The sequence below is a fragment of the Flavobacterium sp. CAN_S2 genome (genome assembly GCF_015752255.1).
Classification (GTDB): domain Bacteria; phylum Bacteroidota; class Bacteroidia; order Flavobacteriales; family Flavobacteriaceae; genus Flavobacterium.
Genome location: NZ_JADOVA010000001.1, coordinates 1672472 through 1730142 on the forward strand (window position 1 = coordinate 1672472; position 57671 = coordinate 1730142).

Here is a 57671-nt window from a genome sequence, read left to right on the forward strand (position 1 = left end):
AGCGGAACTTGCTCAGAAATTAAGAAATTATCGCGGGATGAAAATAGATGAAATTGATAATTTTTTCATTAATGTACTTTCAGGATTTACAGATTTATTAGATGGAATTATTAGTGCCATGCGTGGAGGTGGAATTTTAATCAGTGTCTTCTCGTTCTTAGTTGGAGGATTTGGAGTAGCTAATATCATGTTTGTTTCAGTAAAAGAACGTACTAATTTGATTGGGATTCAAAAATCGCTAGGAGCCAAAAATAGATTTATCCTTTTTCAATTTCTATTTGAAGCTATTATTTTATGTGTTATTGGTGGGGCAATTGGTTTGTTAATCGTTTGGTTGTTATCTCTGCTTTTAACTAGCGTATTAGATTTTGAATTCGTTTTGAGCTTTTGGAATATTTTAATTGGCTCCGGATTGTCAATTGTTGTAGGTGTGATTTCAGGAATTCTTCCGGCCATTTCAGCGTCTAAATTAGATCCTGTTGAAGCAATTAGAACAGGAATGTAATGAAGTAGGATTCTAATTTTAATTGGAATTTAAATTGCTTCCAGTGTTAATAATTTTAGATATACGATATATAAAAAAGCAGCTTCCAAAATTTTTTGGAAGCTGCTTTTAGTTTGTATTTAATCTATAAAAAAATATCCCGATTGCTCGGGATATTCATTTATCTAATAGTGTTATTTTGGATCAAATCGATATACAAGTTAATCTTGTCTTTCAATTCTTTTCTTGGTGTAATAAAGTCTAAGAAACCATGTTCAAGAAGAAACTCTGCAGTTTGAAAACCTTCTGGTAAATCTTTACCTGTCGTGTCTCTTACAACTCTTGGTCCTGCAAATCCTATTAATGCTCCTGGTTCAGAAATGTTGATGTCACCCAGCATTGCGTAAGAAGCAGTTGTTCCTCCGGTTGTTGGATCTGTACACAACGAAATGTACGGAAGTTTTGCTTCGGCAAGTTGAGCGAGTTTTACAGATGTTTTTGCTAATTGCATTAAAGAATAAGCCGCTTCCATCATTCGTGCTCCACCTGATTTAGAAATCATTATGAAAGGCATTCTGTTTTTGATAGCGTGATCAATTCCTCTTGCAATTTTTTCGCCTACAACTGCACCCATAGAACCACCAATGAAGGCGAAATCCATACAACAAATAACCACGTCTTTTCCTTTGGACTTTCCAACTCCAGTGCGCACGGCATCCTTAAGTTTGGTTTTATCCATAACGTCTTTCAAACGGTCTGCATACTTTTTTGTGTCCACAAAATGCAAAGGATCTTTAGAAGTCATATTCTTGTCTAATTCAACAAACTCATTGTTGTCAAATAAGATTTGAAAATATTCAGCACTTCCTATTCTAACATGAAAACCATCCTCGGGACTTACAAATAAGTTACGAGCTAGTTCATCGGCATCAATAATTTTTCCAGTTGGAGATTTGTACCAAAGCCCTTTTGGAATATCCATTTTGTCTTCGGTAGCAGTAGTAATCCCTTTTTCTTTTCTTTTAAACCAAGCCATATTTATTGTTTTTGTTGCATCAGGTTTAAAGCTTAAAGTTTTGAAACCTTAAACCTGAAACTTTAAACTTTTTATTATAATGTATTCACGTTGTTCAAGTCAGCAAATGCTTGTTCCAGTCTTGTGTTGAATGTAATTTCACTTTCACGTAACCATTTTCTTGGGTCGTAATATTTTTTGTTTGGAGCATCAGCACCTTCTGGGTTTCCAATTTGAGTTTTCAAATAGTCGATGTTTTTTACCATGTAATCACGAATACCTTCTGTAAAAGCAAATTGTAAATCAGTATCGATATTCATTTTTATAACACCGTAGCTGATACCTTCTCTGATTTCTTCTAATGTAGAACCTGATCCACCGTGGAAAACGAAATCAACCGGATTGTGTCCTGTATTGAATTTATTTTGAACGAAATCTTGAGAATTTTTTAAGATTTTTGGAGTCAATTTTACATTTCCTGGTTTGTAAACACCATGAACGTTTCCAAAAGCAGCTGCAATTGTAAATCTTGGGCTTACTTTAGAAAGTTCTTCGTATGCGTAAGCAACCTCTTCTGGTTGTGTGTATAATTTTGAACTGTCAACATCAGAGTTGTCAACACCATCTTCTTCACCACCTGTAATTCCAAGTTCGATTTCAAGTGTCATTCCCATTTTGCTCATTCTTTCTAAATAGCCTTTGCAAATTTCGATGTTTTCTTCGATTGGCTCTTCAGATAAATCAATCATGTGAGAAGAAAACAAAGGTTTTCCGGTTTTAGCAAAATGCGCTTCTGAAGCATCTAACAAACCATCAATCCAAGGCAATAATTTTTTTGCGCAATGGTCAGTATGTAAAATTACAGTTGCTCCGTAAGCTTCCGCCAAGGTATGAATGTGTAATGCACCAGCTATTCCACCAGCGATTGCTGCTTTTTCACCTGCATTCGAAAGTCCTTTTCCAGCGTTAAATTGTGCTCCTCCATTTGAAAATTGAATGATTACTGGAGCATTCAGTTTTGCTGCTGTTTCAAGAACGCCATTGATAGTATTTGATCCCGTAACATTTACTGCAGGAAGTGCAAATCCTTTTTCTTTAGCATAATTAAAAATTTCCTGAACCTGATCTCCTGTAGCTACGCCTGGTTTTATGTTGTGTGCCATTGTACTTTTTTTAGTTATTTTTTTTAGTTTTTAGTTTTGCAAAAATAAGAATTAATTAGCATTAGAACGGATAATTTATTCCAAAATTTAAAACCGAGTTCGCAAAGTTGTATTCTCTAAACCATCTTTTGTTGGTTTCATTGGCTGGATTGTAGGTTTTAAATCCTAAATCAAAACGAATTACGAAAAAACTTAAGTCATATCTAATTCCAAATCCCGTACCCAGAGCCATGTCTTTTAAATCGCTCAAACTTGTAAATGTTGATTTCTCATCCACAACATTATCCAATGTATTCCAAATGTTTCCGGCATCAGCAAAAACAGCCCCTTTAAGATTTCCTAAAAGTTTGAATCGAAATTCTGCACTGATGGCAATTTTCATGTTAGCTTCATTAAAATCATCTAATGCACCGCTGCTTCCCGGACCTAAACCATAAGGTTGCCATGCTCTGTTGTCATTGGATCCACCAGAAAAATAACTTCTTGAAAAAGGAATGTAATTTGAGTTTCCAAACGGAATGGCAATTCCAAAAAAGGATCGGAATGCAACGATTTTTTCCTTGGATAAATCCCAATGCTTGATGTAATCGAATTCTGTTTTTATATACTCAGAATATTCCAAATTGAATATTTCATAATTTCCATTGCTGTTTTTCTTCTGATTTGAAGTTTTTGCAAAAGCAGACAAAATAGTTCCTGCTGATTCTATTTTTGTTCTGAAAAGATAGAAATTATTATCTGCTAAATCCTTTTTTGTTGTTTTTGAAAAAGTAAAACTGGTTGCTAAAATGAAATCGTTTTCCGTAAGTCTCAGTCTTCGCTCTTCAATACTTTTTACTGATTCGATATCAGCAGCTTCTAATGGTTTCAAAAAATTAGCATTACCGCTAAGTACATCGTTTGTAAAACCTGCAGTTCCTTGTTCAATAAGCAAGTCTTTGTCAATGTCATTGTTGTAATAGGAGGGATTTGTATTGTACTCTTTGCTTATTTCATTTAAAGCATTGTAAGAAGATCCGTAAACATTAAAATAATTTTTAGGATTTAAATTCCGTACAAACTGAGTGTTGAAAAGATCAAATTTTGCCGTGTGATTTATTTTTGGAGTCCAATTATAGGAAAATCCTCCTGTGAAGTTCTCTTTGTCTAGTCCTATGTTTCTTTGTTTTGCAAAACCTACAGTAATCAGCGTGGATGGAATCATGCTTTTTGCTATAATTCTGTCCGTGTTAAACGGCATCAGAATTCGCGGAATGTTTAGTTTTAAATCCAATCCATATTCTGAAACGTTGAAAAAATTATTTTTGGGATTTGCTAAATCCTTTGACGATCCAATATTACCACGCGCAGCTAATTCCAGTGTTTCAGCTCCATTGAAAACATTTCTAATTGTTTCGGAAACGCTCAATCCAATACCAAAATCCTGAATATTTGAATGTGTCAAGTCTAATGTGGTTCCAAAACTATATTTTTTTCTTGGGGTTAAATATACTTTGGCAATCAATGACTGCGCGGTTGTATCTCTTTTGTCAACCTCATATTGTATAGACGGATAATTGAAAATCTTTAAATTATTCAAATAACGGGTCGTCAAAACGGTTTTGTTGTCTGCGTATAAGCCTCCTTTTGTAATAAAAATAGCGTTTGTAATGGCTTTTGGTTTGTATTTTAATTTTTCCTGACTGTAAAGATTAAAGTTTTTATACGTCGTACTGTCCGTGATATTTAAGGTGTTATTACTCGGAGAATAATCGGTGTAAATATTTACGTCACTAATTTTATATATCTTGAAAGGTTCAGTTCGGGTTGAATCACCATCTTGATAGGAATAATTATTAATCATCAAGTTGATATTTGCCTGATTCACTTTTTTAATGGTGTCAATATCAAAAGTTACATAATTGGACTGGAAGTAATAAACTCCATTGTTTCTGAAGTGTGTAGTAATCCGATTTTTTTCATTTTCAAAATCATCAGTTTTGTATTGATTTCCGGATTTAATGTACGTATTAGTTTTGTTGGTTTCATATAACGAATCCAACGCTGGTGTTAATATTGTCGTTCTCAAAGTATCTAGAAAATATGCGTTTCCTGGAGTTATGGCATATTTTATCTTTGCTTTTTTTATAGCCAAAGTGTCTATGTTGTAAGCAGCATTTACATTAAAAAAACCATTGTTGAAGTAATAATATTTCAGTCGCAACAATGATTTATCAGCTCTGTCTTTATCAATAATTACGGGAGGTTCGCCGGTTCTTTTCAAGAAATCGTGAATTCCGTGGTACCAAAAAGATTTTCCAAGACGGTTGACTTGCTTTTCTGACAACCATTTTGATTTGCGTTTAAATTTTTCAGGATTATTAGCAAACTTGGCTTGGTAGGTTGAATCAGGATTTAGGTTTGCTAAATTATAGAGATTTAATCGCAAACGGTATCCCAGCAAGGTACTGTTAGGTTTTTGATACAGTTGATTAAACACATTTTCATCCTTGATTGCTTTATCATTTACTGTAATTTCATTTTTTGTAAGCAGTAGTTTTCCGTCTGGAACTCTTTTTACAGCGTTACATGCGCAAATTAGTATTGCAATTACAATAAATGCAGTTATTTTTGTGGAAATTTTTTTCAAGTGTTCTAAAATATTTAATTCAAAAGTACATTATTTTATGGTTAGTAAAAACCAAATAAAGCTTATAACGAGTTTGCAGCAAAAAAAATATAGAATTGCCAATAAATTATTTTTTGCCGAAGGTGTAAAAGGGATTCAGGAACTCTTGGATTCTGATTTTGAATTAGATCATTTGTATACCACGCAAAATGATTTTGATGAAGTTTCTAAAGAAAAGAAAACCATTATATCGGAGAATGATTTGAAGAAAATCACGGCATTGGCAACGCCTAATTCTTGTTTAGCGGTTTTTAAAATGCCAACAGAAAAACCCGTATTGGAAACTGGTCTAATTGTAGCGCTAGATTCCATTCGAGATCCGGGAAATTTAGGAACTATATTGCGCTTGTGTGACTGGTTTGGCATACAACAAGTGCTGTGTTCTAAGGAAACAGTTGATGTCTACAATCCAAAAGTGGTGCAGGCTACAATGGGTTCTATAGCCAGAGTCAATATTAATTATATTGATTTGAACGCTTTTTTGGTAACTACAAAACTACCGATTTTTGGTACTTTTATGGATGGATCTAATATTTATAAATCGGAGTTACCAAAACAAGGAATCATAATTATGGGGAACGAAGCTAACGGAATTTCAACAGAACTCGAAAAGTTAGTCACCAGCCGACTCACAATTCCTCGTTTTGGAAATCTTCAAAAAACAGAAAGCTTGAATGTAGCTACGGCAACTGCCATTGTTTTAAGCGAGTTTCGCCGAGCTTAATATTTTAATTTTTAGTCTTTGGTAACTGTAAAATAAATCTGCGACTGAAAACTATTCTTTAGTGGAAAGAAAAATTGATGAATATAGCTCTTGTTTTCATTGAAGCGATATTTCCTGTCCAAGGACTGTTAGGATCGTTGTCTCTGATTAGTTCGTCGTTTATTCCAAAAACACCTCGTATTGACGGTGAAAATATAAAATAATCCGAAAAAAGATCAATTCCAAAACCCAACTCGTAATTTGTAGTCCACGATTTTACGCGAAAACGTTGCTGAAAATTATCATCCATCAATTTAGAATTACTCGACAAGTTCAATGTAGATGATATTCCGCCTAGAGCATAAGGGCGAATATTTCCTGTTCTTAGCGAAGAAAACTTCAGCAATAAGGGAAAGTGAATGTAGGTGCTGTTTACTTCTCTTAAAGCATCGCCGCTGTTAGCAAAATTTGGATAATATAAATCCCTTTTTGTGTAATAAAGTCCGGGTTCAAATCGCAAGTTTATGTATTCCTGTAGTTTTAAATCGCCAATAATCCCCACATTGAAACCGGTAGTTTTTTTGATAAGAATATCAGGAGTTTCCGTTTTATAATCAATCTTGAAATCGTATGAATTGAATCCTAAATAAAAGCCATAGTAAACTCTTTTCTGCTGAAAATTTTCCAAATTAATAATAGGATCTCTACTAAATATATTTTTAGATTTTTGAGCATATCCATTTAGAATAAAAGCAAAAAACAGAAAGACAATTAATTTTTTCATGTTATTTTTTAGAAGCTGAATAAATAGTAGCAACCCCAAAAGTTTGCGGTAACGCTACAACATCTATAAACCCAGTTTTTCTCAAAATATTGTTTAGTGCTTCACCATACGGAAATGCTGCTGCTGATTCTGATAAATATCCGTAAGCAACATTGTCCTTAGAGAACAGTTTTCCTATAAGTGGCAATATGTTTTTGCTGTAAAAATTGTATCCTTGTTTGTAAGGTGTTTTGTCTGGAACGGAAGTTTCTAAAATTACAAAAACGCCATTTGGTTTTAAAACTCTTAATATTTCAGCTAAGCCTTTTTCTAATGTTTCAAAATTACGAACACCAAAAGCAACGGTGATTGCGTCAAAGTAGTTGTCTTCGAAAGGCATATTTTCGGAGTCGCCTAAAATCATTTCAATGGTACTGGAAAGATTTTTAGCTGCAATTTTTTGAACGCCCACTTCCAGCATTCCGGCAGAAATATCTAAACCAATTATTTTTTCAGCATTGGTTTCAGCCATTAAAATGGCTAAATCTCCAGTTCCTGTTGCAATGTCCAAAATAATTTTCGGATTTGATTTGGCGACCATTTGCAGCACTTTTTTACGCCATTTTATATCAATTCCGAAAGAAATGATACGATTTAAATTGTCGTAATTTCCAGAAATAGTATCAAACATCTGTGCAACTTGTTCTTTTTTGCCTAAGGCAGAATCTTTATAGGGAGTTATCTTTTCTGACATTTTTTTAATTTGTACAAATATAACACAAACTTGATGAACTTAAAATGAGTTTTGAGAAATTGAGTCAAGTTTTATTTTACTTTAAAAATGGATTTTGAATTTGATTTACTGAGTTTTAGAAAATAATATATTTTTTGAAATATCACTAAAAGTGGGTATTGTATGTGCAGTTTTTATTGTACAAATTTGTTGTTCAAGAAATAACCATATTAAATGATTAAAAGAGAGTCTGTGAACCAAATCAAATGGATATTTTTTGCGTTAATTATCTCATTTGTTCTTGTTAGCTGTTTTGAAAGCGCTGTTTTACATAGTAGTACAGTAGCTAAAACGCAACATACGTTCTTAGGATTAAATTTGTTTTTGGAAATTTTAATTTTTTTCGTCTTTAGTACCTTCGTGGTATTTGGTATTAAAGGCTTTTTTGAGATGTATTCTCAAAAAACATCAAATATTATAATCTCCATTTCTGGAGTATTATTAGTGTTTGTAATTTTTATTTTATGTTATCAAATACTCTTTCAAGAGTAGTTCATTTCTCTTAATCAATGGTTAAAAAAAAACATCCCGTAAAAAGGATGTTTTTTTGTTTTATTTTCTAATCAACGTTTGGAAAGTATAATCATAAAGATGTTTTTCATCTTTACGATTAAATTCGGATAGAATTATTTCCCATTCCTTAGGATCTATTTCAGGAAAATATGCGTCCGCTTCAAATTCATGGTGAACACGTGTAATATCTATTTTATCCGCATGAATAAGTCCCAGATTGTAAATTTCTCCACCGCCTATTATGTAAGAATCCTCATTTTTTGGGCAAATTTCAAGGGCTTTTTCAATGCTGTCCACAATTATGCAACCTTCAGCTTCGTATTCTTTTTGTCTGGTGATTATAATGTGAGTTCTGTTTGGCAATGGCTTTGGAAAACTTTCAAATGTTTTTCTGCCCATGATAATGTGATGCCCAGAGGTCAGTGATTTAAATCTTTTGAAATCATTTGGCAAATGCCAGACTAATTCATTGTCTTTTCCCAGTGCATTATTCTCGGCAACAGCCGCAATCATTATGATCATAATGGTATACTATTGTTTAATTTCGTCGTTAGCTATTTGAGTTTGCAACTGCTCTACTTTCTTTTTTTGCAAAGTGACAAGTCTGTCAATTTGTTCTCTTTCCCAATCTTTATTCATAAATCGATCGGTAATGAAAATTTTTATAAAATGTAGAATAAAGAGAAACAACCATATCGTAATAATCCAAAGATACCAATCGGTAACTACAGTACTATCAAGGAAATTGTGGGCTACAAACAGTAGTAAACTTCCTAAAACGAAGAGGACAAAATGATAATACAATCGTTTTTTTTGTTTTATTCTTCTTCTCGCATACTCATATTGTTCGTGTAATTCTTTTTCCATCGATCTAATTTTAGATTATAAAGGTAAAATTTATTTCGCAATGTCACTGTTTTGCGTATGGATTATTTTGGGAGAAAACGTTTTCTGATTTTTGAATAGTAAATTTACAATGGTTTAAAATATTGAATTTGTCAAAAATTAACATTGTTTAGCGTATTCCATTAAATCTTTATAATGCTTATTGAAACTTCAATATGTTTCGTTTACTTTGTTTCATAAATCTATAAATGAATGTGTTATGGCAATTAAAAAACAGTTTGTAAAAACAAAACCAGTTTGTAAAGTTACTTTTTCCATTGCTGCAAAAGAAGCAAGTCAAGCTTCAGTAGTTGGTGATTTCAATAATTGGAGTCTTGAAGATGGCGCTTTGAATAAATTAAAAAATGGTACTTTCAAAGGAGTCTTCGATGTCAATAAAGATGCTGCTTACGAATTCAAATACGTTATCGACGGAGTATTTGTCAATGAACCAGAAGCAGATTCTTTCAAATGGAATGAGTTTGCAGGAAATGAAAACGGTGTTTTAGTAGTTTAGCTAAAACACCGTTTTTTTATTGCTTTATACCGCAACACTGCCTTTTATCAAGGCATGTGGTTCGTAGCCTTCGAGCGTAAAATCGTCAAAATCGAATGCGAAGATGTCTTTTATATTAGGATTCAAAATCATTTTTGGCAATGGTTTTGGTTCACGGGACAATTGCAATTCAAGTTGTTCAAAATGATTGTTGTAAATGTGTGCGTCACCAAAAGTGTGAATGAATTCTCCTGGTTGTAAATCGCAAACTTGTGCAATCATCATTGTAAGTAATGCGTACGAAGCGATATTAAAAGGAACACCTAAGAAAATATCAGCGCTTCGCTGGTATAACTGACAAGATAATTTACCATCAGAAACATAAAACTGAAAGAAAGCGTGACAAGGAGGCAAAGCGGCTTTATTGTTAGCTACATTCTCGTCAAATGATTTTGAAGTGTCTGGGAGTACCGATGGATTCCATGCCGAAACCAGCATTCTGCGGCTGTTAGGATTGGTTTTTAATTCTTTAATCAATTCAGAGATTTGGTCAATTTCTTCGCTATTCCAGTTGCGCCATTGGTGCCCGTAAACAGGTCCTAAATCGCCATTCGCATCAGCCCAAGCATCCCAGATTTTAACGCCGTTTTCCTGAAGGTATTTTATATTGGTATCGCCTTTTAAAAACCAAAGCAATTCATAAATAATAGATTTTAAGTGCAGTTTTTTGGTGGTAACCATTGGGAAACCTTCATTCAAGTCGAAACGCATTTGGTATCCAAACACACTTTTTGTTCCTGTTCCTGTACGATCTCCTTTTTGACAACCGTTTTCCATAACGTGTTGCACTAAATCTAAATATTGCTTCATTTTTGGTGGGTTCGGTGATTTTTTAGTTGGTTATTTGCAATCAAATTATCAAATAACTGAAATATCAATTTAAGATTCTCTTTTTGAAATTTCGTCTCTAATCTTTGCGGCTTTCTCGTAATCTTCATGAGAAACGGCTTGATCTAGTAATTCATTCAATTCTTGTAAACTGTGTTTCGAATAGGTCTCTCCAGATTGATTGCTCTCTTCTTCTCGTCCAAAAGTGTCAGGATTAGAAAGTACATCGTCAATTTCCTGTGACTCTTTATTTGGATCTAAAGGATTTGACTTCAAATAAATTCCGGCTTTGTCTAAGATATTTTTGTAAGTAAAAATGGGAGCATTAAAACGCAATGCTAACGCAATGGCATCGGAAGTTCTGGCATCAATAATCTCTTCAATTTTATCCCTTTCGCAAATGATACTTGAATAAAAAACACCATCAACTAATTTATGAATAATGACTTGTTTGACTACGATATCAAAACGTTCTGCGAAGTTTTTGAACAAATCATGGGTCAAAGGGCGTGGTGGTTTTATTTCTTTTTCCAAGGCAATGGCGATGGATTGGGCTTCAAAAGCACCAATGACAATGGGTAATTTTCTTTCGCCGTCAACCTCATTCAAGATCAAAGCGTAGGCTCCGTTTTGAGTTTGACTGTATGAAATTCCTTTTATGGATAATTTAACTAAGCTCATAATTGTTGTTATGGGAAAGTACGAGGTACTTTTTTTTATAAAAAATTAAGTAGCAACTACAAAAAAGAAATGCTACTTAAAAGCAAAGATACAAATATCTTGTTTTTAAGTAGCATTTAAATTAATGGGATGCTATAATTTATGAATTCTGAGCTTTGAAAGCTTTAAATTTTTCAATTAATTGAGGAACAATTTCAAACGCATCGCCTACAATTCCGTAGTCAGCTACTTTGAAAAATGGTGCTTCGGGATCGCTGTTGATTACAACTTTCACTTTAGAAGAGTTGATTCCCGCAATGTGTTGAATAGCTCCAGAAATTCCAATTGCAATATAAAGGTTTGTAGCCACCGGTTTTCCAGTTTGTCCCACATGTTCTCCGTGAGGTCTCCATCCTAAATCAGAAACTGGTTTTGAGCAAGCGGTTGCAGCTCCAAGAACTGTAGCTAATTCCTCTATCATTCCCCAGTTTTCCGGACCTTTCAATCCACGTCCAGCTGAAACAACAATATCAGCATCAGCAATGGAAACTTTTCCAGAAACTTTTTCAACTGATTCTACTTTTACACCAAAATCATTGTCTCCAATAGTCGGGTTAAAATCTTCTTCTGTTAAAGTTGAAGGCGTTTCAAAAATCCCATATGAGTTTTTTGCAAGTCCAAGCACTTTTACCTCTGTTGCGATTTCAGTAATATTGAACGCTTTGTTTGAAAAAGCATTTCTTTTTACTTGAAATGGTGAAGTTGAAACCGGTAATCCAACTACATTTGATGCATAACCAGCCTTTAAAGCTACTGCAACAAGGGATGAAAGATAAATACTATCCGTTGTAGATGAAAGCAAAACTAATTTTACGTTTTCTTTTTCTGCAGCTTGTTTGATGACATCAGCGTAAGCTTTTGCTGTAAATCCTGATAATTTATCATTGTTTACTTTTAAAACTTTGTCTACTCCATATTTTGATAATTCTGAAACATCTCCAGCATTTACGGTTACTGCTGTAACTGTAGTTCCTAAACTTTCAGCTACTTTTTTTGCATATGAGGCCAGTTCGAATGCTACTTTCTTGAATTTTCCTTCTGCGTATTCCGCGTATATTAATATTGACATGTTTTTTTTGTTTAAAGTTTAAAGTTTCAGGTTTAAAGTTTTGCAACTGAAAACTGAGATTGAAAACTGATTACTAGATTACTTTCGCTTCGTTGTGTAATAAATTGATTAATTCATCTAAATTGTCAGCAGCAATTAATTTCACGGCTGATTTAGGAGCTGGTTTTTCAAATTTTACTGCTTTTGTATTCACAGTAGCGTCAACTGGCTCCAGAATTGTCAATGCTTTAGTTCTTGCAGTCATAATTCCTCTCATGTTTGGAATACGCAAGTCTTTTTCTTCCACCAATCCTTTTTGTCCACCAATGATTAATGGTAAAGTAGTAGCAACAGTTTCTTTTCCACCATCAATTTCGCGAACCGCTTTTACGCTTGTTCCATCAACAGTAAGACTTGTACAAGAATTAAGGAAGTTATATCCTAAAATTCCGGCTATCATTCCAGGAACCATTCCACCATTGTAGTCTAAAGATTCTTTTCCAGCGATAATTACATCGTACGCTCCATTTTTGATTACTTCAGCAAGTTGTTTGGCTACAAAAAATCCGTCAGTAGGAGTAGCGTTTACACGAATGGCTTCGTTAGCGCCTATTGCTAATGCTTTTCTTAAAGTAGGTTCTGTTTCTGGTCCTCCAACATTTACAACAGTTACTGTTGCGCCTTGTTGTTCTTGGAACCAAATGGCACGGGTTAAACCAAATTCATCATTAGGATTGATTACATATTGTACTCCATTGGTGTCAAATTCAGAATCTCCGTTGACAAAGTTAATTTTTGAAGTAGTATCAGGAACGTGACTGATGCAAACTAATATTTTCATACTTATATATTTTATTATTCGTAATTTCTTTTACAAATTTAAAATATTAATTTGAATAATATACTATGCATGCATAATATTTTTCGTTACTATTTCGATTTCGTAGCCCGGATAGCAGCGGCATCCTTCTTGTGGCTCCTTTAGCCACAGGAAGATACAGCGGAGAGCCGGAAATAGCTCCTGAAAATTATCGTAGTAAATCCTGAATTAATTTAGGGTAATTTATGCTTTTAAGTGATATAAAATATTTATTTTTGCTTTTCGAAAATTAGACACATACAACATATAATATGAGAACGATACAATTTAGAGAGGCCATTTGCGAAGCGATGAGCGAAGAAATGCGTCACGATGAGTCCATATACTTAATGGGTGAAGAAGTTGCAGAATATAATGGTGCCTACAAAGCATCTAAAGGAATGCTTGCTGAATTTGGCGAGAAAAGAGTTATTGATACTCCTATCGCAGAGCTTGGTTTTACTGGTATTGCAGTAGGATCAGCTATGAACGGATGCAGACCGATTGTGGAATACATGACTTTCAATTTTTGTTTAGTTGGGATTGACCAAATTATAAATAACGCTGCTAAAATGCGTCAGATGACTGGTGGACAATTTAATGTGCCAATCGTTTTTCGTGGTCCAACAGCTTCGGCAGGACAATTAGGAGCGACTCACTCACAAGCATTAGAAAACTGGTTTGCGAACACTCCAGGTCTTAAGGTGGTAGTTCCATCTACGGTTTATGATGCTAAAGGTTTGTTGAAAGCGGCCATCCGTGACAACGATCCTGTGATTTTCATGGAATCAGAACAAATGTATGGTGATAAAGGTGAAGTTCCAGATGGTGAATATGTAATTCCGTTGGGAGTTGCGGATATCAAGCGTGAAGGTACGGATGTAACAATCGTTTCTTTCGGAAAAATTATCAAAGAAGCGCATATTGCCGCGGATGAATTAGCAAAAGAAGGTATTTCTTGTGAGATTATCGATTTGAGAACCGTACGTCCTATGGATTATGAGACGATTTTAACATCGGTTAAAAAAACAAACAGATTAGTAGTTCTTGAAGAAGCTTGGCCTTTTGCAAGTGTTGCTTCTGAAATCACCTATATTGTTCAAGAACGCGCTTTTGATTTCTTGGATGCACCTATTCAACGTATCACAACGGCAGATACGCCAGCGCCTTATTCTCCAGTTTTATTGAAAGAATGGTTGCCAAATGCTGGTGACGTGGTAAAAGCGGTTAAAAAAGTAATGTATAAAAAATAGATCAATTAGATTGTTAGGCTTCTTGGATTGTAAGATTTCAATCCGAGAAAGCTCACAATCTAAGAAGTCTAAACCTAATAACTTCATCAATTATTTAATTTGATGAAGTTTTTTTTTTGAATGATTATGAAAAAGATTTCTTTGTTTTTCTTGTTTTTTTTGTTTGTCTCGGCGAATGCTGTTTTTGCTCAAACAAAGGTTAGTGGTATTGTTGTAGACAAATTGAATCAGCCGATTCCCTTTGCTAATGTCGTTTTCAAGAATTCAAGTGAAGGAATTGTTGCTAATGAAGACGGTAAGTTTTATCTGGAATCCGCTAAAACGTATTCGGTATTGTTGATCTCATCTGTTGGGTTTTCTGAAAAAGAAATTACGTTAGAAAAATTAGTCAATTACAATTTAAAAATCCAGCTAAACGAAGCAGAGAGTTTAAACGAAGTTGTAATTTTTACCGGAAAAACGTCTAAAAAAAATAATCCAGCGTTAGATATTCTTCGAAAAATCTGGGAAAGAAAACGTCAAAACGGGTTGTATTTGTTTGACCAATACCAAATGGAGAAGTATGAGAAAATAGAATTTGATATGAATTCTATAGATAGTGCTTTCATGAAAAGTAAACTTTTCAAAGGGATGGAGTTTATCTTTAACCAAATGGATACTTCAAAAATCACGGGTAAAACCTATCTGCCCATTTTTGTAAACGAAACACTGAATGATGTTTACGGAGACAATAAATTGAAGAAATTAAAAGAGAAAATTAAAGCCAGTAAAACTTCTGGATTTAATGGAAATCAACAGATTTTGACTTTTGTGAAAGATTTGTATTCCAATTACGACATCTACAATAATTACTTAACCTTTTTTGATAAAAGTTTCACCAGTCCGTTATCTAAAACTGGGATTGATGTTTACAATTATGTATTGAAAGACAGTGCTTATATTGATGATAAATGGTGCTTTAATATTGTTTTCTATCCAAGGCGTAAAAACGAATTGACTTTTAAAGGAGATTTTTGGGTCAATGATTCGACTTTCGCCATTAAGAAAATTAATATGGCTGTGACCAAAAGTGCTAATATCAACTGGGTAAAAGACATTTATTTAGAGCAGGAATTTGAGGTGGTCAGCGATTCAGTTTTCTTATTGACAAAGGATTATTTGATGTCGGACTTTGCTTTAAACAAAAAAGAAAAATCAAAAGGCGTTTACGGAAAACGAACTACTTATTACAGAAACCATAAATTTAATATTGAAAAACCGGTCGCTTTTTACAAGGATGAAGTCAATTATATGGATGCCGATGTCTATAATAAATCAGATGAATACTGGGATGAAAATAGGTTTGAGAATTTAACCAAAGACGAATTAGGGGTTTATAAAATGCTGGATACATTGCAAACGGTCAAGAAATTTAAACAAATTTATAGTACGGTTCAAGTTCTGGCAAGCGGTTTTTTACAGTTTGGAAATTTTGATTACGGCCCTATTTTTTCCACATTTGGTTATAACGAAGTAGAAGGTGTTCGATTGCGAGCTGGTGGAAGAACTTATTTTGGAACCAATGACAGTTGGCGTATACAAGGTTACACGGCGTATGGATTTAAGGATGACAAATTCAAATATGGCTTTTCCGGAAAATGGATGGTCGATAAGAAAAAAAGAATTATTTTGTCCGGAGGAAACAGACGTGATATTGAGCAAATTGGCGCGAGTCTGACTACAACTTACGATATTTTGGGTCGAAGTTTTGCTTCGTCTTCTGTATTTTCATCGGGGAATAATGGGAAATTGACTAACATTAATCTAAGCAATGTTGCGGTTGAAATAGAACCTGTTAAAAATTTGATTTTCCAAACCGGAATTTCCTATCGCACACTCGAATCCGCATCGCCAACTTTCAGTTTGGATTATTACACAGATATTGCAAATGGTGTTACAAAAAGTGATGTGAAACAATCAGAAGTCAATTTCCAGGTTGAATACACTCCTAAAAGAAAAACAATTGGATTTGCAGTTGAAAGAGAAAATGTAGACAGTCCGTACAGTCGCTTTTTTGTAAATTACAGCCATGGTTTCAAAGGATTATTGGATAGTGATTTCAAATATGACAAATTACAATTGTACTACAAACAACCCATTATCATAGGACCTTTAGGGAGAACTAATATTATTATGGAAGTGGGGAAAACTTTTGGAACCGTTCCTTTGGGATTGATGAGTGTCATCCCGGGAAATCAAACTTTTTTCATACTTGAAAATACCTTTAGCAACCTTAATTTTTATGAATTTGTTGCAGACCAATATGCTACTTTGCAGTGGAATCACAATTTCAACGGCCGTCTTTTTTCCAGAATACCGTTTATGCGCAAGCTCAATTGGAGAGAAATTGTATCCGTAAAAGGGGTTTATGGTAGTATTTCTGATGAAAACAGAGCGATTAATGCCTCAGGTTTGGTGTACAATGCACCGGAAAAAGGCTATTGGGAATACAGCGCTGGAATTGGAAATATCTTCAAAGTATTCCGTATCGATTTTGCTTGGCGAGGGAACTATCTCAATGTGCCGGAAACGAATCGTTTCACAGTAAAAGGATCGTTCGGGTTTAATTTTTAGGAGCTATTCCGGCTGTGCACTATATCTTTTTACAAGGCGAATAAAAATCGCCTTATAAAAAGGATGCCGTTTCCATCCGGGCTAAAAAAACATCAGATTATGCAAGAAGCCATCGACTATCTTTCAGAAAAAGACACTATTTTTAAAGTAATTATTGAACAATACGGAATGCCAACTATTCCCAAAAGGCCACAAGGTTTTGAGACTTTGGTATTGTTGATTTTGGAACAACAAGTTTCTATTGATTCGGCGAAAGCCACTTTTTTGAAAATAAAAACTAGTTTAAAAACGGTAGCACCAGAGATTCTTCTTGATGTATCAGATACTGAATTTAGGAATCTTGGCGTAAGCCGTCAAAAAACGTCTTATATAAAAGCTTTGGCGAAAGCCATATTGGATAAAGAACTTGATTTAGAAACTTTGCCAAACAAAACGGCTCAGCAAGTACGCGAAGAACTGATCAAAATCAAAGGAATAGGCAACTGGACTATCGATATTTACTTGATGTTTTGTCTACAATCCCCGGATTTATTGCCATTAGGAGATATTGCGGTCGTAAATACCATCAAGGAATTACTGGATATTCATGATAAAGACGCAATGGAAATTCATGCTAAACAATGGAGTCCGTATCGGTCTTATGCGACCTATCTTTTGTGGCACCATTATTTAAAGAAACGAAATAGGACAGTGGTTTACTAAAGTACTCACTGTTAAAATTTAATCATCATATAACACAAATTTTTTATTGTAAAAAGGGATACTTTCCCTACTTTTGCATCCATAATTATAGAAAAGAAAAACTAAAATGACTGCAGACAAATTATCAACTTTCGATGTCTTAATCGAAATACCAAGAGGAAGTAGAAATAAATACGAATATGATTTCGAAATAAAAAGAATGCGTTTTGACAGAATGTTATTTTCGTCAATGATGTATCCTGCTGATTACGGATTTATTCCGGAAACATTAGCCTTAGATGGAGATCCATTAGATGTATTGGTTTTGGTAAACGAACCAACTTTTCCTGGATGTGTAATGGAAGTAAAACCAATCGGTGTTTTCCACATGGCGGATGATAAAGGTCCAGATGAAAAAGTAATTTGTGTGCCGGTTTCAGATCCAATCTGGAACTCTCTAAATGATTTGTCAGACATGAATCCACACTTACTAAAAGAAATTGAACACTTTTTCCAAGTGTATAAAGATCTTGAAAATAAGAAAGTTGATGTAGGCGGTTGGGGAGATGTAAACGAAGCATATGAGATAATTAGAAAATGTACGGAGCGTTTTAATCAAATCGAAAATAAACCAGAGGGATTATTTAGTATTAAATAATTTTACATCATAATTTTTACAAAAAAAGCAATATTCTGTTAAGAGTATTGCTTTTTTGTTTAAATTCGTTTCGTTACACTATTAATATTAACCAAAAACCAAACCAAAATTATGAATACAATAATGATTTATTTGCCAATAGCCATGGCATTTATTGGACTGGCATTTATGTTTACGAAGCGAGCATGGGTTTTAAAACAAGATCCCGGTGACGGTAAGATGAAAGAGATTTCGGATTACATTTACGAAGGTGCTTTAGCTTTCCTAAAAGCAGAATATAGGTTATTGACTTTCTTTGTCATTGGAGCAAGTGTTGTTTTAGCGGGAATTTCATTTATTGTTCCTACGACACACATATTAATAGTGGTTGCATTTATTTTTGGTGCTTTTTTCTCGGCTTTAGCGGGGAACATGGGGATGAAAATAGCAACAAAAACAAATGTTAGAACTACGCAGGCTGCACGTACGAGTTTGCCGCAAGCCTTAAAAGTTTCTTTTGGTGGTGGAACCGTAATGGGATTAGGAGTTGCAGGTTTAGCAGTTCTAGGATTGACCACTTTCTTTATATTTTTCTTTCACTTTTTTATGAATGGAGTTTGGACTTCAACAGAAGATATGACTATTGTATTAGAAACATTAGCCGGATTTTCTCTTGGAGCAGAATCTATCGCTTTGTTTGCCAGAGTTGGTGGTGGAATTTACACGAAAGCTGCCGATGTAGGTGCTGATTTAGTTGGGAAAATAGAAGCTGGAATTCCTGAGGATGATCCTCGAAATCCAGCTACAATTGCGGATAATGTTGGCGATAATGTGGGAGATGTTGCCGGAATGGGAGCCGATTTATTTGGTTCTTATGTTGCAACCGTTTTAGCGGCTATGGTTCTTGGTAATTATGTCATCAAAGATATGGGCGGAAATCTTCAAGATGCTTTTGGCGGAATAGGACCTATTTTATTGCCAATGGCAATCGCCGGTTTTGGAATTTTATTTTCGATTATCGGGACGATGGTCGTTAAAATTACAGATGATAATGCAAAAGAAGCGCAAGTGCAAAGCGCGTTAAATAGGGGAAACTGGCTTTCAATTGGATTAACTCTGATTGCCTGTTATTTTTTAGTACAATATATGCTGCCGGAGACCATGAAAATGGATTTCTTTGGCGAAGGGACTAAAGAAATTTCATCGATGCGTGTTTTTTATGCTACAATTGTAGGTTTGGCAGTAGGTGGACTCATTTCGTCAGTAACGGAATATTATACAGGATTGGGGACAAAACCCGTTATGGCAATTGTACAAAAATCCTCAACCGGAGCAGGAACAAATGTAATTGCAGGATTAGCAACTGGAATGATTTCTACGTTTCCAACTGTACTTTTATTTGCAGCAGCAATCTGGGCTTCTTATGCTTTAGCAGGATTTTATGGTGTGGCTTTGGCTGCATCAGCGATGATGGCAACAACGGCGATGCAGTTGGCAATCGATGCTTTCGGACCAATATCTGACAACGCAGGTGGAATTGCAGAAATGAGCGAATTACCAAAAGAAGTACGTACCAGAACCGATATTTTGGATTCAGTAGGAAATACAACTGCAGCAACCGGGAAAGGATTTGCAATCGCTTCGGCGGCATTAACGTCACTGGCTTTATTCGCTGCTTATGTCACGTTTACGGGAATTGACGGAATTAATATTTTCAAAGCACCAGTTTTAGCAATGCTATTTGTGGGCGGAATGATACCGGTAGTTTTCTCGGCTTTGGCAATGAATTCTGTTGGAAAAGCTGCTATGGATATGGTGTACGAAGTGCGCCGCCAGTTCAGGGAAATTCCAGGAATTATGGAAGGAACCGGAAAGCCGGAATATGCAAAATGTGTCGATATTTCTACAAAAGCTGCTTTACGCGAAATGATGTTGCCGGGAATTTTGACTATTGGTTTTCCAATTGCGATTGTTTTACTTGGCAAATTAGTTTATTCGGACAACAACCAATTAATAGCAGAAATGCTCGGAGGGTATATGGCCGGAGTTACCGTTTCGGGTGTACTTTGGGCTGTTTTCCAAAACAATGCCGGCGGTGCTTGGGACAACGCCAAAAAATCTTTTGAAGCAGGAGTTTTAATCAATGGTGAAATGACATACAAAGGTTCTGATGCGCATAAAGCGGCGGTTACCGGAGATACTGTTGGAGATCCGTTCAAAGATACTTCTGGGCCATCCATGAATATTTTAATTAAATTGACGTGTTTGATAGGTCTTGTAATTGCCCCAATTTTAGGAAACGGAAGTCATACAATTTCTGATACAGCTTCGTGTTGTGTTGCTTCAGGAAAATGCACCTCAATGTCAGCGGAAGAATGTAAAGCAAAAGGTTGTACAAATAAAACTTGTGAACATATGAATGCAGCAGTAATGCCAAATCATATGATGTCTAAAGAAGTTTCTATCGAAAAAACAAATGTGGATGGAAAAGTAAAAGCAACCATCAAAACAGTAATAAACGGTAAAGTTACTATTCAAAATTTTGAAGGAACTGATGCCGAAGTTCAGGCAAAAATTGATTCTTTGAAATAATCAGCTAATTATCATAAATAAAAAATGCCTCGCAATTGTGAGGCATTTTTGATTCTGAGAATCTGTGATAATTTATGCAATCTGTGTTTTAAAACAACCCGTTCAATTCCGCGTCGATACGGTTAAAAATGTTTCCTAAATCTTCTGGATTGTCCACAAAATTTATGTTGTCAACGTCAATGATTAATAGTTTCCCTTTATCGTAGGTTTGAATCCAGCCTTCATACCTTTCGTTCAAACGACTCAAATATTCAATAGAAATGGAGTTTTCGTATTCACGACCTCGTTTATGTATTTGCCCTACTAAATTAGGGATTGAACTTCTTAAATAGATTAATAAATCAGGTGCTTTAACTGTAGATTCCATCAATTCAAAAAGGGAAGAATAATTCTGGAAATCCCGATTGGTCATTAAGCCCATTGCATATAAATTAGGAGCAAAAATATGTGCATCCTCATAAATGGTTCTGTCCTGAATAATTTTTTTACCGCTTTCGCGAATTTGCATCACTTGACGAAAACGACTATTCAAGAAATAAATTTGTAAATTAAAAGACCAACGTTCCATTTGATGGTAAAAATCATCTAGGTACGGATTGTCGACAACGTCTTCATAATGCGGTTCCCACTTGAAATGTTTCGCTAACAAGCGTGTTAAAGTTGTCTTTCCAGAGCCTATGTTTCCTGCTATTGCTATGTGCATTACGGTATTATGATTTTATAATTTGTAATTCCTTCGGATGTAAAAATAGATAAAATTTGGTCTTTGTAATAGAATTTTTTAAAGCTTTTTTCGGCAATTTTAATCTCCGTTTTTTGGTCTTTTTCCAAATCCTGAAAAATTAAAATTCCATTTGCAGAATAGATAAACTGGTTTTTATTTATAATTTCAATCGATTCAAAATCAGGTGCTTTTCCGTTGTTTGTAATTCTTCCAAAAATATCACAGGCATACCAATTGTTTTTATTGTCAATCCAATGAAATGTATTAAAATCTGAAAAATAATTTTTAATACTTTCCGTAAAAGGGACTGAAATAGTTTTGTAGATAGTGTTCAAATAATCATATAATCCCAGTTGCTGATTCATACTGTTATAAATCCAAAGCTGATTTTGAGAAGCTATTCCAACTGCTGAAGCTACGATAGGAATCACATTTTCTGAAAAATTGATTTTTTGGGTTTCATTCAATTGATTATCAAGGATGACAACTGTATTGAAATTTTCGTAAAACAAAACGATTTTAAGTGGGTTTTGCAGGTCTACTTTGGTGATTTTACCCAAAGAAATATTCTTATATTCTATTGTATCTAGGTTTCCAACTTTAGAAAATACATTATTTTTTATGGTGTAATAAAAACCAAAAGGGTCATATCCCAGAAATTGATCGCCATCAAAACGGATGGAATCCATTAAAACAGCATTTTGCTTTAGGTTTTGAGAAATCATTATTGAAAATGAACCGATAAATAGCAATAGCATTACTTTTTTCATGAAAGCGAAATTACAATTAAACCTTATACAATTTTGATTGTCTTATTATTATTTTAACAGAATACTTGTAACAAAAATAGTATTTTTCACTCTTATTTATCAAAATCCAATAGTATGTACAAAGTAATTTTCACATTAGTATTAGCAGTCTTATCATTTATGGGACTTCAAGCTCAGGAATTTCAAGGAATGGCGGTGTATGAATCAAGAACCAGCACTTCAGATTTTAAATCTAGAATGGAGGGAAACAAAAATATGACTCCGGATATGCAGAAGAGGATTGAGGAAAATATGAAGAAAATGTTCGAAAAAACATTTATCCTCAACTTCAATAAAACAGCCTCTATCTATAAGGAAGAAGAAAAGTTAGAAGCGTCAACACAAGGTGGCGGTGGATTCCGAATGATGTCAAGCTTTGCTGGCGGCGGCGGAACCTTTTATAAAAACGTAAAAGATAAACAGTACAGTAACGACAAAGAGTTTATGGGGAAAGAATTCTTGGTCAAAGATTCGCTTACGAGTCTAGCCTGGAAAATGGAAGCTGAAACAAGAGTAATTGGAGGATATACTTGTTATAAAGCCACGGCCGTAAAAAAACCTAGCGCAACTGATTTTAGAAACATGAGACCGAGAAAAGAGGATGCGGATAAAAAAGAAGCAGCAAAACCAGCGGATGATAAAAAAACAAATTTTTTAGATTCGGTTGAAGTGCCTAAAGAAATAGTAATTACGGCATGGTATACCTCAGAAATACCAGTGAGTCAAGGTCCAGAAGGATATTGGGGTTTACCCGGATTAATTTTGGAGGTTAATGATGGCAGAACAACCATTTTATGCTCTAAAATTGTACTGAATCCAAAGGATAAAGTAGAAATTAAAGCAGTAACCAAAGGAAAAGTAGTTTCTCAAAAAGAGTATGATGAAGCCGTAATGAAAAAAATGGAAGAATTTAGAGAAATGAATCAAGGACGTGGCGGTAGAGAAGGCGGCATGCAAATTCGTTTTGGAAATTAATATCTGTAGTTATACACCCAATTAAAATGAGAAAAATTCTAGTACTGATCGCCCTTGTGGTGGTTTCTATTTCCTATGCTCAAAACATCCGTTTGGAAGGAGTGGTTCAAGATAAGGCGAAACTGCCTTTAGAAATGGCCAATGTCATGGCGGTGAACCAAACTACTAAAGCTATGGATGCCTATGCCATAACAACTGATAAAGGAAAGTTTATGTTGAACCTTAAACCTAATACGGCGTATGTAATTAAACTGAGTTATTTGGGTATGCAAAATAAAGAAGTTACCGTTACTACGCTAGCCGAAAATATGGTGGAAAACATCACTATGGAATCTGGCGGCATCGAGCTTGATGGCGTAGAAATTGTACGCGAAATGCCAGTTTCTATAAAAGGAGATACAATTGTTTATAATACGGATTCGTTCAAAACAGGCGAAGAGCGTAAGCTTGAAGATGTGTTTAAAAAACTGCCTGGTTTTGAGGTAATGGCTGACGGTCAGGTGCAAGTAGAGGGTAAAAAAGTAGCAAAATTATTTGTAAATGGAAAGCCCTTTATGGAGGGAGATACTAAATTGGGGTCAAAAAACATTCCTTCTGATGCTGTTGATAAAGTACAAGTTCTACGAAATTTTAACGAAGTGTCGCAAATGAAAGGCCTTGAAAATAACAACGATGACATTGCAATTAATATCAAACTAAAAAAAGGAAAAGATAAATTTTGGTTTGGTGATGTAAGTGCTGGTTTAGCAAATGACAAGGGCTATATTTTCAATCCAAAAATATTTTATTACTCTCCAAAAACTAGTATCAACTCTATCGTTAATTTGAATAATATTGGTGAGGTATCTTTGACTTCTGCAGATTTTTTCAGAATAACAGGTGGAGCAAGAAATACCATTGGTCGCAGCGGGACAACACTTACGCTTAATCGAAACTTTTTTGGTTTGTCTGGCGGTGATAATGTGGCCAAAGCAAGTGACAAATTTGGGACACTCAATATAAATCATTCGGTTTCAAAAAAATGGACATTATCCGGTTTTGCGGCTTATTCGTCAACCTTCAATCAGTCTATAACTAATTCAGAAAGAGGGATTTTTGAACCTAACACCACTAATATAGCGACTTTAGAAAACAGAAAAAACAAAACCGATTCTAAAAACAATGCCTTTATTGCAAAATTTGGTTCTAAGTACAAAGCCAATGATAATTTTCAATTGGATTATGACGCGTTTTTTAGAAAAAATGATCAACAAGACGTAGACAACAGCCAAACTAATTTTAGTACAATGAACAATGGTTCAATGGTCTCTAATTCAAATACGGTTATTGCTTTTCAAAAACAAGCACCAGCCTCATTCAACCAGAGTTTGAATTTGTTTTATACACAGAATCCAAAATCTACTTGGGTGCTCGAAATGCAACATCAATACGAAGACGAAGATCCATTTTATAATCCGCAACTTTCTGTCAATCCGTATCAAAATGCTACTTCACAAAATCCAAATGATCCAAGTGCGGTTTTTGTCAATGAAAACACATTGAATATCGAACAATCTAGATTTGTGAAAACCAATAAGCTGGATGCAAAAATCGATTACTTTTATCAAATTTCTAATAAAAGCATATTGAATGTAACTGCCGGAAATACGAACGCTTTTCAGTCGTATAATTCGAGTATTTTACAAATTTTACAAGACCAAACTGTTAATTCTGTTGAGCAAGCTGCATATAATAATGATGTGAGATATCGCTTTAATGATGCGTTTTTGGGTTTGCATTATAAATTTATTGCAGGCAAGTTTACATTTAACCCTGGTTTCTCTGTTCATCAATACAATACCACCAATGAGCAATTTGGTAATCCTTTCAAACTTAATTTTACACGATTCTTACCGGATATGTTTGCGCGATGGGATTTGAAAAAATCGGAAAATTTGACGTATAACTTCAACGTGAGAAACGGTTTTAATGATGTAAATGCACTTGTCGAAGGATATGTTTTTACGAATTTTAATAGCATTGCACGTGGAAATTCACAATTGGAAAACTCACTTGTAACCAGTCATAGACTGAATTACTCAAAGTATAATTTGTATAATTTTACTACTATTTTTGGAGGTATAGGTTACACCACTACAAAAAACCCTGTGGTAAATGGAATTCTGTTCCAAAGTATTTACTCTACATCTGATCGTTTGAATTTAGATGCTGAAAATGAAAATCTTAATGGGAATGTATTTTATTCGAAAAGCTTTCAGAAGTATTATAAATTAACAGCGGGAATCAATGCAAGTTGGAACAGGAATTTTGTGCTAAACAGACGTCTGGTGAATGGAAATACTCAGGAATTTATTCAAGGTATTGAAAATGTCAATCACGGGTACAACTTAGTTTTTGCAACTCAGTTCAAAAAATATCCCAATGTAGATTTAGGATATCGCATCAATTTTTCGGAACAAGCAGCCAATCGATTTACTACTCAAACACCTACTGTAAAACTGAATTACTATTTCCTAAATGGTTTGAATATCAATTGGGATTATGCCTTTAACCGTTTTAAAAATGAATCGACTGGTCTTGCCAATGATTTTAAAATCATGACGGCTAGTTTGAATTACATTAAAAAAGACGCCAAATTTGAATACAGGATTCAGGCCAATAATTTATTAAATACAAGATCTAGATTGAATAACTCATTTAGTGTAAATGGTTTTAATGCCAATGAGAATATTATCCTACCTAGATTTGTAACCTTTATTGTAAAGTATAATTTATAAGAGTAAGTTAGGATACAAAAAAAGGGGATTTTGCATCTGCAAAATCCCCTTTTTTATATTATAAATGTTGTATTACAATCCAAATGCAGTTTTAACTTGGTCAACAAAATCTAATTTTTCCCAAGTAAACAATTCAACAGTAACTGTTTTTTCGTTTCCACCCGGAGCAGAAAAAGTTTTAGTAACTGTTTCTGGAGTACGTCCCATGTGCCCGTAAGCAGCAGTTTCGCTGTAGATTGGATTTCTTAATTTCAAACGTTGCTCGATAAAGTAAGGACGCATATCAAAAATAGCTTCTACTTTTTTGGCAATTTCACCATTGGTCAAATTCACTTTTGAAGTTCCGTAGGTGTCAATAAAAATACCCATTGGTTTTGCCACACCAATCGCATAAGAAACCTGTACTAAAATCTCGTCAGCAACACCAGCTGCAACTAAGTTTTTAGCGATATGACGTGTAGCATAAGCCGCACTTCTATCTACTTTACTTGGATCTTTTCCAGAGAATGCACCACCACCGTGAGCACCTTTTCCACCGTAAGTATCCACAATGATTTTTCTTCCTGTCAATCCAGTATCTCCGTGCGGTCCTCCAATTACGAATTTTCCGGTTGGGTTAATATGGTATTGGATAGCATCATTGAACAAATGTGCATGCGTTGGATTTTTTGCAATAATCCTTGGAATCAAAATTTCAACGATGTCTTTTTTGATTTTTGCAAGCATTGTAGCTTCTTCGTCAAAATCATCATGTTGTGTCGAGATTACAATAGCATCAATACGAGTTGGCTTATTGTCATCGCTATATTCTAAAGTTACTTGAGATTTAGCATCAGGACGCAAATACGTAATTTCGTTATTTTCACGTCTTAAAATAGCTAATTCCTGCAATAATTTATGAGATAAATCAAGTGCCAATGGCATATAATTTTCTGTTTCATTAGTAGCATAACCAAACATCATTCCTTGGTCACCAGCGCCTTGCTCTTCAGGATTTTTTCTGTCAACACCCTGATTGATGTCAGCAGATTGTTCGTGAATAGCAGATAGGATTCCACAAGAATTGGCTTCAAACATGTATTCGCTTTTCGTGTAACCAATTTTTCTGATTACGTCACGAGCGATTTGTTGTACATCTAAATAAGTATTTGATTTTACTTCACCAGCCAAAATTACCTGGCCAGTAGTTACTAAAGTTTCGCAAGCTACTTTTGAATCAGCATCAAATGCCAAAAAATTATCAATTAATGCGTCTGAAATTTGATCTGCAATTTTGTCTGGATGTCCTTCGCTTACAGATTCTGACGTAAATAAATAGGCCATAATAATTATTATTTTTAAATTAAGCGAGAAAAAATAATTGCTGAAAAGGACTAAAGGAGGGTTCCTGCTTTAGCATTTTTTCTACTGAAAATTCTTCAGCATCCATAATGAATTTGTTTCATTATGAAGAGGTTGCAATCAGTTCAAATTTTTCCTCTTGTATTCGGGTGCAAATGTATGAAACCATTTTGAATTGCAAATTAATCTTAACTTTTTTTTGCTGATAAATCTTTTTTCAGGTTCTGTTGATTGCCAAAAATAATACTAATAGGATTTTGATAAATATTTTTGAAACTTATTTGGATATTTAAAAAATAATTTGCAAATTTGATTTTCTAAAAAAGTAAAAAATGAAATTTAATATTTGTAATATGTTTAAGGTCGCACAGGATAACTCCTGAGGGTCGTTTATTGCATAATTTTTAAATTAAAATTATATAGTAAAAGCTTCCCAGATAACGGGAAGCTTTTTTTTTGAATACAACAGAAATAATAGTACAGAAATAAAAAATATAAATGAATAACCTAAAATTCCAGTTTACAAATAATTCAACTGTCAATAAGATGATCGCTGCCAAGGCCATTATGTGTATTTACGTCTGTTGATTCCAAAAGTATAAGTTTACAAATAACTTAAAACCCTTTTGGATACGTATCTAAAAGGGTTTTTTGTTTTAAGACTATCTTTTATTTTTAAAAAACATAATGCGAATGAAACCAACAATGAATTAAAAACCTAACACCTAAAAATTATGAGCACAACTAAGTATTTCCCAAAAACATTCCAATTATTAGAGAGGATTAATAACAGGAATAAAAAACAAAAGGAGAATGATTCAAAAAACGAATTGATTCATCCAAGATTTGAAATTTCAAAAAACGATGCTTTGGCACAAAAAATAGTACCAAATTCATTACTTTTTTTAATGTATTCACAAGAGAATGAAGCGCTTTTTATTTAATAAATCCGAATTTATTTTCGGTTTTGAGATTCTCAAAAGGATATTTAAAGTTGTTGTTTTGACGAGGTAAAAACTGTAATTGGTTTATAATACTTCGTCAAAATAACAATCGTATGTTTATTGTTTTCAGGTTTTTATTTGAAGCAAACAAAAAATCGATTGCGCATAAAAATTTGGTTGTTACAAAAAATAGTGGTTAATTTGCACATTAAGTTCACAAACGTATTGAAATGTTATAAAGAAAGGCAGAGGGATTAGACCCGATGAAGCCTTAGCAACCCTTCGATTTATCGAAGAAGGTGCTGCATTCTACCACGCTCATCGTGGAAAGATAACACTGAGAATTTGTCTAGATAACTCCTAGCTTTCTTTCTAATATTTCCAAACACAAGTCAAAAATCATAAAAGATTTGAAATTGGAAAATAAACCAACATCTATCACATTACAAAATTTCACCACCGAAAGTGGCGCTTTTTATGCTGTCTTAAACTTAAGTTTTCAAGTTTTTGGACCTGAATTGCATACTGCTCCAATCGTTTTGGTCAATCATGCTTTAACCGGAAATTCTCAAGTTGTGGGCGAAAATGGTTGGTGGAATGATTTAATTGGTACTAACAAAACTATTGATACTACAAAATATACGATACTTGCTTTTAATGTTCCCGGAAATGGATTTGATGGTTTTACTATCGAAAATTATTCGGACTTTAATGCCAGAGATATTGCTAGAATTTTTATTGAAGGGATTCGATTTCTTGAAATTAAAAAACTATACGCCATTATTGGCGGTTCTGTTGGCGGAGGAATTGCTTGGGAAATGGTCGCTTTAGAACCAAAGATTACACAACATTTAATTCCTATTGCAACCGATTGGAAATCGACAGACTGGCTGATTGCCAATTGCTTTTTGCAGGAACAAATTCTGAAAAATTCTTCAAAACCTATTGAAGATGCTCGCACTCATGCGATGTTGTGTTATAGAACTCCGGAATCTTTTGCGGCAAAATTTCAGCGAACCACTAATGAAGAATTAGCCATTTTTAATGTAGAAAGTTGGTTGCTGCATCATGGTGAAAAATTACAGAAACGTTTTCAAATCTCCTCTTATAAAATGATGAATCAACTGTTGAAGACGATAGATATTACCAGAAACAGTGATTCATTCGAAGAAATAACATCAAAAATTGAAGCTGACATTCATATTATCGGAATCAATTCAGACTTGTTTTTTACTGCAAATGAAAATAAAGCAACCTACGAGGAATTAAAAAGATATAAAAATAAGGTTAGCTATCAGGAAATTGTTTCCATTCATGGACACGATGCTTTTTTGATAGAATACAAACAATTACATAATTTGCTTCAGGATATATTCTAAGCCAAAAAACACAACACAATGAAAATATTAAAATTTGGAGGTAAATCTTTATCGAATGGCGACGGAATAAATAAGGTTGTTGCGATTATAACCGATAAAGTAAATCAAGGAGAGGAAATTGCCATTGTAGTTTCAGCAAGAGGGAATGCCACAGATGAACTAGAAGAAATTTTAAAGGTTGCGGCTACTAATAAGGATTATAAACTGCTTTTTGAAGATTTTAAAAAATACCAGCAAGATGAATATGAGAACGTAGATTTGTCTGAGGAGTTCAATGTTTTGGAAAAATTATTTGAAGGCGTTAGTTTAATTGGTGATTACAGCAACAAAATTAAAGACCAGGTTTTATCTAAAGGAGAATTACTTTCGGCAAAATTACTGACAGCTATTCTCGTTGAAAATGGAATAAATGCCCGTTTTGCCGATACTCGAGAATTGATAAAAACAGATTCAAAATTTGGTGATGCGCAACCTTTGGAACAAATTTCGAAGAAAAATGTCATCAATTATTTCAAACAAAACAACGGAACAACCGTAAATATTGTTACAGGTTTCATCGGTTCTAATAATAATAATGACACGACCACTTTAGGGAGAAACGGCAGTAATTACACCGCTTCGTTGATAGCGAATTACTTAAATGCAGACGAATTACAAAATTACACACACGTAGACGGAATTTATACCGCTAATCCAGACTTGGTGCTTGACGCTAAAAAGATTGACCATTTGTCATTTAATGAAGCGAATGAAATAGCCAATTTTGGTGCGACGATTCTTCATGCCAAAACGATCATTCCTTTATTGGAAAAAAACATTCCGCTTCGTATTTTGAATACTTTCAACCACGAAAATAAAGGAACATTAATTACTTCTAATTCTAACAAGGAAGGCATTAAAACGCTTTCGGTACTTGAAAATGTTTCTTTAGTGAATCTGGAAGGAAGAGGATTGCTTGGTAAAACTGGTGTTGATGCCCGTATTTTCAGAGTGATGGGCGACAATGATATTAGTGTGAGTATTATTTCTCAAGGTTCTTCAGAACGAGGAATTGGTTTGGTAGTTGCCGCTGATAAAGCCACTAAAGCCATGATTGAACTAGAGAAAGAATTCGAAAATGATTTCTATTCGAAAGATGTGAATAAAATCACGGTGACCGATGCTGTTTCGGTGATTTCTATCATTGGGCAGGATTTGAGTACGTTTCACAAGCCTTATACGGCGTTGATAAAAAATAAAATTGTCCCGATTCTTTTCAATAATACGGTTACAGGTAAAAACGTGAGTTTGGTGGTGAAAAAATCGCAACTGAACAAAGCCTTAAACGTGATTCACGGAGAGATTTTTGGAGTTTCAAAGAAAATTAATATTGCTATTTTTGGACATGGTTTAGTAGGCGGAACGTTGATTAATCAAATATTGGAATCAGCAGCAACCATTGAAAAAAGAAAAGACATTAAGTTGAATGTTTTTGCGATTGCCAATTCAAGTAATGTACTTTTAAATAAAAATGGTGTTACTCCAAATTGGAAAAATGAAATTCAAAACAATGGATTCTCTTATAGTATTAATGACGTAATTGCATACGCAACCGAGCATCATCTTGAGAATTTAATTGCGATTGATAACACGGCAAGTGCCACATTTGTTGAAAATTATATTCCTCTAGCAGAAAGTAGCTTTGATTTGATTTCATCTAATAAAGTAGCGAATACATTAAGTTATAGTTTTTATAAAAAATTACGAAAAGTGCTAGCAGATAATCAAAAAAGTTATCTTTATGAAACGAATGTTGGAGCGGGATTGCCATTGATTGATACGATTAAATTATTGCATCTTTCTGGTGAAAATATCACGAAAATTAAAGGTGTTTTCTCAGGAACATTGAGTTATTTATTCAATAATTTTTCTGCAAAAGACGCTCCGTTCAGCGAAATATTGAAAGAAGCAATTGAAAACGGATATACTGAGCCGGATCCAAGAGAGGACTTGTGCGGGAATGATGTAGGTAGAAAATTATTGATTTTGGCCAGAGAATTAGACTTGCAAAATGAGTTTGAAGAAATTGATATTCAAAATTTAATTCCAGAACATTTACGTGAAGGAGATGTTTCTGATTTTCTAAATAAATTGACAGAGTTCGATCCAATTTATGCGAAAATAAAAGCCGATCAAAAACCTAATCACGTGTTGCGATACATAGGCGAATTGTCAGGCGACTTGCAAAATGACAAAGGAAATCTGGAAGTTAAATTAGTTTCGGTTCCTTCAGATACTGCCTTAGGCGGGCTGAAAGGTTCGGATTCTTTCTTCGAAATTTACACAGAATCGTATGGAGACCGACCAATCGTGATTCAAGGCGCAGGCGCAGGATCAGCAGTAACGGCGAGAGGTGTTTTTGGCGATATTTTGAGATTATCGGATAAAGGGTAATTAAAGTGAACAGTGTTCAGTTTTGAGTGTTCAGTAAGAAAGCATATAGTATGGATGTCGTTTTTATTATTGTTGGAATGAATGTTTCAATTCTGTTTTTGTTTGACAAAAGTAAATTAGATAATAAACAATGGTTTTTTAAACTATTAATTTTAAATGTAATATTATTTTTAGTTGCTTTGATAAGTTTTTCTGCTGGTTTTGGAAAGAACACAGCCATTAATTCATTATTTGTGCCATTGATGGCGCAGTTTGCATATTATGTTTTAAGCAAATCATTTTACTTAAAATATAAAAGAAACAGTGTTGATACTTACTGGACAATGGATAGAGCACTATTTTTAGACGGTTGGTTCAATAGTATGTTCTGGCTTATTTCAATATTACTTTTTCTATTCGTGTTGTAATAAAATATAAATTTAAAAAAAAGGGACTGCCTCCAGTCTTGGCTCCTTTCCCTTCGGGGAGGGTTGGGGAGGGGAATAATATGAAAATAACATTAAACAGAGTAAACGACAATTTCCATTTCGAATTAAAAAATGAAAGAGGACATATAGTTAACGTTGATAGCCGACCAGAATTTGGAGGAAATGATATGGGTGCAAGTCCAATGGAATTGGTATTGATGGGTGTTGCTGGTTGCAGCGCCATTGATATGATTTCAATTTTGAAAAAACAACGTCAGGAAATCACCTCTTTCAAAGCTGAGGTAGAAGGAGAACGTGTACAAGTTGGAGAAGCGAAACCATTCAAGGATATTAACATTGTGTTTTATTTGGAAGGGCCAATAAACGAAGAAAAAGCAGCGAGAGCCGCACAACTTTCTTTTGAAAAGTACTGTTCGGTTTCTAAAACATTAGAGCCAACAGCAACTATACATTACAAAGTAGTTTTGAATAATAAACCACTGTAGTTTAAGCAAAGTATTTGGATTTAATGTTCCAAAAACTTTAAGCCTTAAACCTTAAACGATAAAAAAATGAACAATCAAGAATTTGGTTTTGAAACCCAAGCCATACGCAACCAACTAGAAAGAACGCAATTTTTAGAGCATTCAGTGCCTTTGTATTTAACTTCCAGTTTTGTATTTGAAGATGCCGAAGACATGCGTGCTTCTTTTGCCGAAGAAAAAGATAGAAATATTTACAGCCGTTATAGCAACCCAAACACTAACGAATTTGTTGATAAAGTTTGTGCTATGGAAGGTGCTGCAGCTGGTTTTGCCTTTGCATCCGGAATGGCTGCGGTTTATTCAACCTTGGCAGCTTTATTGAAATCTGGAGATCATATTGTTTCTTCCAGTAGTATTTTTGGAGCCACACATTCGTTGTTCATTAATTATTTTCCAAAATGGAATATTGAAACTTCCTATTTTGATATTAACAAGCCAGAAACCATTGAAGGTTTGATTACGCCTAATACCAAGATTCTTTTTGCCGAATCACCTACCAATCCGGCGGTTGATATTATCGATTTGGAATTGCTTGGGAATATTGCCAAAAAACATAATTTGATTTTGATTATTGATAACTGTTTTGCAACGCCTTATTTACAGCAACCGATAAAATGGGGTGCACATTTAGTAGTGCATTCAGCTACAAAATTAATGGACGGTCAAGGGAGAGTTTTAGGCGGAATAACAGTTGGTGATGCTGAATTGATTCAGAAAATCTATTTGTTTTCCCGACTTACAGGACCTTCTTTATCGCCTTTTAATGCGTGGGTATTGTCTAAAAGTTTAGAGACATTAGCGATTCGTTTAGATAGACATTGTGAAAACGCCTTGAAAGTAGCGGAGTTTTTAGAGCAGCATCCTAATGTGAATAAGGTGAAATATCCATTCTTGAAATCGCATCCGCAATATGAAATTGCTCAAAAGCAAATGAACTTGGGCGGAAACATTGTAGCTTTTGAAATAAAAGGTGGTCTTGAGGCAGGAAGAGCTTTTTTAGACAAAATAAAATTATGCTCTTTATCACCAAATTTGGGCGACACCAGAACAATCGTAACGCATCCAGCATCAACAACACACAGTAAGCTATCTGTTGAAGAACGTTTGGCAGTCAGTATTACCGATGGTTTAGTGCGTGTTTCAGTAGGACTGGAAACCGTTAAAGATGTTATTGCCGATTTAGAGCAGGCATTGTCTTGATGATTTTTGATTTGGGATTAACGGTTTTCTCCCGAAGTTTCGGGAGCAGATTTCCAATCTAACAACAATCGTTAATCTCCTTTCACCATTTTTCATTCAAAAAGTATATTTTTGTTGTTACAATAAAAGACAAATAGATTTCTGATTATGTAAAATCTGAAATCAAAAATCGTTAATCTTCAATCTTATATCTTTTTTAAATGCTTTCGAAAAAAACAAAATACGGAATAAAAGCTCTTACTTTTTTGGCGCGCCAAAAAGACAATTCTCCTGTTCAAATAGCAGAGATAGCCAAGAGCGAGACTATTTCGATCAAGTTTTTAGAAAGTATTTTATTATTACTGCGCCATTCGGGTTTTTTGGGTGCCAAAAAAGGAAAAGGTGGAGGATATTATTTGATAAAAGATCCCAAAGACATCAATATGGCTCATGTGTATCGCATTCTTGAAGGGCCAATTGCATTACTTCCTTGTGCCAGCCATAATTTTTATGAGCCTTGTGTAGACTGTTCAGATGAAGCCACTTGCGCGGTTCGGAAACTGATGATTGAGGTGCGCGATAATACACTTAAAATCTTAGAAAGTAACACCTTGGCTGACATTGCCTTTTAAAGAATATATCACAAAATAAATTTTGTAGTTAACTTAAATTATTTACTTTTGCATAATAATCTACTATTCCGATAGGGCAATAGATTTAAGCTTAAGAAAATTGAATTAAAAAAAGTATGAGTAAAGAATTGAAAACCATTACGATAAATGAAAAATCGGAAACTACTTTTAAAGAACGCTTGTGGGTTATTATTCCCGTTGTTTTACTAGTAGGATTAATTTCTACATTGGTTTACAATCATCATGCTGAATTTTCTTGGAGTGGCCTAATAGCAGGCTTTAATCAGGAATTTTTAATCTTTTTCTGTATTGGTGTTTTTGCACAGTTAGTAGATGGAACTTTAGGAATGGGGTATGGAGCAACTTCTACTTCTTTTTTATTGGCGTATGGAATTCCACCGGCGATAAGCAGTACAGGAGTTCATGTTGCTGAAATGTTTACAACAGGAGCTTCGGCTATTTCTCATCATCGCTTTGGGAACATCAATAAAAAACTAGTGAGACATCTATTGATTCCGGGTGTTTTAGGTTCTATTGCGGGTGCTTATTTATTGTCGGATGTAATTGATGGGGATGCGATAAAGCCTTTTATTGCGGTATACATGATAGGGCTGGCAATTATAATCATCAGAAAAGCAATGCAGAAAAACATCATTAAAAAGAAAACCAAGCGACTGAATATTTTAGCTTCTTTTGGAGGCTTTATGGATGCTGTTGGTGGTGGTGGATGGGGCCCAATTGTGACTTCGACCTTATTAGGGCGCGGTAGAAATCCACGATATACTATTGGTTCTGTCAATGCAGCGGAGTTTGCGGTAGCTTTTGCAAGTGGTGTAACTTTCATGCTTTTTGGAGGAATACAAGGATGGCAAGTGATTATAGGGTTGATTTTGGGTGGTGTGATTGCTGCTCCAATTGCCGCAATTTTAGTCAATAAAATAAAGAGAAAGCCTATGATGATTTTGGTAGGGATTTTAATTATTGTTTTGAGTTTAAAAACACTGTCTAAATTATTATAAAGAGAAATGAAATTATGAGCATAGCGATAACAAATACTTTATTAGAAAAAACAAGAAGCTTATCTATCGAGGAAACGCTTACTTTTTTGGCTGATGAATTTAAAGGCAAAGTAGTTTTTTCTACTTCTTTTGGACAGGAAGACCAAGTGATTACGGCTTTAATTGGAAAAAATAATTTACCTATTACCATTTTTACTTTAGATACCGGAAGATTATTTCAAGAGACTTATGATGTTTTTCATAAGACCTTGAAAAAGTATCAAATAGATATTAAAACTTATTTTCCGGAAACAAGTGCGGTTGAAGAGTTATTAAATCAAAAAGGCCCAAATAGCTTTTATGAATCAGTAGAGAATAGAAAAGAATGTTGTTTCATTCGAAAAGTAGCGCCTTTGACTAAAGCTTTAAAAGGAAATTCGATTTGGATTACCGGTTTAAGAGCCGAGCAATCCGAAAATAGAAATGATTTAGACCTTTTTGAATACGATGAAAAATTCGATATTATAAAATTCAATCCGTTATTAAAATGGACTTTAGAAGAGGTTCAAAAATATATAGATGATAATAATGTGCCGCAAAACGTACTACATAAACAAGGTTTTGTGAGTATAGGTTGTGCGCCTTGTACAAGAGCCATTACACCTGGTGAAGATATAAGAGCTGGAAGATGGTGGTGGGAATCCAGTCATAAAGAATGTGGTTTACACCAGAAATAGAAAACAGAGATTAGAATAAAGAGAAAAGAAAAAATAATAATAGTTAAGAGATTTTAGATGAGGTTTAAACAACCTTAAACTTTAAACTTTCAACTTTTAAACTAATAATAATGAGTACCATATTAAAAACAAACGCATTAGAAAGCGAAGCGATATACATATTTAGAGAAGTAATTTCTCAGTTTGACAAGCCGGTTTTACTTTTCTCTGGTGGAAAAGATTCGATTACATTGGTGCGTTTAGCGCAAAAAGCATTTTTTCCTGCAAAAATTCCTTTTCCATTGTTGCATGTAGACACGGGACATAACTTTCCGGAAACTATTTCTTTCAGAGATAAATTGGTTGCTGAATTAGGATTAGAATTAATCGTTCGTAATGTTCAGGATGCTATTGACGAAGGTAAAGTGGTGGAAGAATCAGGTAAATACTCCAGCAGAAACAGTTTGCAAACAACTACACTTTTGGATGCAATCGAAGAATTCAAATTTGATGCTTGTATTGGTGGAGCGCGTCGTGATGAAGAAAAAGCAAGAGCTAAAGAACGTATTTTTTCTGTTCGGGATGATTTTGGTCAATGGGATGAGAAAAACCAACGTCCGGAATTATTTGATATTTTGAACGGGAAAATTGAAAATGGTCAAAACGTTCGTGTTTTTCCAATTTCGAACTGGACAGAGCTTGATGTTTGGAGTTATATTGAGCAAGAGCAAATCGAAATTCCATCGATTTACTTTTCACACAAACGTAAAGTATTCTTGAGAGACGGTATGATTTGGTCTCATTCTCCATTTGTGTACCAAGAAGAAGATGAGGAAATTGAAGAAAGAATTGTTCGTTTTAGAACCGTTGGAGATATGAGTTGTACTGCAGCTGTTGATTCTTACGCAGCAACAATTCAAGAAGTAGTAGGCGAAATCAGAACTTCAACTATTTCAGAAAGAGGAGCCAGAATTGATGACAAACGTTCTGAAGCTGCAATGGAGAAAAGAAAACAACAAGGGTACTTTTAGAATACCAATTGAAAGATTTAAGGATTTAAAAATTAAAAGATTTAAGGTAAGGAGTTTTTAAAACTTGAAACTTTAAACCTGAAACAAAGATATATAATGGAAGTTTTAAAAATAGCAACAGCAGGAAGTGTAGATGACGGAAAGAGTACCTTAATCGGAAGATTATTATACGATACAAAATCATTGACTACAGATAAGATTGAAGCAATAGAAAAAAGCAGCAAACAAAAAGGATATGATTATTTAGATTTCTCATTGGCTACCGATGGTTTAGTTGCTGAGAGAGAACAAGGAATCACGATTGATGTGGCGCATATTTATTTTTCGACAGCCAAGAAAAGTTACATTATTGCCGATACTCCGGGTCACGTAGAATATACACGTAACATGGTTACGGGAGCTTCGACTTCGCAGGTTTCTATCATTTTGATTGATGCTCGTAAAGGAGTTATTGAGCAAACGTACCGTCACTTTTTTATCAATAATTTATTGAGAGTAAAAGAAGTGATTGTTGCGGTAAACAAAATGGATTTAGTTGATTATTCGGAAGAAGTTTACAATAAAATCAAAGCTGATTTTCAGGCATTGAACAGCAAAAGTTCATTCAAAGAGCAAAACGTAAGTTACATTCCGTTGAGTGCTATCAATGGAGGAAACGTTGCAGACAAATCAGAAAACATGCCGTGGTACACTGGACAAACGGTTTTGGAACATTTAGAAGCTTTAGAGCCGGAAGATGTTTTTGAAACAGGAAAAGCTCGTTTCCCTGTTCAAACAGTTATTCGACCAAAAACGGAAGAGTATCACGACTTCAGAGGATATGCCGGAAAATTATACGGAAACAATATCAAAGTGGGTGATGCGGTAACAGTTCTTCCTTCTTTGACAGAATCTAAAGTGACCAATATTCACTTTTTCGATCAGCAATTTGATGAAGCGACTGCAGGTTCTTCGATTACTTTGGAATTGGAAAATGATATCAATGTAACAAGAGGCGACATGATTGTAAAATCGGATGAGTTGCCTAAAATCGAAAAAGATATCAATACAACGATTTGCTGGATGGACAGCAAAAAGTTAGTTCCAGGTGCTAAATATTTGGTACAACACAATACAAACAGAGTTTTGGCAAAAATTGAAAGCGTGAAAAACGTAATCGCTACAGATTATTCTGGTGTTACACCAGCGACTCAATTGGCTATAAATGAAATAGGCGAAGTAAATATTAAATTAAGCAAAGCTTTGTATTTTGATGCCTATAATGACAACAAATCAAACGGCGCTTTTATATTAATTGATGCTGCAACCAACACAACTGCTGGAGTTGGATTTATAAACTAAATCTAACTTTTGCCAAAAACAACACACAGATGGAAAGTTTTAGAACCGAAATAGAAAACCCGATTGTCCAAAAAGACATTATCGATTTAGAAAGAAAAATTGCTTTATTCCGTGACGGAAAAATTGATGATGAACGTTTCCGCAGCCTTCGTTTGGCGAGAGGAGTGTACGGTCAACGTCAGGAAGGCGTACAAATGATTCGTATCAAATTGCCTTTTGGTAAGGTGACCAGCGAACAACTGACTCGTATTACCAAAGTTTCAGATGAATATTCTACCGGACGTTTGCACATTACAACGCGTCAGGATATCCAGATTCACTATGTAAGTTTGGACAGAACGCCACAACTTTGGGCTGAACTGGAAAAAGATGATGTTACACTTCGTGAAGCTTGTGGAAACACCGTAAGAAATATTACGGCTAGTGAAACAGCAGGAATTGATTTAGAAGAACCTTTTGATGTGTCGCCTTATGCGCACGCTATGTTTCAGTTTTTCTTGAGAAATCCGGTTTGTCAGGAAATGGGACGTAAATTCAAAATTTCATTTTCTTCTTCGGATAAAGATACGGCGTTGAGTTATTTACACGATTTAGGATTTATTCCAAGAATTGTAAATGGCGAAAGAGGATTTAAAGTAATGTTAGGCGGAGGATTAGGTTCTCAGCCACATCACGCGGAATTATTGTCAGAGTTTATTCCTGTAAACCAAATTATTCCAACAACCGAAGGTGTTTTGAGAATTTTTGACCGCTATGGCGAAAGAGCGAAACGTTTGAAAGCGCGTATGAAATTCTTAATCAAAGATATTGGTAGAGATGAATTTTTAAAACTGGTTGATGAAGAGAAAAAAGCATTGTCTCATCAAACAGTTGAAATAGATACGACAGCTTTTGATGGTGAAATTCCAGCTCCTTTATTGGAAGTTCCAAAAGTAGTAATCGAAGACACGGCAGCTTTCGACGCTTGGAAAAAATCAAATGTAATTGCGCAAAAACAAGCGGGTTATGTAGCTATTGGAATAAAAGTTTTGTTAGGGGATTTTTATACCGATAAAGCAAGATTATTAGCGGATTTGATTAAAAATTATGCGGCGAATGAATTGCGTTTTACATTGAGACAGGATATTTTAATTCGTCACGTAAAAGAAGAAAATTTACCGTTTTTCTACCAAGAATTAGCCAAGTTAGATTTTGTGGCTCAGGGTTACAATACCATTTCAGATATTACGGCTTGTCCGGGAACAGATACCTGTAATTTAGGAATTGCCAGCAGTACCGGAATCGCAGTAGAATTAGAAAGAGTTTTAAAAACTGAATATCCACAATACAGCAACAATCAGGAAATCACGATTAAAATTAGTGGTTGTATGAATGCTTGTGGACAACACAATATGGCCGAAATTGGTTTCCAAGGAATGTCAATTAATTCAGGGAAATTAGTGGCGCCAGCATTACAAGTTTTATTAGGCGGAGGAAATTTAGGAAACGGAAACGGAAGATTTTCGGATAAAGTAATCAAAATTCCAAGCCGAAGAGGACCTGATGCATTGCGTTTCATCTTAAATGATTTTGAAGCGAATGGGAACGGACAATCATTCTTGAATTATTATGATGCCAAAGGTGAGAAATACTTCTACGAATTTTTGAAACCATTAGCCGATTTGACTAATCTTACCGAAGCTGATTTTGTAGATTGGGGAAATGCAGACAACTACGTAAAAGCAGTTGGAGTTGGAGAATGCGCTGGTGTTGTTATTGATTTAGTGGCTACCTTATTATTGGAAGCGAAAGATAAATTAACTTTCGCACAAGAAGCTTTTGATGATGCAAAATGGGCAGATGCAATTTACTTGGCATACGCAGGATTTGTAAATGGTGCCAAAGCATTATTATTGGCTGAAAACCAAAAAACAAATCACCAAGCTGGAATTATCGATTTGTTTGATACAGTTTTCGTAGCAACAAATATCATTCAATTGAAGACAACATTAAGAGATTTAGTATACCAAATCAATCAGAATGAACCTTCTGCTGAATTTGCACAAAATTACATTCAAGATGCAATTGTCTTTTTTGAAGCAATTGAATCGTACAGAGAAAAAGACTTAGCCGATGCTTAAAAAGATACAACCAATAGTAACCCTAGTGGGTGCGGGTCCAGGTGATCCGGACTTATTGACAATCAAAGGTGCAAAGGCACTGGCTGAGGCAAATGTGATTTTGTATGACGCTTTGGCAAACGAAGAAATTTTAAGTTATGCTCCTAAAAAAGCAATTAAAATATTCGTTGGAAAAAGAAAAGGCTGTCATGAATACACGCAAGACCAAATCAACCAATTAATTGTAGATAACGCGCTTACCTACGGGCATGTGGTTCGGTTAAAAGGTGGTGATCCATTTATTTTTGGTCGTGGGGGTGAGGAAATAGACTTTGTAGAAAGTTTTGGGATACCTACATTTGTAGTGCCTGGAATCTCATCTTCGATTGCTGTTCCTGCTTATCAAGGAATTTCATTGACTAAAAGAGGTGTTTCGGAAAGTTTTTGGGTAATTACGGGTACAACGTCTGATAGAAAATTGTCAAATGATGTGGCTTTAGCAGCGCAATCATCGGCAACTGTTGTGATTTTGATGGGGATGAGCAAACTGTCTCAGATTATCGATTTGTTCCAAAAAGAATCTAAAGGAGAAACTCCAGTTGCAATTATTCAAAATGGAACTACTGCTCAAGAGAAAATTGGTGTTGGAACAATCAATACAATTCAACAAGTTGTGACGGAGAATAAATTAAGTTCGCCTGCCATAATTGTCATTGGAGAAGTAGTAAAAGAAAGTAATAAATTGAAAGGATTTTACGAAGAATTCATATCAAAAGAAATAAAGTAGCATTGGAACGGAACGAATTATATCCTATTTTTTTAAAATTACACAACCTCAACGTACTTATTGTGGGTGGCGGAAATGTGGGTTTAGAAAAATTATCTTTCATGTTGAAATCAAGTCCAAACGCCAATGTTGAGGTGGTGGCGCCAAAGTTTTTACCAGAACTGGAAAGCCTCGCTGCAAAACATCCTTCGGTACATTTGACGTATAGAAAATTCAATCGATGGATGCTTCGTAAACGCAACATGGTTATTGCTTGTACGGATGATTTGAAAGTGAATAAAAGGATTTATGATTTATCCAGAAAAAGATATTTGATTTGCAATATTGCTGATACACCGCCATTATGTGATTATTATTTGGGCGGAATTGTGACCAAAGGAAATGTAAAAATCGCAATTTCAACCAATGGAAAATCACCAACAACTGCCAAAAGATTACGGGAGTTTTTTGAAGAAATCATTCCGGACGATATTAATAAAATGGTTGAAAATCTAAATGAATATCGCAAAACGTTAAAAGGGAATTTCGAAGAAAAAGTTCAAAAAATGAACGAAATCACCGAGTCGTTGAAGAATAAAGAACCAAGAGAATAGCATAAAGAACAAAGAATCCGACTGATATTTATCATTTAAAGTAATATAAATCAATCGTTCATTTGCAATTAAATAGTTTAGCACAATTACATTACATAAAGAATAAAAAAATGATTAAAACAGACATACTTATAATAGGAGCCGGACCTACGGGTTTATTTGCAGTTTTTGAAGCAGGATTGTTAAAATTAAAATGTCATATTCTGGATGCTTTGCCACAAGCGGGCGGACAATTATCTGAATTATATCCTAAAAAACCTATTTATGATATTCCAGGATTTCCTGAAGTATTAGCGGGAGATTTAGTAGATAATCTAATGGAGCAAATCAAGCAATTCGAACCTGGATTTACTCTTGGTGAACGTGCTGAAACAATTGAAAAACAAGAAGACGGAACTTTTATTGTGACTTCAAATAAAGGAAAAAAATTCCATGCTCCTGTAGTAGCAATAGCAGGTGGATTGGGAAGCTTTGAGCCAAGAAAACCATTGATTGAAGACATCGAATTTTACGAAGATAAAGGAATTAAATACTTTATCAAAAATCCAGAGAAATTCAGAGACAAAAAAGTAGTAATCGCTGGAGGAGGAGATTCAGCTTTAGACTGGAGTATTTTCTTGTCGAATGTAGCTTCTGAAGTGACTTTGATTCACCGTAGAAACGAATTCAGGGGTGCTTTAGATTCTGTAGAAAAAGTACAGGAATTGAAAAACTCGGGTAAAATAAAAATGATTACCCCTGGAGAAGTTGTTGGCTTGAAAGGTGCTGAACATTTAGAAGGAGTTGTAGTCGAGGAAAATGGAGCACACCGAACTATTGAAACGGATTATTTTATTCCACTTTTTGGATTAACACCTAAATTAGGTCCTATTGGAGACTGGGGATTAGACATTGAAAAAAATGCTATCAAAGTAAATAATGCTTTGGATTATCAAACGAACATACCGGGGATTTTTGCAATTGGTGACGTAAATACCTATCCGGGGAAACTGAAATTGATTCTTTGTGGATTCCACGAAGCGACATTAATGTGTCAGGCAGCCTACCAAATCATTAATCCGGGCAAGAAATACGTATTGAAATACACTACAGTTTCTGGTGTTGACGGATTTGATGGAACTCGTAAAGAAGCTCCAAAAGCCGTGGTGAAAGCCATAGTTTAACAACTTAATTCAAACTAGTTAAAAAATATAGCGCTAATACTTGCAAGTATTAGCGCTATGTCTTTACTTTGCACTGTTCATATATTTATTGAAAGTTATCACGAAAGGCGGAGGGAAAGACCCAATGAAACCTTAGCAACCCTTTATCTTTAAAGAAGGTGCTACATTCTACTTTATACAGAACCAGTTTCAGTATTTAAGATAGATAACACACGAATACTCACTTAGTATTTCTCAAACCTTTTCTTGACAACATATCGATATTTAGCCTACTGGATTAATTTCAGTATCAGGAGCGAACAATTGGCACTTTTCTGCCAATACCGTTCCCGCTTTTCGTTGCAATCTTTTACTTTTTTAAAGAAAAAAGTAAAAGGATTTTCACTGTAATCGGGGCTAAAGGGCTACTATATTGAACTTTTGAAATTATTAATAAAAGCATAACACTTTGGTGTTTAGCAAGAATAAAACAAAAAATGTCAAGTATTCAAGAAGCCATTAAAAAAAACATACTCATACTCGATGGAGCTATGGGAACCATGTTGCAACGCTACAATTTTTCCGAAGAAGATTTCCGTGGAGAACGTTTCAAAGATTTTCCACATTCCTTAAAAGGAAATAACGATTTGTTGTCACTCACGCAGCCACAAGCGATTCGTGCCGTTCACGCAGCGTATTTTGAAGCTGGAGCAGACATTGTAGAAACCAATACTTTTTCTGGAACCACCATCGGAATGGCTGATTACCATCTGGAAGATTTGGTATACGAACTCAACTATGAATCGGCACGAATTGCCCGTGAAGTAGCCGATGAATTCACAGCCAAAAATCCGGACAAACCTCGCTTTGTAGCAGGTTCAATAGGACCAACAAACAGAACAGCAAGTATGTCACCAGATGTAAACGACCCAGGTTACAGAGCAGTAACTTTTGATGATTTGCGTATTGCTTACAAACAACAAGTAGAAGCCTTGATTGACGGAGGAAGTGATTTACTTTTAGTAGAAACTATTTTCGACACGTTAAACGCAAAAGCAGCACTTTTCGCAATCGAAGAAGTTAAAGACGAACGTAATATCGACATTCCAATCATGGTTTCCGGAACGATTACCGATGCTTCTGGAAGAACACTTTCAGGACAAACCGTGGAAGCTTTTTTGGTTTCGGTTTCGCACATTCCATTGTTGAGCGTAGGTTTCAATTGTGCTTTGGGAGCTGATTTGCTGAAACCCTATTTGCAAACTTTGTCACAAAATACTTCATTCAATGTATCGGCGCATCCTAATGCAGGATTGCCAAACGCTTTTGGAGAGTACGATGAAACGCCAGAGCAAATGCAAGCTTTCATCAAAGAATATTTAGACGATAATTTAGTCAATATCATAGGCGGTTGTTGCGGAACAACGCCAGAACACATCAAGTTAATTGCTGATATAGCAAAGGATTATAAGCCGAGGGTTTCTACAGCAACAATGTAACCAAGAATGCCCGCGTGAGGGATAGCAGCGAAAAGCCCACAGTCTCGTCTTTTCGGACGAGACGAGGACTTGCAGCGAATAGCCCGACCCTTTTTGGGTCACGCCCAAAATATTAATAAGATATACGAAACCTACACGTTTGCTGAAATCGTGCAGGATTAAATAAAATAAAAAATGGCACAAGAAACTAGAAAAAACCTTGTATTATCGGGATTAGAGCCTTTGATCATTACGCCGGACAGCGTTTTTGTGAATATTGGTGAACGAACGAATGTAACAGGTTCTAGAAAATTCCTAAGATTAATTAAGGAAGAAAAATACGAAGAAGCACTCAGCATTGCTAAAGAGCAAGTAGAAGGTGGTGCACAAATCATTGATATTAATATGGATGAAGGAATGCTTGATGGTGAATACGCCATGACCAAATTCCTGAATTTAATCGCAGCCGAACCGGATATTTCAAGAGTGCCAATCATGATTGATAGCTCAAAATGGGATATTATTGAAGCGGGATTAAAAGTAGTTCAAGGAAAGAGTGTTGTAAATTCGATTTCTTTAAAAGAAGGGGAAGAGCAATTTATCCATCACGCTAAATTGATTAAGCGTTACGGTGCTGCAGCAATTATTATGGCTTTTGATGAAACTGGACAAGCTGATAATTACGAGCGCAGAATTGAAATTTGCCAACGTTCGTATGATATTTTGGTAAACAAAGTTGGTTTCCCTCCGCAGGATATTATTTTCGATTTAAATATATTTCCTGTGGCAACAGGTATGGAAGAACACAGATTGAATGCTTTGGATTTCTTTAGAGGGACCAAATGGGTTCGCGAAAATCTTCCTCATGCACATATCAGTGGTGGTGTAAGTAATGTTTCGTTTTCATTTAGAGGAAATGATACGGTGCGGGAAGCAATGCATTCGGTGTTTTTATATCATGCTATTAAGCATGGTATGACGATGGGAATTGTGAATCCGGAAATGCTTTCTATTTATGACGAAATTCCAAAAGACTTATTAGAGCACGTTGAAGATGTAATCCTAAACCGTCGCAATGATGCAACGGAAAGATTATTGGACTTTGCCGAGAATGTAAAAGGAGATGTCAAAAACAATGAAAAAGCAGTTCAAGAATGGCGCTCAGGAACAGTTCAGGAAAGAATTACACACTCACTTGTAAAAGGTGTGGATGCATTTATAGAAATCGATGTTGAAGAAGCGCGATTAACTGCAACAAAACCTATTGAAGTTATTGAGATCAACTTAATGGCCGGAATGAATGTCGTAGGAGATTTATTTGGTTCGGGAAAAATGTTTTTGCCACAAGTGGTAAAATCAGCTCGTGTAATGAAGAAAGCGGTTGCGTATCTTCTGCCTTACATCGAAGCATCGAAGCAAGCTGGTGACAAGCAAGGGAACGGAAAAATCCTGATGGCCACCGTAAAAGGAGACGTACACGATATTGGTAAAAATATTGTTTCAGTGGTTTTGGCATGCAATAATTATGAGATTGTGGATCTTGGTGTAATGGTCGCTCCCGAGAAAATTATCGCTGCAGCTATAGAGCACAACGTTGATATTATTGGACTAAGCGGATTAATTACGCCTTCATTAGATGAAATGGTTTATCTCGCTAAAGAATTAGACAAAAGAAATATTAATATTCCTGTAATGATTGGTGGAGCAACAACTTCAAGGGCACATACTGCCGTGAAAATTGCACCGCAATATAAATCGACAGTGATTCACGTAAATGATGCTTCAAGAGCAGTTACGGTTGCAGGAAATTTATTGGATCACAACAGAAAAATTTACGCTAGTGACATCCGTGCTGAATACGATGCATTTAGAGAAACATTCTTGAATCGTTCTCGCGACAAGAATTTCTTGACAATCGAACAAGCACGTAAAAATAAATTACAATTGGATTGGGATAATTTTACACCTGTAAAACCAAATGTAATTGGAGAACAAACTATCGAAGTTGATTTGGATGTTTTGGTTCCGTACATTGATTGGACGCCATTTTTCAGAACATGGGAATTGTTCGGGAAATATCCGGCGATATTGACTGATGAAGTGGTTGGAGAGCAAGCAACATCTGTTTTTGCAGATGCGCAGGAAATGTTAGACGTTATTTTGAAAGAAAAGAAACTGACCGCCAAAGGAATTTACGGAATTTTCCCTGCTAATCAAGTCAATGATGATGATATTGAATTAACCGACGAAAACGGAAAACTATTACAAACGTTCTTGACACTTCGCCAACAAGCACAAAAAACAAAAGGTGCTCCAAATATCGCATTGTCGGATTTTATTGCTCCGAAAGACAGCGGTAAAACGGATTATATGGGAGCGTTTTGTGTAACGACTGGTTTTGGGGTTGACGAATGGGCAGCTGAATTCGAAAAAGATTTAGACGATTACAATTCGATTATGGTGAAAGCATTGGCAGATCGTTTTGCTGAAGCTTTTGCGGAGTATTTACATGAAAAAATCCGTAAAGAAATTTGGGGTTACGCTTCGGATGAAAATTTAACAACCGAGGCTATGATTGAAGAGGTTTATAATGGAATTCGCCCAGCACCAGGTTATCCGGCTTGTCCCGACCATTTAGAAAAACCTACGATTTGGAAATTACTGAATGTAGAACAAGAAATAGGAGTGACTTTAACCGAAAGTATGGCGATGTGGCCCGCTTCATCGGTTTCTGGATATTATTTTGGGAATCCGGAAAGTAAGTATTTTGGACTTGGAAAAATAAAAGAAGACCAAGTTATCGATTACGCCAAAAGAAGAAGCGTTTCGACCGAAGTGGCAACGAAATGGTTGAACCCAAATATTGCGGATTAGAAATAGTTTAAAGTTGAAATTTTGTTTAAAGTTTAAAGTTTAAAGTCGTTCGAGAGAACCTTAAACCTTAAACCTTAAACTTCAAACTAAAGAAAATGAAAGTAACACAACATATAGAAGATGCTAAAGGAGAAACTTTATTCTCTTTTGAAATTATTCCGCCTCAAAAAGGGAAAAGCATTCAGGAATTATACGACAATATTGATCCGTTGATGGAGTTCAAGCCGCCATTTATAGACGTAACTACTTCTCGCGAAGAATTTATTTACGTAGATAAAGGAAATAATTTACTGGAAAAAAAACTAACCAGAATGCGTCCTGGAACACTTGGAATTTGTGCTTCAATCAAGCATAAGTACAACGTAGATACAGTTCCTCATGTGCTTTGCGGTGGTTTTACTAAAGAAGAGACGGAGTATTTATTAGTCGATTGTCATTATCTAGGAATTGATAATGTGATGGCTTTGCGTGGCGATGCCATGAAGGACGAACAGTCTTTTGTTCCTAAATTAGGAGGAAATGATTTTGCGGTTGATTTGGTTAAACAAATTAACCAATTGAATTGCGGAAAATACCTGCACGATGTAATGGATGTTGATAATAAAGCCAATTTTTGTATTGGAGTTGCCGGATATCCTGAGAAACATTTAGAATCTCCGTCTTTAATTTCAGATTTAAAAAGACTGAAAGAGAAGGTAGATGCCGGAGCTGATTATGTGGTGACACAGATGTTTTTTGAGAATGCTAAATACTTTGAGTTTGTTGCCAAAGCCAGAGAAATGGGAATTACCGTTCCTATTATCCCGGGAATTAAACCAATCGCCGTGCAAAGGCATTTGCAAGTTTTGCCACAAATATTCCGAATAGATTTACCCGAAGATTTGATAAATGCTGTTGATCAATGTAAAAATAATGCGGAAATCAGACAGGTAGGAATAGAATGGGCGATTCAGCAATCATTAGAGTTGAAAGCGGCTGGCGTTCCCGTTTTACACTATTATTCTATGGGAAAATCAGAAAATATTCGACAAATTGCGAGTAAGGTTTTTTAAAGTTCAATCGTATTTCATAAAAAAAGCTCGTTTAAAATTGATTTAAACGAGCTTTTTTAGTTGTAACTATTTTGTTATCTCTCTAAATACAGCTTCTAGATTTTTATTTTTCTGATTGAGTTGTAAGGTTTTCAAACCATTGGTATTGGCAAAATCAAAAACAGCAGGTCGCATATCTTTATCCGCTTTAAACGTCAATTCCCAAATCATATCGTGCGTATTCTTAAAAGAGACAAGATTTTCGATTTTGGAAATAGCTTGTTCCTCTATTTTATAATCAAATTCTACTTCGATAACTTGCTCCTTGTCTTCGGAAATTAAGTTGTCCAATTTTTTATCGGTAACAATTTTACCGTTATTGATAATAATAACGCGGTCACAAATGGCTTCAACTTCCTGCATAATGTGCGTGGACAGGAAAACGGTTTTGTCTTTTCCTACATTTTTAATCACATTACGAATTTCCATTAATTGATTCGGGTCTAAACCTGTTGTTGGTTCATCAAGAATCAAAACATCTGGATTGTGCAATAAAGCATTGGCTAGACCTACCCGCTGGCGATATCCTTTGGATAATTGCCCTATTTTTTTATGACTTTCGGTACTTAAACCGGTCAATTGAATCACTTCTTCGATTCTGGATTTGGCTACTTTATACACATCAGCATTGAAAGCCAAATATTCCCTCACATACAAATCCAAATACAACGGATTGTGTTCTGGAAGATAACCAATAGAAAGTTGAACGGCTTTTTGTTGAGTGTTTACATCGTTTCCATTTACGATTGCTGAGCCTTCATCGGCATTAATGTAGGTTGTCAATATTTTCATTAATGTTGATTTTCCGGCTCCATTTGGACCTAAAAAACCAACGATTTCTCCTTTTTTTATAGAAAATGAAATGTTATCCAATGCTTTTTGGGCACCGTAATTTTTTGATATATTATTTACTTCTATTGACATGGAATTTTATTTATTGCAAAAGTAAACAGAAAAAGGATTGATTTATTGTTTTTTTAGTACAATACATGAAAAGTCCTTGTGAAAATGTACTAAGCAGGAGTGGATTCTGTTTTAGATTTATATATTTACTGTAAACAATAAAGATATGGATTTGAAAACTACACAATCCGGCAGTTTCTTGAAAAACTACAAAAGTATTTTATTACTACTTGGCGGGATTTTGGCGGGAAGTATATTGGGTTTAGTTTTTGGAAAAGGAGTAGAAGTGATTAAACCTTTGGGCGATATATTTCTGAATTTGTTGTTTACAGCAATTATCCCGTTGGTGTTTTTTACGATTGCATCTTCGATTGCCAATTTAGAAAAAACAGAGAAACTGGGAAAATTATTTGTAATTGTTATAGGAGTGTTTTTAAGCACCGTGTTAATTTCGGCCATTTTGATGCTAGTTGCTGTTTTGTTATTTCCCATTCAGCAAGATATCATCTTCTCAAAACTTCCATTGGAAACTATTCAGGAAAGTTCAGCTGGTTCTCAAATTACTCAATTGCTTACGGCAGGGGACTTTTTTGAGTTGTTATCTCGTAAAAATATGCTAGCACTAATCATATTTTCTTTTTTAATAGGATTTGCCAGTTTGCAATCGGGCGAAAAAGGGAAAGATTTTAGTAGATTCTTGAATTCAGGCAATGAAGTGATGAAACAATTGCTACATATTATCATGAAAACGGCTCCAATAGGATTGGGTGCTTATTTTGCGTATCAAGTTGGAATATTTGGGCCGCAATTATTTGGTGCTTATGCAAAGCCACTAGGACTTTATTATGCGGTTTGTGCGTTTTACTTTATCGTGTTTTTTAGTTTGTACGCATTTATCGCCGGAGGGAAATTTGGATTTAAAGTATTTTGGAAAAACAATATTACGCCTTCCTTAACAGCATTGGGAACGTGCAGCAGCATTGCGACAATTCCTGCCAATCTTGAGGGTGCGGAAAAAATGAATATCCCGGCTCATATCAGGAATGTTGTCATTCCGCTAGGAGCACCGTTGCATAAAGACGGATCGAGTATGTCGTCAATTATAAAAATAGCAGTAATTTTTGCCATGTTTGGAAAAGATTTAACGGATACTAATACTATATTAATGGCTTTGGGAATTACAGTAATTGTTTCAGTAGTCGAGGGCGGAATTCCAAATGGAGGTTACATAGGAGAAATATTAGCGATTACCGTTTATGGTTTTCCAATGGAACAAGCGCTTCCAGCAGCTATGATTGTTGGGACTTTAGTAGATCCTATGGCGACATTACTGAATGCAAATGGTGATTTAGTGTCGGCAATGATGGTAACTCGAATTTCGGAAGGAAAAAAATGGCTTACTGAAAAATTAGTGGCGTAATTTTAGTGAGATTATAAAGTTATAATTATGAAAAACAATATTTCAATTTTCTAAAACTGTAAGTCACGCTGATTAAAAAATATTTTAAAAGCCTTTTTTTAAGTATTACACAATTAATAACCAGTTTTTTAGCGAATCTCCTTTTTGTTCAATAAAATCAGCTTTTTTTTTGGGTTAGCTGGAAATAATTAATACATTCGCAGAGTAATGAATACAAAAAAACAACAACAACATGTTGAGTAACCGATTTTATTTTAGCAACTCTTATTATTTCTTCTGGAAAGTTGAAAGGGATTGTCGTATGGTTATTTGATTATAAAATTAAATTGATACTATAAATATACAATCCCGATGAAAATCGGGATTTTTTTTTGCTTAAAAATGTGTAAAATGAATGAAATAATTGGAATACAAGGGATAACGGGTTCTTTTCATCATCAGGTGGCGCAGGAATACTTCAATCAGGCAGTTATTGTTGACGAATGTTTGTCCTTTGAAGAATTAGTAGATAACCTGCTTTCTGGGAAATCAGATCAGGCAGTTATGGCGATAGAAAATTCTATTGCAGGCCCAATTATTCCGAATTACGCATTGATTGACAAAAATAATATGCACATTATAGGAGAACATTATTTAAGAATTCATCAAAATTTAATGGCGTTAAAAGGTCAGAAAATGGAAGATATTCAGGAAGTGCATTCGCATCCCATGGCTATTTTGCAATGTATGGAATTCCTGAAAAAATATCCAAACATAAAATTAGTCGAAGACAAAGATACTGCTGAAACGGCACGTAGAATTCAGGAAAAACAGTTGAAAGGAATTGCTGCAATTGCCAGTAAAACCGCTTCTGAAATGTATGATTTAGAGATTTTGGCTCCGGAAATTCAAACGATTAAAAACAATATGACTCGTTTTGTTATTATCAAAAAGGATAATTCTTTTGTCCCGGAAAACGAAATAAACAGAGCGTCCATCAAATTCGAATTGGACCACAAACGCGGTAGTTTGGCTGCAGTACTAAATGTAATGAGCGATTGTAAATTGAATTTAACCAAAATACAGTCGTTGCCAAAAATAGAAACACCTTGGAAATATTCGTTTTTTGTGGATGTTACTTTCGAAAAATACGAAGATTATGCTAAAGCAAAGTCATTATTGATCATCATGGCGGAGTATTTCAAAGTATTAGGCGAATATAAAAACACAAAATTATAATTAGTCGAAAGTTATAAAGTCAAAAGTCAAAAGAATTTTAAAATTTACACATGATTACTACAGCGAAACGTCTCGATATAATTGAAGAATACTATTTCTCCTCAAAATTGAGAGAAGTAAGACAACTGGCTTCTGAAGGGAAGCCCATTATCAATATGGGAATTGGAAGCCCGGATTTACAACCGTCACAAGCAGTAATTGACGCAGTAGTTCTGGCAATGCAAGATGAAAATGCGCATCAATATCAAAGTTATCAAGGATTACCGGAATTGCGTCAAGGCATGGCTGATTTTTACAAAAATAATTACGGAGTTTCGTTGAATCCAACTAACGAAATTTTGCCTTTGATGGGTTCCAAAGAGGGAATTATGCATATTTCGTTGGCTTTTTTGAATGAAGGCGATCAGGTACTGATTCCAAATCCAGGATATCCAACGTATACTTCGGTGACGAATTTAGTGGGAGCAGTTCCAGTTTATTATGACTTAAAAGAAAATAATAACTGGGAACCGGATTTTGAAGCTTTGGAAAAACTGGATTTATCGAAAGTGAAAATGCTGTGGATTGGTTATCCGCACATGCCAACAGGAGCGAGAGGAAGTCTACAGTTGTTTGAAAAGTTGGTGGCTTTCGCCAAAAAACATCAGATATTACTAGTCAATGACAATCCATACAGTTTTGTTTTGAATGACAATCCGATGAGTTTGTTGCAGGTGGAAGGCGCGAAAGATGTTGCTTTAGAGTTAAATTCATTGAGTAAGACTTTTAATATGGCTGGCTGGAGAGTTGGAATGCTTCTAGGAAATGCAGCTTGTATTGATGCTGTTCTAAAAGTAAAAAGCAACATGGACAGCGGAATGTTTTATGGGATTCAAAAAGGAGCAATTGAAGCTTTGAAAAGTGATAAGAATTGGTTTGAATCGATGAATGCGATTTATAGAAAACGCAGAATTCTTACCGAGCAACTGGCTGAGAAATTAGGTTGTAAAGTATATAAAGAAGGTGTTGGATTATTTGTTTGGGCAAAATTGCCTGACGGAATTACATCAGCAGAGAAATTCATCGATGAAATTTTATATGACAAATCAATTTTTATTACGCCGGGAACCATTTTTGGAAGTAACGGCGAAGGATACATTCGATTTGCATTATGCGTAAAAGAAGAAAAAGTACAGGAAGCAATTGATAGATTTTAGCAAATGAAAATATACGTAATAGGAATAGGATTAATAGGCGGTTCGATGGCATTGGACATTAAAACGCTGCATCCGGAAGCCAAAATTTATGGAATTGATACCAACGAAAGTCATTTGGCGAAAGCCATAGCTTTAGGAGTTGTGGATTCTGGTGCTGCATTTGAAGATTTAGTGGATGCCGACTTTGTAATTGTTTCGGTTCCTGTTGATGTAGCGCTGGTTGTTTTGCCAAAAGTATTAAATGTTATTGGAGATAATAGTATCGTTTTTGAAGTGGGTTCTACCAAAGTTCCTATTTGTGAAGTGGTTGCCCATCATCCTAAAAGGAGAAATTTTATAGCAACACATCCCATTGCAGGAACAGAGTTTTCTGGACCTTCGGCAGCGATAAAAGGTTTGTTTCAAGGAAAAACGAATATTATTTGTGAGGTAGAAAAAACTACTTTCAAATTACAGGAGAAAGCGTTGGATTTGTTTAAAGCAATGGGAATGAGAATCCGTTACATGGATCCAAAATCACACGATAAACATATTGCTTACGTGTCGCATTTATCGCATATAAGTGCCTTTATGCTTGGAAAAACGGTAATAAATAAAGAGAAAGATGAACAGGATATATTTGATATGGCAGGTTCCGGTTTTGAAAGTACAGTTCGTTTAGCCAAAAGTTCCCCAGCAATGTGGACACCGATTTTTAAACAAAACAGAAAACAGGTTGTAAAAACATTGGACGAATACATTTCGAATTTATCAAAGTTTAAAGAATTATTAGAAAAGGAAGATTACGATGCGATTTACAATGAAATGCAAAGTGTCAATAAAATAAAGGAAATATTAAACGGAATGAACGTGAAAAAGTGATAAGTCACATTTTTACTGTAAAAATGAACAACACAAAAAACTAAAAAAATAAAATTAGAAAAGATGGAAAACAAGAAAGAAATGAGAAATTGGTTGAATGAATTTAATTTAACTCATCCATTAGTGATAGCAGGACCTTGTAGTGCTGAAACAGAAGAACAAGTATTGAAAATTGCGCATGAATTGAAAGATTCAGATGTGAGCATCTTTAGAGCAGGAATCTGGAAACCAAGAACGCGTCCGGGAGGATTTGAAGGTGTTGGTGAAATTGGATTAAAATGGTTGAAAAAAGCTAAAGAACAAACCGGATTGCTAATGGGAACGGAAGTGGCAAATGCGGCTCACGTAAAATTAGCTTTGGAATATGATATTGATGTATTGTGGATAGGAGCCAGAACGACCGTAAATCCTTTTGCGGTGCAGGAAATTGCAGATGCTTTAGCAGGAACTAAGAAAATTGTATTGGTTAAAAACCCGGTAAATCCAGATTTGTCATTGTGGTTAGGCGGTGTAGAGCGTTTGTACAATGCTGGAATTGAAAAATTGGGTGTTATTCACAGAGGTTTTTCTACTTACGAAAAAACAAAATATAGAAACATTCCAGAATGGCAAATTGCTATTGAATTGCAAAATAAATTTCCTGATTTGCCTTTAATCATTGACCCGTCTCATATTACTGGAGACCGCAAAATGATTCTTGAAGTAACTCAGGAAGCCTTAGATTTGAATTATGATGGTATGATTATCGAAACACATACTGATCCTGATAATGCATGGAGTGATGCTGCACAACAAGTAACTCCTGATGCTTTGAAACAAATTTTTATTGATTTAAAAGTTAGAAAGTTAGATGATGTTTCGGATGAGTTTACTCATAAAATGAAAAAATTAAGAGCAAATATTGATGTTTTGGACGCCACTTTGTTAGAGCTTTTGGGTAAAAGAATGAAAGTTGCGGATGAAATAGGACAGGTGAAAAAAGAAGCGAATGTTGCTGTATTGCAGAACAATCGTTGGAACGAAATTTTAGGAAAAATGATTTTGGATGGTGAGAAGAAAGGTCTTTCCGAAGAGTTTGTACTAAGAATGTTCAAAGCAATTCACCAAGAAAGTATCAGTCATCAAGACAAAGTATTGAATGCTTAATAATTAAAGTAAATAATTCTTTATTAAAACCTACAAATCTTTGTAGGTTTTTTTGTAGTATTGCGGTAACCTAAAACCAATTAATGATCATGAAAAAAATTACTTTACTTCTTACCTGTTTGTTTACAACAACTTTGATGCTGGCACAATTTGAAGGCTCAAAACAAATTTTTGAATCCCCTAAATTAGGTCAATTAACTGCCGTGCACAAGACGGTGGCTATATTACCTTTTAAAGCATCGATTTCGTACAAAAGATTGCCAAAGAATTTTGATGCGCAAACAAATAGAGACGAAGAAAGAAAATTAGGTTCTAACTTACAATCAGGTATGTATACCTATCTTTTGAGAAAATCTGATGATTATACAGTAACGGTTCAAGATGTGGAAAGAACAAATGTTTTATTGAAACAAAGTGAAGTTTACGATAAAATTGACGAAATGACTCCGGATGCGCTTGCTAAAATTCTAGGTGTTGACGCAGTAATCAAATGTGCTTATGCTTATGAAAAAACCAGTAGTGAAGGTTTAGCGATTGCTAAAACGCTTCTTATCGGTTTTGGAACTGGAAAAGTTGCTAGTGGAGAAATGACGATGAATGTCTACAATGGTGCAGATGGAGATTTGCTTTGGAGATTTTACAAAGAAATGAACGAAGACGTAATGAGTTCTGCAAATGCTGTCATGGAAAGAATGATGCGAAAAGTAGGTCGCAATTTTCCTTATGAAATTAAAAAATAAGTATTTTATTTTTAAAGGTATATTTTGAAACTAATCCCCACTGCTTTATAATCAAAGTTGTGGGGATTTTTTGATTTTTATAAATAGGGAAAAATTTTAAACTTTATTTCGAAGCTTCGGGATAAACCTAAAACAAAGAATTATCTTTGCAAAGTCTTAGATTTTAAATTAGAAATCTAAAATCGTTAATATTCAATCAAATAATCCTAAATGACAGGACTCGTATACAAATCTACAGGAAGTTGGTACACCGTAAAATCCGAACAAGGTGATTTTATTGAATGCCGTATGAAAGGGAAATTCCGAATTAAAGGAATCAAAAGTACCAATCCTATTGCTGTAGGCGATGTAGTGGATTATGAACTAGAAGAATCATCCGATACTGTTACGGGAACCATTCATAAAATTCACGACAGGAAAAATTATATCGTACGTAAATCAGTGAATTTATCGCATCAGATGCATATTATTGCGTCTAATATTGATCGGGTTTTCTTGTTAGTAACCATTAATAATCCACCAACTACTTTTAATTTTATTGACCGTTTTCTGGTTACAGCCGAAGCATACGGAATTGAAACGATACTTGTTTTTAATAAAATAGATACTTTAGACGATGCAACATTGGACGAGCAATTATACATGCAGCATGTATATCAGGAAATAGGATACAAATGTTTACGCGTTTCTTCGACTGAAATGAAAGGAATCGAGGAATTGAAAGCAATGATGATTGGTAAAGTAAGTATGTTTTCAGGACATTCTGGTGTTGGAAAATCCACTTTGGTAAATGCTATGGAACCTTCTTTGCATTTAAAAACAAAAACAATTTCTGAAGCAAGCAAGCAAGGACAACACACGACGACATTTGCTGAGATGTATGATTTGTCTTTTGATGCTAAAATTATTGATACGCCAGGAATTAAAGGTTTTGGGATTGTCGATATGGAAAAAGAAGAAATTAGTGGCTATTTCCCTGAGTTCTTCAAATTGAAAGACAAATGTAAATTCAATAATTGTTTGCATAAAGACGAGCCGCATTGTGCCATCAAAGCAGCTTTAGAAAAAGATGAAATCGCTTGGTCCCGTTATAGAAGTTACCTTAAAATTCTGGAAGG

50 protein-coding genes and 2 riboswitches (2 of these 52 running past the window's edge) are annotated in these 57671 nt (G+C 34.9%); of the genes, 35 read left to right on the forward strand and 15 right to left on the reverse strand.

Going from position 1 to position 57671, the window contains the following annotated elements; genetic code table 11:
• Positions 1–505 carry the 3' end of an ABC transporter permease gene (locus tag IWX80_RS07490; RefSeq protein WP_196852844.1) on the forward strand. Its footprint begins 746 nt before the window's first position, so 505 of the gene's 1251 nt are visible here — the last part of the coding sequence; the start codon falls outside the window, past its left edge; the stop codon is at positions 503–505.
• A gap of 160 nt (positions 506–665) precedes the next feature.
• Here IWX80_RS07490 and accD read toward each other — a convergent pair whose 3' ends face one another.
• From accD to tamL, 3 genes are all read right to left on the reverse strand, one after another.
• Complete coding sequence (accD, locus tag IWX80_RS07495; RefSeq protein ID WP_113664399.1) at positions 666–1520, reverse strand: acetyl-CoA carboxylase, carboxyltransferase subunit beta; 855 nt, start codon at positions 1518–1520, stop codon at positions 666–668.
• A 74-nt stretch (positions 1521–1594) separates the two neighbouring features.
• A complete protein-coding gene (gene fbaA / locus IWX80_RS07500) occupies positions 1595–2662 on the reverse strand; it encodes a class II fructose-bisphosphate aldolase (protein ID WP_196852845.1) in 1068 nt (355 codons plus the stop codon).
• Between the two features lie 61 nt (positions 2663–2723).
• Positions 2724–5291 carry a translocation and assembly module lipoprotein TamL gene (gene tamL, locus IWX80_RS07505; RefSeq protein WP_196852846.1) on the reverse strand — a complete coding sequence of 856 codons (2568 nt, stop codon included), beginning with the start codon at positions 5289–5291 and terminating at the stop codon, positions 2724–2726.
• 37 nt (positions 5292–5328) lie between these two features.
• Here tamL and IWX80_RS07510 point away from each other — a divergent pair, with 37 nt between their 5' ends.
• The gene (locus tag IWX80_RS07510; RefSeq protein WP_196852847.1) at positions 5329–6054 is read left to right on the forward strand and encodes a TrmH family RNA methyltransferase; all 726 of its coding nucleotides are present in this window, start codon (positions 5329–5331) and stop codon (positions 6052–6054) included.
• A gap of 58 nt (positions 6055–6112) precedes the next feature.
• On the opposite strand, the gene porT is transcribed toward IWX80_RS07510, so the two are convergent.
• From porT to IWX80_RS07530, 4 genes are all read right to left on the reverse strand, one after another.
• Positions 6113–6817 (reverse strand): type IX secretion/gliding motility protein PorT/SprT, encoded by a 705-nt coding sequence (gene porT / locus IWX80_RS07515; protein ID WP_196852848.1) that lies wholly within the window; start codon positions 6815–6817, stop codon positions 6113–6115.
• A 1-nt stretch (position 6818) separates the two neighbouring features.
• Positions 6819–7550: a bifunctional demethylmenaquinone methyltransferase/2-methoxy-6-polyprenyl-1,4-benzoquinol methylase UbiE gene (ubiE, locus tag IWX80_RS07520; protein WP_196852849.1), complete on the reverse strand. Its 732-nt coding sequence runs from the start codon at positions 7548–7550 to the stop codon at positions 6819–6821.
• 591 nt (positions 7551–8141) lie between these two features.
• On the reverse strand, positions 8142–8624 hold the full coding sequence (locus IWX80_RS07525; RefSeq protein WP_196852850.1) for a dihydrofolate reductase: 483 nt from the start codon (positions 8622–8624) through the stop codon (positions 8142–8144).
• 9 nt (positions 8625–8633) lie between these two features.
• On the reverse strand, positions 8634–8969 hold the full coding sequence (locus IWX80_RS07530) for a 2TM domain-containing protein (protein ID WP_113637513.1): 336 nt from the start codon (positions 8967–8969) through the stop codon (positions 8634–8636).
• A gap of 238 nt (positions 8970–9207) precedes the next feature.
• On the opposite strand from IWX80_RS07530, the gene IWX80_RS07535 reads away from it, so the two are divergent.
• Positions 9208–9504: an isoamylase early set domain-containing protein gene (locus IWX80_RS07535; protein ID WP_196852851.1), complete on the forward strand. Its 297-nt coding sequence runs from the start codon at positions 9208–9210 to the stop codon at positions 9502–9504.
• Between the two features lie 24 nt (positions 9505–9528).
• Here the strand turns inward: IWX80_RS07535 and IWX80_RS07540 are convergent, their stop codons facing one another.
• From IWX80_RS07540 to IWX80_RS07555, 4 genes are all read right to left on the reverse strand, one after another.
• A complete protein-coding gene (locus IWX80_RS07540; RefSeq protein WP_165152504.1) occupies positions 9529–10353 on the reverse strand; it encodes a thymidylate synthase in 825 nt (274 codons plus the stop codon).
• A gap of 69 nt (positions 10354–10422) precedes the next feature.
• Positions 10423–11052, reverse strand: coding sequence for a bifunctional nuclease family protein (locus tag IWX80_RS07545; RefSeq protein ID WP_113637507.1), 630 nt, complete (start codon positions 11050–11052; stop codon positions 10423–10425).
• 139 nt (positions 11053–11191) lie between these two features.
• The gene (locus tag IWX80_RS07550) at positions 11192–12160 is read right to left on the reverse strand and encodes an electron transfer flavoprotein subunit alpha/FixB family protein (RefSeq protein WP_196852852.1); all 969 of its coding nucleotides are present in this window, start codon (positions 12158–12160) and stop codon (positions 11192–11194) included.
• 73 nt (positions 12161–12233) lie between these two features.
• Positions 12234–12980, reverse strand: a complete 747-nt coding sequence (locus IWX80_RS07555) for an electron transfer flavoprotein subunit beta/FixA family protein (protein ID WP_196852853.1) — start codon at positions 12978–12980, stop codon at positions 12234–12236.
• Between the two features lie 290 nt (positions 12981–13270).
• On the opposite strand from IWX80_RS07555, the gene IWX80_RS07560 reads away from it, so the two are divergent.
• The 5 genes from IWX80_RS07560 (at position 13271) to IWX80_RS07580 (ending at position 20774) form a co-directional block, all read left to right on the forward strand.
• Complete coding sequence (locus IWX80_RS07560; protein WP_066082989.1) at positions 13271–14251, forward strand: pyruvate dehydrogenase complex E1 component subunit beta; 981 nt, start codon at positions 13271–13273, stop codon at positions 14249–14251.
• Positions 14252–14377: 126 nt separating this feature from the next.
• Positions 14378–16864 (forward strand): DUF5686 and carboxypeptidase-like regulatory domain-containing protein, encoded by a 2487-nt coding sequence (locus IWX80_RS07565; protein ID WP_196852854.1) that lies wholly within the window; start codon positions 14378–14380, stop codon positions 16862–16864.
• A 99-nt stretch (positions 16865–16963) separates the two neighbouring features.
• The gene (locus IWX80_RS07570) at positions 16964–17566 is read left to right on the forward strand and encodes a DNA-3-methyladenine glycosylase family protein (protein ID WP_196852855.1); all 603 of its coding nucleotides are present in this window, start codon (positions 16964–16966) and stop codon (positions 17564–17566) included.
• Positions 17567–17672: 106 nt separating this feature from the next.
• Positions 17673–18203, forward strand: coding sequence for an inorganic diphosphatase (locus IWX80_RS07575; RefSeq protein WP_196852856.1), 531 nt, complete (start codon positions 17673–17675; stop codon positions 18201–18203).
• 111 nt (positions 18204–18314) lie between these two features.
• On the forward strand, positions 18315–20774 hold the full coding sequence (locus IWX80_RS07580; protein WP_196852857.1) for a sodium-translocating pyrophosphatase: 2460 nt from the start codon (positions 18315–18317) through the stop codon (positions 20772–20774).
• 88 nt (positions 20775–20862) lie between these two features.
• Here the strand turns inward: IWX80_RS07580 and IWX80_RS07585 are convergent, their stop codons facing one another.
• Both IWX80_RS07585 and IWX80_RS07590 read right to left on the reverse strand, forming a co-directional pair.
• Complete coding sequence (locus IWX80_RS07585) at positions 20863–21477, reverse strand: deoxynucleoside kinase (RefSeq protein WP_131909429.1); 615 nt, start codon at positions 21475–21477, stop codon at positions 20863–20865.
• Positions 21477–22268 carry a hypothetical protein gene (locus IWX80_RS07590; protein ID WP_196852858.1) on the reverse strand — a complete coding sequence of 264 codons (792 nt, stop codon included), beginning with the start codon at positions 22266–22268 and terminating at the stop codon, positions 21477–21479. The genes IWX80_RS07585 and IWX80_RS07590 overlap by 1 nt, the downstream gene beginning before the upstream one ends.
• Before the next feature lie 114 nt (positions 22269–22382).
• Here IWX80_RS07590 and IWX80_RS07595 point away from each other — a divergent pair, with 114 nt between their 5' ends.
• Both IWX80_RS07595 and IWX80_RS07600 read left to right on the forward strand, forming a co-directional pair.
• Positions 22383–23282, forward strand: coding sequence for a GLPGLI family protein (locus tag IWX80_RS07595; RefSeq protein ID WP_196852859.1), 900 nt, complete (start codon positions 22383–22385; stop codon positions 23280–23282).
• A gap of 26 nt (positions 23283–23308) precedes the next feature.
• The gene (locus tag IWX80_RS07600) at positions 23309–26059 is read left to right on the forward strand and encodes a carboxypeptidase-like regulatory domain-containing protein (protein ID WP_196852860.1); all 2751 of its coding nucleotides are present in this window, start codon (positions 23309–23311) and stop codon (positions 26057–26059) included.
• 72 nt (positions 26060–26131) lie between these two features.
• Here the strand turns inward: IWX80_RS07600 and metK are convergent, their stop codons facing one another.
• Entirely contained in the window at positions 26132–27382 is a 1251-nt protein-coding gene (gene metK / locus IWX80_RS07605) for a methionine adenosyltransferase (RefSeq protein WP_113637749.1), read from the reverse strand.
• Positions 27383–28134: 752 nt separating this feature from the next.
• Between metK and IWX80_RS07610 the strand changes: the two genes are divergently transcribed.
• The 18 genes from IWX80_RS07610 to metF all read left to right on the forward strand — a co-directional run bounded on the left by IWX80_RS07610 (position 28135) and on the right by metF (position 49030).
• Positions 28135–28344 carry a hypothetical protein gene (locus tag IWX80_RS07610; RefSeq protein ID WP_113637747.1) on the forward strand — a complete coding sequence of 70 codons (210 nt, stop codon included), beginning with the start codon at positions 28135–28137 and terminating at the stop codon, positions 28342–28344.
• A gap of 230 nt (positions 28345–28574) precedes the next feature.
• Positions 28575–28682: riboswitch (SAM riboswitch) on the forward strand.
• Between the two features lie 78 nt (positions 28683–28760).
• Positions 28761–29723, forward strand: a complete 963-nt coding sequence (locus tag IWX80_RS07615; RefSeq protein ID WP_334682284.1) for an alpha/beta fold hydrolase — start codon at positions 28761–28763, stop codon at positions 29721–29723.
• Between the two features lie 18 nt (positions 29724–29741).
• Positions 29742–32156: a bifunctional aspartate kinase/homoserine dehydrogenase I gene (gene thrA / locus IWX80_RS07620; RefSeq protein WP_196852862.1), complete on the forward strand. Its 2415-nt coding sequence runs from the start codon at positions 29742–29744 to the stop codon at positions 32154–32156.
• Positions 32157–32206: 50 nt separating this feature from the next.
• A complete protein-coding gene (locus IWX80_RS07625; protein WP_196852863.1) occupies positions 32207–32563 on the forward strand; it encodes a hypothetical protein in 357 nt (118 codons plus the stop codon).
• 80 nt (positions 32564–32643) lie between these two features.
• Positions 32644–33069 (forward strand): OsmC family protein, encoded by a 426-nt coding sequence (locus IWX80_RS07630; RefSeq protein WP_196852864.1) that lies wholly within the window; start codon positions 32644–32646, stop codon positions 33067–33069.
• Between the two features lie 66 nt (positions 33070–33135).
• Positions 33136–34308 (forward strand): trans-sulfuration enzyme family protein, encoded by a 1173-nt coding sequence (locus tag IWX80_RS07635; protein ID WP_196852865.1) that lies wholly within the window; start codon positions 33136–33138, stop codon positions 34306–34308.
• 200 nt (positions 34309–34508) lie between these two features.
• Complete coding sequence (locus IWX80_RS07640; RefSeq protein ID WP_113664375.1) at positions 34509–34919, forward strand: RrF2 family transcriptional regulator; 411 nt, start codon at positions 34509–34511, stop codon at positions 34917–34919.
• 116 nt (positions 34920–35035) lie between these two features.
• Positions 35036–35938 (forward strand): sulfite exporter TauE/SafE family protein, encoded by a 903-nt coding sequence (locus IWX80_RS07645; protein WP_196852866.1) that lies wholly within the window; start codon positions 35036–35038, stop codon positions 35936–35938.
• Between the two features lie 14 nt (positions 35939–35952).
• The gene (locus tag IWX80_RS07650; protein ID WP_196852867.1) at positions 35953–36654 is read left to right on the forward strand and encodes a phosphoadenylyl-sulfate reductase; all 702 of its coding nucleotides are present in this window, start codon (positions 35953–35955) and stop codon (positions 36652–36654) included.
• A gap of 110 nt (positions 36655–36764) precedes the next feature.
• A complete protein-coding gene (gene cysD, locus IWX80_RS07655; RefSeq protein ID WP_196852868.1) occupies positions 36765–37664 on the forward strand; it encodes a sulfate adenylyltransferase subunit CysD in 900 nt (299 codons plus the stop codon).
• A 96-nt stretch (positions 37665–37760) separates the two neighbouring features.
• Entirely contained in the window at positions 37761–39005 is a 1245-nt protein-coding gene (locus IWX80_RS07660) for a sulfate adenylyltransferase subunit 1 (RefSeq protein ID WP_091173250.1), read from the forward strand.
• 29 nt (positions 39006–39034) lie between these two features.
• Positions 39035–41125 carry a nitrite/sulfite reductase gene (locus tag IWX80_RS07665; RefSeq protein ID WP_196852869.1) on the forward strand — a complete coding sequence of 697 codons (2091 nt, stop codon included), beginning with the start codon at positions 39035–39037 and terminating at the stop codon, positions 41123–41125.
• Positions 41118–41891, forward strand: a complete 774-nt coding sequence (gene cobA, locus IWX80_RS07670) for a uroporphyrinogen-III C-methyltransferase (protein WP_196852870.1) — start codon at positions 41118–41120, stop codon at positions 41889–41891. The genes IWX80_RS07665 and cobA overlap by 8 nt, the downstream gene beginning before the upstream one ends.
• 2 nt (positions 41892–41893) lie before the next feature.
• A complete protein-coding gene (locus IWX80_RS07675) occupies positions 41894–42484 on the forward strand; it encodes a precorrin-2 dehydrogenase/sirohydrochlorin ferrochelatase family protein (RefSeq protein WP_196852871.1) in 591 nt (196 codons plus the stop codon).
• A gap of 110 nt (positions 42485–42594) precedes the next feature.
• The gene (locus tag IWX80_RS07680) at positions 42595–43647 is read left to right on the forward strand and encodes an NAD(P)/FAD-dependent oxidoreductase (RefSeq protein WP_131909411.1); all 1053 of its coding nucleotides are present in this window, start codon (positions 42595–42597) and stop codon (positions 43645–43647) included.
• 92 nt (positions 43648–43739) lie between these two features.
• A riboswitch (SAM riboswitch) is annotated at positions 43740–43859 on the forward strand.
• A 264-nt stretch (positions 43860–44123) separates the two neighbouring features.
• Positions 44124–45125 (forward strand): homocysteine S-methyltransferase family protein, encoded by a 1002-nt coding sequence (locus tag IWX80_RS07685; protein ID WP_196852872.1) that lies wholly within the window; start codon positions 44124–44126, stop codon positions 45123–45125.
• A gap of 174 nt (positions 45126–45299) precedes the next feature.
• Positions 45300–47978, forward strand: coding sequence for a methionine synthase (gene metH / locus IWX80_RS07690; protein WP_196852873.1), 2679 nt, complete (start codon positions 45300–45302; stop codon positions 47976–47978).
• Positions 47979–48073: 95 nt separating this feature from the next.
• Positions 48074–49030 (forward strand): methylenetetrahydrofolate reductase [NAD(P)H], encoded by a 957-nt coding sequence (gene metF / locus IWX80_RS07695; RefSeq protein ID WP_196852874.1) that lies wholly within the window; start codon positions 48074–48076, stop codon positions 49028–49030.
• Between the two features lie 66 nt (positions 49031–49096).
• Here metF and gldA read toward each other — a convergent pair whose 3' ends face one another.
• Positions 49097–49993: a gliding motility-associated ABC transporter ATP-binding subunit GldA gene (gene gldA, locus IWX80_RS07700; protein ID WP_196852875.1), complete on the reverse strand. Its 897-nt coding sequence runs from the start codon at positions 49991–49993 to the stop codon at positions 49097–49099.
• A gap of 145 nt (positions 49994–50138) precedes the next feature.
• Here gldA and IWX80_RS07705 point away from each other — a divergent pair, with 145 nt between their 5' ends.
• From IWX80_RS07705 to rsgA, 7 genes are all read left to right on the forward strand, one after another.
• Positions 50139–51392, forward strand: coding sequence for a dicarboxylate/amino acid:cation symporter (locus IWX80_RS07705; RefSeq protein WP_196852876.1), 1254 nt, complete (start codon positions 50139–50141; stop codon positions 51390–51392).
• Positions 51393–51782: 390 nt separating this feature from the next.
• On the forward strand, positions 51783–52610 hold the full coding sequence (locus tag IWX80_RS07710; protein ID WP_196852877.1) for a prephenate dehydratase: 828 nt from the start codon (positions 51783–51785) through the stop codon (positions 52608–52610).
• A 50-nt stretch (positions 52611–52660) separates the two neighbouring features.
• The gene (locus IWX80_RS07715) at positions 52661–53806 is read left to right on the forward strand and encodes a pyridoxal phosphate-dependent aminotransferase (protein ID WP_196852878.1); all 1146 of its coding nucleotides are present in this window, start codon (positions 52661–52663) and stop codon (positions 53804–53806) included.
• A 3-nt stretch (positions 53807–53809) separates the two neighbouring features.
• Entirely contained in the window at positions 53810–54667 is an 858-nt protein-coding gene (locus IWX80_RS07720; RefSeq protein ID WP_196852879.1) for a prephenate dehydrogenase, read from the forward strand.
• Between the two features lie 63 nt (positions 54668–54730).
• Positions 54731–55813, forward strand: a complete 1083-nt coding sequence (locus tag IWX80_RS07725) for a bifunctional 3-deoxy-7-phosphoheptulonate synthase/chorismate mutase type II (protein WP_131909402.1) — start codon at positions 54731–54733, stop codon at positions 55811–55813.
• 89 nt (positions 55814–55902) lie between these two features.
• Positions 55903–56553 carry a hypothetical protein gene (locus IWX80_RS07730; protein ID WP_196852880.1) on the forward strand — a complete coding sequence of 217 codons (651 nt, stop codon included), beginning with the start codon at positions 55903–55905 and terminating at the stop codon, positions 56551–56553.
• Positions 56554–56763: 210 nt separating this feature from the next.
• A protein-coding gene (rsgA, locus tag IWX80_RS07735; RefSeq protein ID WP_196852881.1) for a ribosome small subunit-dependent GTPase A crosses the window boundary here: on the forward strand, positions 56764–57671 show its 5' portion. Its footprint extends 70 nt past the window's final position; the window shows 908 of its 978 coding nt (coding positions 1–908); its start codon is at positions 56764–56766; the stop codon falls past the right edge of the window.

Coding starts and splice junctions, on each gene's coding strand:
- gldA (WP_196852875.1), bottom strand. CDS start 49,993: ATGTCAATAGAAGTAAATAATATATCAAAAAATTACGGTGCCCAAAAA.
- IWX80_RS07530 (WP_113637513.1), bottom strand. CDS start 8,969: ATGGAAAAAGAATTACACGAACAATATGAGTATGCGAGAAGAAGAATA.
- IWX80_RS07525 (WP_196852850.1), bottom strand. CDS start 8,624: ATGATCATAATGATTGCGGCTGTTGCCGAGAATAATGCACTGGGAAAA.
- IWX80_RS07685 (WP_196852872.1), top strand. CDS start 44,124: ATGTCAAGTATTCAAGAAGCCATTAAAAAAAACATACTCATACTCGAT.
- IWX80_RS07545 (WP_113637507.1), bottom strand. CDS start 11,052: ATGAGCTTAGTTAAATTATCCATAAAAGGAATTTCATACAGTCAAACT.
- IWX80_RS07680 (WP_131909411.1), top strand. CDS start 42,595: ATGATTAAAACAGACATACTTATAATAGGAGCCGGACCTACGGGTTTA.
- IWX80_RS07575 (WP_196852856.1), top strand. CDS start 17,673: ATGACTGCAGACAAATTATCAACTTTCGATGTCTTAATCGAAATACCA.
- IWX80_RS07560 (WP_066082989.1), top strand. CDS start 13,271: ATGAGAACGATACAATTTAGAGAGGCCATTTGCGAAGCGATGAGCGAA.
- IWX80_RS07660 (WP_091173250.1), top strand. CDS start 37,761: ATGGAAGTTTTAAAAATAGCAACAGCAGGAAGTGTAGATGACGGAAAG.
- IWX80_RS07725 (WP_131909402.1), top strand. CDS start 54,731: ATGGAAAACAAGAAAGAAATGAGAAATTGGTTGAATGAATTTAATTTA.
- IWX80_RS07565 (WP_196852854.1), top strand. CDS start 14,378: ATGAAAAAGATTTCTTTGTTTTTCTTGTTTTTTTTGTTTGTCTCGGCG.
- IWX80_RS07570 (WP_196852855.1), top strand. CDS start 16,964: ATGCAAGAAGCCATCGACTATCTTTCAGAAAAAGACACTATTTTTAAA.
- IWX80_RS07555 (WP_196852853.1), bottom strand. CDS start 12,980: ATGAAAATATTAGTTTGCATCAGTCACGTTCCTGATACTACTTCAAAA.
- IWX80_RS07595 (WP_196852859.1), top strand. CDS start 22,383: ATGTACAAAGTAATTTTCACATTAGTATTAGCAGTCTTATCATTTATG.
- IWX80_RS07585 (WP_131909429.1), bottom strand. CDS start 21,477: ATGCACATAGCAATAGCAGGAAACATAGGCTCTGGAAAGACAACTTTA.
- IWX80_RS07610 (WP_113637747.1), top strand. CDS start 28,135: ATGAGCACAACTAAGTATTTCCCAAAAACATTCCAATTATTAGAGAGG.
- IWX80_RS07665 (WP_196852869.1), top strand. CDS start 39,035: ATGGAAAGTTTTAGAACCGAAATAGAAAACCCGATTGTCCAAAAAGAC.
- IWX80_RS07720 (WP_196852879.1), top strand. CDS start 53,810: ATGAAAATATACGTAATAGGAATAGGATTAATAGGCGGTTCGATGGCA.
- accD (WP_113664399.1), bottom strand. CDS start 1,520: ATGGCTTGGTTTAAAAGAAAAGAAAAAGGGATTACTACTGCTACCGAA.
- IWX80_RS07705 (WP_196852876.1), top strand. CDS start 50,139: ATGGATTTGAAAACTACACAATCCGGCAGTTTCTTGAAAAACTACAAA.
- metF (WP_196852874.1), top strand. CDS start 48,074: ATGAAAGTAACACAACATATAGAAGATGCTAAAGGAGAAACTTTATTC.
- IWX80_RS07650 (WP_196852867.1), top strand. CDS start 35,953: ATGAGCATAGCGATAACAAATACTTTATTAGAAAAAACAAGAAGCTTA.
- metH (WP_196852873.1), top strand. CDS start 45,300: ATGGCACAAGAAACTAGAAAAAACCTTGTATTATCGGGATTAGAGCCT.
- IWX80_RS07540 (WP_165152504.1), bottom strand. CDS start 10,353: ATGAAGCAATATTTAGATTTAGTGCAACACGTTATGGAAAACGGTTGT.
- fbaA (WP_196852845.1), bottom strand. CDS start 2,662: ATGGCACACAACATAAAACCAGGCGTAGCTACAGGAGATCAGGTTCAG.
- IWX80_RS07645 (WP_196852866.1), top strand. CDS start 35,036: ATGAGTAAAGAATTGAAAACCATTACGATAAATGAAAAATCGGAAACT.
- thrA (WP_196852862.1), top strand. CDS start 29,742: ATGAAAATATTAAAATTTGGAGGTAAATCTTTATCGAATGGCGACGGA.
- IWX80_RS07635 (WP_196852865.1), top strand. CDS start 33,136: ATGAACAATCAAGAATTTGGTTTTGAAACCCAAGCCATACGCAACCAA.
- cobA (WP_196852870.1), top strand. CDS start 41,118: ATGCTTAAAAAGATACAACCAATAGTAACCCTAGTGGGTGCGGGTCCA.
- porT (WP_196852848.1), bottom strand. CDS start 6,817: ATGAAAAAATTAATTGTCTTTCTGTTTTTTGCTTTTATTCTAAATGGA.
- IWX80_RS07630 (WP_196852864.1), top strand. CDS start 32,644: ATGAAAATAACATTAAACAGAGTAAACGACAATTTCCATTTCGAATTA.
- IWX80_RS07600 (WP_196852860.1), top strand. CDS start 23,309: ATGAGAAAAATTCTAGTACTGATCGCCCTTGTGGTGGTTTCTATTTCC.
- IWX80_RS07590 (WP_196852858.1), bottom strand. CDS start 22,268: ATGAAAAAAGTAATGCTATTGCTATTTATCGGTTCATTTTCAATAATG.
- IWX80_RS07550 (WP_196852852.1), bottom strand. CDS start 12,160: ATGTCAATATTAATATACGCGGAATACGCAGAAGGAAAATTCAAGAAA.
- IWX80_RS07730 (WP_196852880.1), top strand. CDS start 55,903: ATGAAAAAAATTACTTTACTTCTTACCTGTTTGTTTACAACAACTTTG.
- IWX80_RS07710 (WP_196852877.1), top strand. CDS start 51,783: ATGAATGAAATAATTGGAATACAAGGGATAACGGGTTCTTTTCATCAT.
- IWX80_RS07510 (WP_196852847.1), top strand. CDS start 5,329: ATGGTTAGTAAAAACCAAATAAAGCTTATAACGAGTTTGCAGCAAAAA.
- IWX80_RS07580 (WP_196852857.1), top strand. CDS start 18,315: ATGAATACAATAATGATTTATTTGCCAATAGCCATGGCATTTATTGGA.
- IWX80_RS07715 (WP_196852878.1), top strand. CDS start 52,661: ATGATTACTACAGCGAAACGTCTCGATATAATTGAAGAATACTATTTC.
- IWX80_RS07535 (WP_196852851.1), top strand. CDS start 9,208: ATGGCAATTAAAAAACAGTTTGTAAAAACAAAACCAGTTTGTAAAGTT.
- IWX80_RS07625 (WP_196852863.1), top strand. CDS start 32,207: ATGGATGTCGTTTTTATTATTGTTGGAATGAATGTTTCAATTCTGTTT.
- ubiE (WP_196852849.1), bottom strand. CDS start 7,550: ATGTCAGAAAAGATAACTCCCTATAAAGATTCTGCCTTAGGCAAAAAA.
- IWX80_RS07640 (WP_113664375.1), top strand. CDS start 34,509: ATGCTTTCGAAAAAAACAAAATACGGAATAAAAGCTCTTACTTTTTTG.
- metK (WP_113637749.1), bottom strand. CDS start 27,382: ATGGCCTATTTATTTACGTCAGAATCTGTAAGCGAAGGACATCCAGAC.
- cysD (WP_196852868.1), top strand. CDS start 36,765: ATGAGTACCATATTAAAAACAAACGCATTAGAAAGCGAAGCGATATAC.